The following is a 57,671-nucleotide window of genomic DNA, read 5'->3' as shown; positions in this document are numbered from 1 at the left end:
AGACCAGCTTGGTATCGTTACACAGTTTTATAAAGCGGATGTAAAAAATGATGCTTTGCTGGGTGTCAGTGTCGCCGACAGAGCCTATTTCAGTGCGGTTAAAAGCCGGCAATTGCCTTATATCAGCGATACGTTTACCGGTCGCACGTTAGGCGAAGACCAATTATTTGCGGTAAGTGCACCGATCACATTAGGTACTGATTTTAATGGCATTTTACAATTTTCTGTCAAACTGGACGCCCTACTGAATGTATTCTCTATAGACAGTGACGATGCGTCACATCAAATTTTGCTGGATAATGCGGGTAAAAAAATCTGGGGTAACAAAACCAGCGGAAATATTGGTGAACTGTGGCACCGGCCAGAGCATGCCAACGCTATGTCAAAAGCGTTTTTACAAAACAGCGTGTTTAATCCTTTACCACCAATAATCATCAGTGAAGATGCACATCATTTTATGCTGCAAGAGCATATCGGCGCTACCGGCTGGTCGCTGAATTACTTTATTGATACCGAATCGGCAATATTGCTATTTTATTTTTACTTCGCAATAGCCCTTGGCCTTATCACTTTAATTTTGGAGGCGTCGGTAACTCTGTCTAAACGCTTTGTCAGCCGCTATACCATGGCATTGGAACAACTCGTAGACTATACCAAACACTGGGATGGCAAAAGTGCCAGTCAGGGCAAACCTGAATTTAGCCAATCAGCGTTAGAAATTGAAACCTTAACTGATAGTTTTGTTAATATGCAGCGCCGTGTATCTGGTGCACATCACGCGATAATCGCGACTATGCAGGAAGTACGGCAACTAAACAGCGAGCTGGAGCTACGCGTAGAGCAACGTACCAGTGAGCTTGAACAGGAGCGCGACAAAGCGAATCATCTTGCGGCGGTAAAAACCCGCTTTTTAGCCAATATGAGCCATGAGTTACGCACGCCGATTACCATTATAAAAGGCTTCACCGAAGCCCTGATATCGCAAGCCAATGCCGACGTCCTGCCTCAGCTGACTCGCATACAGCAAAATACGGAACATCTGCATAACGTCGTCAATGATATTCTCGATGTCGCGAAAATGGATGCAGGCAAAATGAGTTACGCCCCCCAATCGGTAAACGCGCTGACTGTATTAGACGAAATTGCCGCCAGTCTGGCGCAGTTATGCAACAGTAAACCACTTACAGCAATCGTTGCTATCAACTTACCGGCTGAGCTTTGTATTTGGGCCGATCCTTTTAGGCTTAAGCAAATATTGCTCAATTTGGTAAGCAATGCGGTGAAATTTACCCACAGCGGCACGATAAACTTATCGGCACATTATGTAGAAACTGATTTGGTGGTCAGCGTTGCCGATCAAGGTGTTGGCATCGCTGCTGATAAAATACCCTTGTTGTTTCAGGCCTTTACTCAGGCTGACACCAGCATTAGCAGAGATTATGGCGGCACCGGCCTCGGGCTTTATATTAGTAAAGAACTGGCTGATGCTATGGGTATGACACTGACAGTTGACAGCATCTTGAGTCTGGGCTCTACCTTTACATTACGTATTCCGGCAAAATTAGTCTCTATCGAAGCACAGCCCGCAGCGGCAGCTGTCGAACAGACTGTAGCAGTATCAGATGAAATATATCTTGGTAAACATGTGCTGGTGGTTGACGATGTAAAAGATATACGCGAGCTAATAGCTTCTTTACTTAAGGGTACCGGACTGGAGCTTAGCTTTGCAACAGACGGCCATGAAGCGCTTAAAATGGTGAAAAACCACGCCGTTGATTTGATTATAATGGATCAACAAATGCCGGGAATGGATGGCCGCTCAGCTGCATTAAAAATCAGGCAACTAGGTATTAAAACACCGATAATTCAGCTGAGCGCTGCTGTATTCACCGACCAAACTGAATTATCAGCGTTTGACAGCGTGTTAGCCAAGCCCATTGATAAAAAAGCGTTGCTGCAAACCATCGGGCGCTTGCTGAATACTGTGCTGGCGGTAAGCCCTGCTGAAGCAATTGACGAGTTAGCGATGGAATACCAACAAAGCTTGATCGCTAAGAAAGTGAGTTTGATGGCACTATTAAACCAGCAAAAATATGAAGAACTGGCACACGAATTACATAAGATCAAAGGTACCAGTGCCTGTTTTGGTTTTGATGCTATCGCACAGGCAGCAACAGAGGCAGAACTAAAACTCAAATTATCTGAAATAGATAATCAGCTTCTATCTAAACTGATGTTAGCTATCGAAACCAACATCAGGTTGTAGTTATCAATTTTTTGATACCGGTGATTCCGATAACTGCTCAGTAGCTAATATAGGCAACGTAATAGTAAAGCAGCTGCCTTTGCCCGGCTCACTCTTTACCGATAAGCTAGCTTTGTGCTTCTGCAATATACTGTACGACAAAGACAATCCCAGGCCCGTGCCCGTTCCTACCGGCTTAGTGGTAAAGAAGGGCTCAAATATTTTTTGCAGGTGTTTTTTCTCAATACCAACGCCGGTATCTTTAATCGCGATGGTAATAGCGGACTCAGTTGCCGCCACATCAATATAAATATCGCCTTTATCTTCAATCGCCTGAGCGGCATTAACCAACAAATTTAAAAACACTTGATTTAGCTGCATTGGTTGGCAGTACAGTTCAGGCAAATTTGGCTGGTAATTCCGATGTATTTCTGCTTTATACTTGATCTGGTTTGCCGCAATTTTTAGCGTATTCTCCAGGCCATCTATAATATTGGCATACTGCCACTCACTGCTATCGACATGCGAAAAAGCCTTAAGATTTTTTACAATAGCAGCGACCCGTTCAAGCCCTTCAATTGACTCATGCAGCAGTTCAGGCAAATCAGTGCTGATAAAGGCAAACTGTTGACGTTTAAGCATATCTTGCTCTAGCGTCTGGTAGGTTGGATGGTTAATTTTGGCGAACAATTTTTGGTAAAACTGCACCAGTTTAAATAACTTAGTATTGTAGTCCTGCAGGCTTTGCAAATTAGAACTAACAAAACCAACCGGGTTATTTATTTCGTGTGCTACCCCCGCAGCCAACTGGCCGATTGCCGCCATTTTTTCTGATTGCAGTAACTGATTCTGTGCTGCTTCAAGTTTGGAATTTAACTTCATTAACTCTGCATGTTCTTGCTCAAGCTGCCCGGACAGTTTTTTTTGTGCCTGATAATAGCTGGCAAGCTCAGTGACATCTTGTACCACCATACAGACTGTATTAACCTGCTGCGCTTCAACATCCAGCGGAAAAAACTCAATATTCTGAAACATCAGTGTTTCTTCGCCGGTTATCGGGCGGCTACTACGAAACTGAAATACGTGGGGACGATGTTCCCAATACGAAAAACTGGCATTATTCAAAACAAACACGCTGTTAATTTTTTTTTTCAAAAAGCGTGCTTCGTGAGGGAATAACTCAAGTAAATTAGGTAATGACATGTCTTGTTGCAAAATACCCAAACGGTCAGTAAAAAAATCGTTCCAAAATAATATTTTATAACTCTGATCAACAATACAGATCCCCAGTGGCAAACGCGATACAAGTTTACTCAATAAGGATGTGTTCTGCATAACTACTCCAGTAACCGGTTTAACGCCTGCAACAGTGTGTCAACAGCAATATCCTCCAGACATATCACTACTCTGGAGTCGAACTGACTGGCTTCCACTTTAAACTCGACTTCCATCATCAGTGTGCTGGCCCAGTGCACATGCACAGTTTGCTGATTTTCCGGGAAAAACAGCGTAGGCATGCTTAACTTTGCGTTTAACGCCAATTGCTCTGTAAAACCCGACAAACACGCACCGGCCAGAATATTAGCCAGCTCAAGCAACAACTCGCTAAGCGCATCATGGTCCAGTGGCACTTCGTAATCCATCAGTTCGCCGATGGAGTCGCAACCCGTTTTAGACAGCACCGTGAGTACTTCGCCGCGGATATGCCCCAGGAAAGATTGCCGGGTATACCAAACATCTGTGTCATTCAGCATTTCGGCAAATTGTAAGGGAGTAACAGATACAATTCGTGGTATCGACAGCGTAACTTTTGCACCAACTAACCGGGCCAGTGCATTAGCCGCTTGCCCCATCGAGATATTCATCAGCTCTTGCAAAGCATCACGCTGATCTTCTGACAATAAAGTGTTCATATTAACCCCACTTCAAACAAAGTTTCCCGTAACTGCTCTGCCTGAAGTGGTTTATGCAAAAATCTGAATGCGCCTAATGAATCAACGAGCCGCTTTGCCTCAGGTTGAATATCCGCACTGATAACGATAACGATCGTTTTTGCGTGATGCTCATGCAGATACTTCAACACACCAAAGCCATCAAGTTCCGGCATAGTTAAATCCAGAAATAACACCTCAGCTTTTCCTGATTCAACAGCTAACAATGCCTCTTTCCCATTACAGGCTTCAGTAATATCCACATCCCACTCAGGCGGAAGCGCTCGCTTTACCGCTTTTCGTGACATTAGTGAGTCGTCGGCAATCGTTACAGGAATTGGCATCATTGACTCCAAAAGGCAAATGTCTCATTTGTCTTATAGTAGTGGTAAATTTGAAAACGTCAACCTTAGTGCAAAGAAAAAGATTAAGTTGAGACATTATCCGGCGTTATGAACATCCAGCAATTGTTGTTCAGTCTCAGATAAACTAGCTGGCTCAGCATAAAAATAGCCCTGACCAAATTCACAGCCTAACTGCGCCAGCAAAGCCTGTTGCTCTGCGCTTTCTATGCCCTCAGCAATAACAGAGACGTCTATTGCCTGTGCCATTGCTAACATGGCCTTTACCAAACTCAGGTTATGGCCTTTATCCAATGCTTGCACAAAGGCTTTGTCTATTTTTATATAATCAATCGGTAAAGACGTCAGATAGGATAATGACGAATAACCGGTGCCAAAATCATCAATGGCCACTTTAATGCCGACACTACGAAACGCATTGAGATTTTCCAGAATGGCCGGAGCGTTATCCATCGCCACGCCTTCGGTAATTTCCAGTTGCAAACAGTCCGCCGGCAACGCCAGTAAGCTAAGTTTGCTTTGAATGTATTCGTAAAGCGCCGGATCGGAAAAATGCTTAGCGGTAATATTTACCGCTACCGGCAAAGGCTGCAAGCCACTTTCACACCATAAGCTGATTTGCCGCAACACCGTTTTTAATACCCAACAATCCAGCTTTTTCCCCAGATTCACCGCCTCAGCAATAGGCACAAAGGTGTCCGGCGCAACAGTGCCCAGTGCCGCATCATGCCAGCGTAACAGCGCCTCATAGCCGGTAAGCTGCTGACTGAGTAAGTGATACTTGGGTTGCAACACTACAGTTAACAAGTCTTGCTCCAGCGCGCGGCGCAGGCCTTGTTCAATCTCTAACCGCCGGGTTAGCGCATCATGAATATCAGCATGATATAAACGCAGCGGCAACGCCTGATGCTTAGCGTCAAACATCGCAGACTCTGCTTGCTGGATCAGTATCGCTAAATCGCCGGCGTCGTCAGGGTACACACTGATGCCAACACAGATTGACGGCGAAATTTTTTCCTGCGCCAACCAATAAGGCTCGGTACAGTTCTCAATAAGTTGATAAACAAAAGGCAGTAAATCAATCCGGTTAGCTAAGGGTAACAGCACGATAAAATCGTCAGCCCCGGGCCGGCATGCCACGGCTTCCTGCGGCAATAAACTTTGCAACCGGTGTGCCGCTTCTATCAGCATTAAATCGCCGAACTCATAGCCATATTTTTCATTAATCAGCCGAAACCGGTGACAATCGATAAACAACACCGCCATGGCCAGGCTCTGATCAGCGCGGCGGCTGAACTGCTCTAATAAACCTTCTTTATTCAATAAGCCGGTTAAGGCATCAAAGCTGGTCAGAAACTTAGCGTGATTCTTCGCTTTCACCTGTTCGGTAATGTCTATGCCCACGCCCTGAATTTCATCGCCCGACTCTGCAGTACCGGCCAGGCTGCTAAAGGTCCAGTCTACCCAGTGCACCGCATTTTCAGGCCCCAGCATACGCACTGACAATGACACAGTATGGCCCTCACCGGCCTGGCGTAGCTGCGTCAACAAGGCTTCCACGTTGTGACGTTCATCAGCGTGGATAAATTCAAAAACAGAAATACCCAGCATCTGAAACAGCTGCTGGTTTAACTGGCGGCAAAAGGCATTGTTAACGAAAGTAAGCCTGGAGTTTTTACTTAACCGGCAAATAAATTCTTTTTGATTTTGTACAATATCGCGATAACGTTGCTCAGCAGATATAAGCCGCTGTAACACCGCTTTAAATTCCGACAAATCATGGCATACGCCAACAAATAACCGACCCGTTTCTGAACGGGCCTCACCAACCGATAAATGCATCGGAAATACACTGCCGTCCTTGCGTCTTGCCTGCACATCACGGCCAATACCGATAATTTTGGCCTTACCACCGCTTTTGTAATTATGCAGATAGCTATCGTGCTGCGTAGCATGCGTTGCTGTCATCAACATACTGACGTTATTACCGATAACCTCTTGTTTGTTATAACCGAACAACAATTCAGCACCACGGTTGAAGGTTTGTACAACACCCCATTCGTCAATAGAGATTATGCCGTCTACCGCCGCCTCCAGCAGCGCATTCTGCATTGATTGCAAATTTAAATGCGCTTTTACACTGGCCTGATAAGCTGACAAGTCATGACAAATGCCGACAAAATAACGCTTGTTGCCGGCTTTAGCTTCCCCCACGGACAAATGCATCGGAAAAACACTGTTATCTTTGCGCTTGCCCTGCACATCACGGCCCGAACCAATAATTTTAGCGTCCATGCCATGCTGTACATAATTAGCCAGATAACCATCATGCTCACTATGAAACGGCTCCGGCATTAACATACGTACATTTTGGCCAACACACTCAGCCGCAGCATAGCCAAACAGTGTTTCTGCCGATGGCGAAAAAACACAAATTAAGCCCTGCTGGTCTATCACAATAATGGCATCGACAGCAGAATGTACAATAGCATCCTGCAACCGGCTCAGCTCAAATGTATCCATACGCGGCGTAACCTTGTTGTTAGCAGCCCATACAATAAATTACTAATTTAAGCTGTTAATAATTGACAAGTGTTACAACAATAGAAGTATTGTTTCCATTTTTCCAGACAAGCAGCTTAAATAACGTAATGAAGTAAACCTGAAAAAGGAATAAAGGTTAACATTAAATTGTGACTTTTGGCGTAACAGGACGGTTAAGCTTTTAACAGAGAGCAACCGACTGAACTACCGGCAATGACTATACTGCAGAAAACAAAAAACCAGCAGTATGCTGGCATAAAGTGGCGGAGCGGACGGGACTCGAACCCGCGACCCCCGGCGTGACAGGCCGGTATTCTAACCGACTGAACTACCGCTCCGGATCAGGAAGCTTTTTTCCACAAAGTGGCGGAGCGGACGGGACTCGAACCCGCGACCCCCGGCGTGACAGGCCGGTATTCTAACCGACTGAACTACCGCTCCGGTGTGTATCAAAAAGTGGCGGAGCGGACGGGACTCGAACCCGCGACCCCCGGCGTGACAGGCCGGTATTCTAACCGACTGAACTACCGCTCCGCGCTGGAGTGAGCTTATGCTCTTTGGCTTTTGCCTTACGGCAACTTACTGAAGTGGCGGAGCGGACGGGACTCGAACCCGCGACCCCCGGCGTGACAGGCCGGTATTCTAACCGACTGAACTACCGCTCCGGTGTGTATCAAAAAGTGGCGGAGCGGACGGGACTCGAACCCGCGACCCCCGGCGTGACAGGCCGGTATTCTAACCGACTGAACTACCGCTCCGCACCAATTGCGCTGCAAGATTTCGTTTGGGTATCCTGCAGTGCGGCGGGAATGATACGGATTAGCCGATAGGCCGTCAACACCTTTTTTGCCGCTTTTGCCTAATCCTTAATCATCCGGCAGGGTCAGATCGAGAATGTCATCCATATCGTTGTTTTTTTGTGCATTAGCGTTATTTTTCGCTGTGCCGGGCTCCTGTGATTGCTTTACTTCTGGCTCAGGCTCTGGTGCAACCGGCTTTTTGCGCCAAAACAGTAAATCTGTCCAAGAGCGCCCTGTCATGACAAACCAAATAGCCAGGCCACCACCAATTAAAATCAGCAAATTAGCGCCTATCACCAGTCCCCACGGAAATTCCGGCTCCGGTTCTGCCTGTTCGGCGGCTATTTCATCTTTAATACTTTGCGGTAGCTCATCCAGCACCGGTGCTTCAAACACCGGCATTTTCACTACAAAACTGGTTTCCGGCAAACTCAGCATAAATTGGCGGCCATCCTGCATGGCCCCAAAGGCTTGCACCTCCAAAATATAACTACCGTGGCCGCGGTTATGCAGCATCACTTCACGCGCAGTTAAGCCCGGCTCATTAAGGGCAAACTCATCTACCTCGCCATTAGGGTAACGCACGCGGCCCTGCAGCAGCACGCTTGCTTTATCTATACTGTCGTCGGTTATACGAAACAATACCTGATGCGGCTTTCCTTGCTCTGCCGGCTGGCCGTCAGGTAAGGCTGGTGCGGCAATAATATCTGCCACTATAGGCGCAGCTTGTAATACAACCGGCGGCTGCTCTACCTCGCGGGTGTACAACGGCGTACGTACTATATATTTCGGGATCCATTCGCCGGAAACAAAGCGCAGTTGGAACTCGCCGGTAAAAACGCCGTCACGCGCCCGCTCATCATAGCCTTTGCCATCATCACGAAACTGCGCCACCTGCACCACACCACGGCCAAAGTTGTCGTACTCTGCATTGTTGGTACTGACAAAGATAACCTCAAGCATCAGCACTTCACGAAAATCACGCGCATTCATTGGCTCATTGCCGTTGGTTAGCCGGGCGGTAATTTTAACTGTTTCACCGACCATTAAGTTAGTGGGCAGTGGGTCGACATCAAGTTTAATGTCGGTCAGCACCATAATGCGACTTTCCGGTAGTAACCGGCCTATCGCCTGCCAGGGGCCGGGCATCGGATTTTTAATTTCAATCAAATCGTAACTACTGGCATCGTGCCAGCGTATTTTATTTTGCTCTGCTGTATTAAAGTGCAACTTGCTGCCATCAGGTTGCACCAGCACAGTTGACGCAGAGCCACGCCGGCGAAACAGCAACAAAGTAATTTCTTCCACGTGCTCATCAATACGAAAGCGGTTTTCAAACAGCGGGATCTGGTTTTTGGTCGGCAAATCGCTCAGCAATTCAAAACCATTGTGCAGCAACGGCTGCTCTGATTGCGCAGTGGTGGTTTTTTCAGTGGTAGCTTGTCCGGCATCCGTTTGTTGTGCTGCCACGATACTGCTGAATAACAATACCGCTAACCAACTTATCAGTTTCGCCACAGGCAACTGCCCCCTTTTTTCTGCACCAGATCCAGCCGGCTTTCATGCGCGGCCAGCTCCTCATCGGTAGCACGAATGACAGTTAACCGGCCATTACGCTGAATGGCTATTGGCCCGGTATTACCATCCGCCCCGTCTTGCTCGTTAGCCAGGTTTAAACTTACCTGGCCACCTGTCATTAACAGATAAACGTCCGCTAAAATCTCGGCATCCAGTAAGGCGCCGTGCAGCGTACGGTGGCTGTTATTAATATCATACCGGCGGCATAACGCATCCAAATTATTCTTCTGGCCGGGATGAAGTTCCCGCGCCAGCAATAAGGTATCCAGAATGGCGCAGTAGCCGCCAACCTCGGGTAACTGCGGATGCAACATGGCAAATTCATGGTTAATAAAGCCAACGTCGAACGCCGCGTTGTGGATCACTAACTCAGCGCCGTGAATGTAGTCATAAAAGCTTTTAGCAATGTCGCGAAACTTGGGCTCGTGTTTCAGCCGCTCGTTAGTGATACCGTGTACGGCAACGGCTTCCGCATCAATAATCCGCTCGGGGTTGATGTAAACATGAAAATTATTGCCGGTAAAACGCCGGTTGATAAGCTCTACACAGCCGATTTCAATAATACGGTGGCCATCTCTGGGATTAAGACCGGTGGTTTCGGTGTCGAGGATAATTTGTCTTTTAGCCATAGCGGTTTCGTTTTTTACTGCATTTGGGTTAGATTATACGCCGTTTTGGTTTGAGGAAAGGCTTTATGCGCAAAACAGTTGCGATCTATACCGATGGCTCCTGCCTGGGTAACCCGGGCCCGGGCGGCTACGGTGCTGTGCTGATCTATAAACAGCATCGCAAAGAGCTAAGCGGCGGCTATAAACTCACCACCAATAACCGGATGGAGCTGCTGGCCGCTATTATGGCGCTGGAGAGTTTAAAAGACAGCTGCGATGTGGATTTGACTACCGACAGCCAGTACGTGCGCTTAGGCATTACGCAATGGCTGGCCGGTTGGAAACGTAATAACTGGAAAACCAGCCAGAAGCAGCCGGTGAAAAATCAGGATTTGTGGCAACGGCTGGATGCTGCAGCAGCAACGCACAAAGTGGCGTGGCACTGGGTAAAAGGCCATGCCGGCCACCCGGAGAATGAGCGCTGCGATGTGTTGGCGCGCAGCGCCGCTGAAGCTAAGCCCACTACTGTGGATGCCGCGTTTGAGTTGAGCCAAAAGGCATAGCACCAGAGAGATGCTGCTTAAGCTGCCAAGATAATCAACTGCAGTCGCAGCTAACCCGTCAACTGCTTGCGCTGCAACGATATACAGCAGTCAACTGCGGCTGGAACCTCGATTTGGTTATCACAGAGTGTCTGAGTGAACGCGCCAGCGTGAGCGAGTTGCTGTGATAAGCCAAAGCGAGTGTTGCAGCAAAAGCAGTTGACCTACACCTTACTCGCCGGATTTTGCAGTAGCTTCAGCAGCACCATTTACCGCCAACATTTTCTCCAGCTCTGCGATAAAGGCTTTATCGTCCGGCGCGGTGCGGCTACCGAAATGCTTTACTGTTTGCTCATCGCTACTTACCAGATACTTATTAAAGTTCCAGCTGGGTGACTCGCCGGTTTTGGCAATCAGCGCTTTAAATACCGGATTAGCATCATCGCCTTTTACCTTAGAGCTGGCAAACATCGGGAATTTTACGCCGTAAGTTAAGTAACACACTTCTGCCGTTTTTTCCGCATCATCATATTCCTGCATAAAGCTGTCTGACGGGAAGCCCAGAATAACCAGGCCTTTATCCTGATATTGTTGATACAACGACTCCAGGCCTTCAAACTGCTTGGTAAAACCACATTTGCTGGCGGTGTTCACTACCAGTATGGTTTTCCCCTTGTAGCTGTCGCATAAATCTACGCTTTCACGGGTATTTAATTGCTGCATAGAATGGCCGAGAATGTCGCCACACTGGTTCGCCAGTGCCGGCATCGCCAGCAAGCCAGCCGCCAAGGTGGCCGCGCTTAGTAATGTTTTCATATTTATCTCCTGTAGGGCTGCAGATGTTGCAGTCGGCTAATACGTAGCATAAGCCTAAGCCGATCTGTACGCCAGCGGCTGCCGTTAAAACCGGTAAGCCAGTTTTACTCTGGCGGTGCGTGACTCCAGCGGATGCGTGTGCCTGTCTTCTATACCTTCTGCCGGCTCGCCGGGTAAACGCGAGGCGTAGAAATAATCGATATCGCTGTTGTTACTGTCAAAGATATTCAATAACTCCAACGCCAGCTGCCAGCGTTGCCATTCATAGCGATAACCGGCATTTACGGTAGTGGTGGCGTTTGAGCGTTGCTGGTTAAAACTGTCCAGCGTACGTTTGCCCAAATGGCGTAACCGCAAACTCAACTGCCACGGGTTATCGGCTTTATAAATCAGCCCCATACTCAGCACCAGCGGCAAAGCACCGTCAATGTAATTACCCTCACCCGCTACCGCACCGGTAAAACGCGAGCGTGTTAGTGCTAACTCGGTGTCCAGGCTCCAATTACTGTTAAACCAATAATACGCGGCAACTTCAACACCGTAGCGTTTGGACGCACGGCCGGGCTCATTGGTACCGGCATCGCCGACATACAATAATTCAGAATCCATATTCAGATACCACAACGCTGCCGAGATATTAAACGCGGTATAGTCAAAAAACCGCAGGCCAAGTTCAGCACCGTCGCTGCGCACCAGCAGATCAACCGGGGCCACGTTATCACCGCTTTGCGGATCAATCTGTGTTGTTGTGCCACGGGCATCATTGGAATGAAAGCCCTGGCCGGCATTGAAATACGCCTGCCAGTTAGCGGCAAACTGATAACTTAAACCGGCTTTTAGTGAGGCAATACCGTCGGTTGTATCGCCGCTGTTAGCGGCCAGATCACCATTAACATCCACGCTGAAATAATCGTAACGCAGGCCCAGATGGGCGCTCCAGTCGCTGTTAAGTTGCATGGTGCTTTGGCTGAACAGCGCCGCCGAGCCCTGTTGCACAGCATCCTGGCGCACTGTACTTAAACGCTGACGCTGTCGGGTGTTATACAAGCCAACTTCGCTAATATCGTCATAGCGTAACTGTGCACCCACCACATGCTCAACGGCAAACTCGCCCAGTTGATGATGCCAGTGCCGGCTAAGCTCGCCACCATATATCCAACGTTCGTCGGCCTGTTCAAATTGATCACCGTTTAACGGATCGTTTAAGAAATAGGTAAAGTTAGACCATAAATCCAGGTCGGTTTGTATGGCGTAAGCATTCCATTGCCAGGCATCGCTGTACCAACTGGCTGAAACACTGTTACGGCTGCTTTTGCCACCCACACTTGTATCAAGCGAGCCAAAGGCGTCAATCAGCCCCTGGCTTACCGCCCGTTGCGGTATCTGATCAGCTGAATTCCAGCTGTTATCGTAGACCATAAAAGTTAACGCAAACTGGCCGCTGCCAAGTGGCCTGCTGTACCGCGCCAGCAGGTTGAGTTTATCGACATCTTCGGCAATATCGGTCCAGGGGCCGTCGTATTGCTGCAGCTCACCGGCCAGCAGCACATTGGCATTGCCCTTTTTTGTATTACCTTTTACCAGCAGGCGTTGATAGTTATCCATGCCTAAGGTGAGTTCAGCCCCGTTGCGGGTACGGTTTTGTATGCCAAAACGTGCCACACCGGCGGCAGAGAAATCACCACTGTTGGCATGATAAGCGCCTTTTTGATAATCAATTTGCGATACCAGCTCAGGTATTAAAAAACTTAAATCGGTGTAACCCTGGCCATGGCCGTGGCTGCGCATGTTTACCGGCATGCCATCAACATAGCTGGCAAAATCAGTACCGTGATCAAGGTTGAAGCCACGCAAAAAATACTGGTTAGCCTTACCACTGCCACTGTGCTGGGTAACTACCATGCCGGGAATAAACTCTAAAATCTCGCCACCGCGCAGTAAGGGCCGGTCAGCAATTTCACTATTGCCTACCACGCCTTCTGAGGCCGAACTGGCTAAGCCCAATAAATCGGTTTGCCGGCCTTTTACACTGATTTGCTCTAATATATGCGCCGATAACGGGTCAGCTACCAGCTGCACCGGAGCCAGTAATGCCGCTGTACAAGCAGCAAGATAACGATAAGCCATGTGTATTCCTTAATTTAACAGTACCGGATAAAGCGGGCTGGTTACTGATAATACCGCGTTAGCTTTATCAGGCGGCAGTTGCCATGACAGCAACAACTTGTGGCTATGCTGACGGTCAAACAGCGCGTTGTAGCTTAGCTGCCAGCGTGTAATGCTATCACAGCGTACCTTTAACGGTAACAACAAAAACATATCCTGTTGCACACGCTGCACCAGCCAGTCGGCAGAGGGGGTATTGATATCGCAGACCCCAGCGGCACTACTGAAACTCAGCCGCTACCGGATATAACTATTCAAATGCTGGTTTGTTTCGCTGCGCCGCAGCGTACAGCCATTGCAGCAATTGTTGTTGTGATTGATCCATTTTCGCCCCGGTAAACTGACTAATCAGCAGTAGTTACGACACAGTATGCCGTTCGGATGCAGTAACCCGGCAGCTTTATACAAAATTCACGTGTGTTTTTTTGGCTATCCGCTATCATCCGCTTCCTTTTTTCTGCCGCTCTCGTATGCTTAGCGCAAAGTGCTAAACGTTGACGGCAAACCAGAGAAGCTTATGCGCATTTGTTTTTTAATGTATCCGTGGGAAAAAGTGCAGCCCGATGGCGACAGTACTATCCGCATGATCCACGAGGCGGTAAACCGTGGCCACAGCGTGGCGATTACCCATGCCACCAACTTAACCATGCGCGACAGCATTGCTCAGGCGTTTTGCAATGTGTTTGTTAAAGGCCAAAAGGTGTCCAGCAATATTGCCAGCTTTTACCGCCATGCGCAGTTTAACCAGCAAAAGCTGCCGCTGGCCGCCTTTGATGCCATCTTTATCCGGCTTAACCCGCCGCTGGATCCTATCGTACTGAACTTTCTCGACTCGGTGCGTGAAGACACCTTTATTATGAATGACCTGGACGGTGTGCGGATTGCCAACAATAAGATGTATACCGCCTCGCTGCACGACCCGGATAACGAGTTTATTCCGGTAACGCATGTGTCAAAGAATAAAGACTATCTGGCACGGGTACTGGCAGAATCTCCTAACGACAAAATGATACTGAAACCGCTGAACGGCTATGGCGGTAAAGGCGTTATTCTGTTGGAAAAATCGGCGGCGCAAAGCGCGCGTTCTTTGCTGGATTTTTATATCGGAGATACCGAGCGCGGTAACTACGTTATTTTACAAGAATACGTGGAGGGCGCAGAACTGGGTGACATCCGTATTTTAATGCTTAACGGTAAACCTATCGGCGCGATGCGGCGTATTCCGCCACCAGACGATGTACGTTCTAACGTGCATGCCGGCGGTACGGTAATAAAACACCAGTTAAGCGAACAGGAAAAACGGCTCTGTGCCCATATCGGGCCGAAACTGGCGCGTGATGGCCTGTTTTTCGCCGGCATTGATGTGATAAACGGCAAGCTGATCGAAGTAAACGTGATGAGCCCGGGCGGCATAGCACGGATTAACCGCCTGAACGGGGTGCGGTTACAGGAAAAAGTCATCGATTTTATTGAGCAGGTGGTATATAGCAAAACCTTGCTGTCACCGCGGAAACAAGCGTTCCGGCCGCTGCTGAGCGAAGCTGAAGCGCTTATTTAAAAACTTTTCATCGTCTGTAAAAAAATATTTCGCTGTGGTTAATCAATAAATCCGGTAAATAAGCAGAAAAATTCTGAGGGGCGCTTATGTCACAGGTAGAAAGTAACGATTTTGAGCTGGAAGAACCGGTAGATGACGTTGAGATCATCAAAGAGCTGTCGCCAAAAGACAGTAAATCAAAGCAAAAGCTGGAAGCCAGACGGCGGATTGACGACTTGCTGGAACAAAAGCGGCTGCGCCAATTGCTGGACGATTGGGATTTAGACGACACCGACGCCTGACTGCTGCCGCTACATAAAAAAACGGGCACTTAAAGTGCCCGTTTTTTTTATCTGTAATGCCCGGCGGCGTCAATTAACCGCGGTATTTTTGCATCACTAAGGTGGCATTAGTGCCGCCAAAACCAAAGCTGTTCGACATAACGGTATTCAACTCAGCTGCGGTGGCTTTAGATACAATATTCAGCCCTTTAGCCGCTTCATCTAACTCACCGATATTGATAGAAGGCGCAATAAAGCTGTGCTTCATCATCAGCAGCGAGTAGATTGCCTCATGCACACCGGCAGCACCCAACGCATGGCCTGTCATCGCCTTGGTGGCGCTGATCGCCGGAGACTTACCGGCAAACACCTGCTGAATAGCGCCCAGCTCTTTTACATCCCCCACAGGGGTGCTGGTGCCGTGCGTATTCACATAATCGACTTCAGCAGTAACGCCGTGCATTGCCATTTCCATGCAGCGCACTGCGCCTTCACCGCTTGGTGCGACCATGTCATAACCGTCAGAAGTGGCGCCATAGCCAACCACTTCAGCATAAATAGTGGCACCACGGGCTAAGGCATGTTCCAGCTCTTCTACCACTACCATACCGCCGCCACCGCTGATAACAAAGCCATCACGGTTGGCATCATAGGTACGTGATGCCAGCTCTGGGGTGTCGTTATATTTAGTCGACAGCGCGCCCATAGCATCAAATTCCATCGCCAGGGTCCAGTGCACTTCTTCGCCGCCGCCGGCAAATACTACGTCCTGCTTGCCAAGCTGAATAAGTTCTACCGCATGGCCGATACAATGCGCGCTGGTGGCACAGGCTGAACTGATAGAATAGTTTACGCCTTTAATCTTAAACGGCGTGGCTAAACAGGCAGAACAGGTGCTGGACATGGTTTTTGGCACAGCATAAGGGCCAACCCGTTTTACACCTTTTTCGCGCAGAATATCTGCCGCTTCTACCTGTACTTTAGAGGAAGCGCCGCCGGAGCCGGCTACCAGACCAATACGCGGGCTGGAGATTTGCTCTTCGGTAAAACCGGCATCTGCCATCGCTTCCTGCATAGCAATATAGGCATACGCTGCGGCATCGCCCATAAAGCGCATGGCTTTGCGGTCAATCAGCTCTGATGGCTCCAGTTTGATATTGCCCCATACCTGCGAGCGCAGGCCCATTTGCGCAAACTCTTCAGCGCGGGTAATGCCTGAACGGCCCGCCTGTAACGACGCCAGTACTTCATCTTTGTTATTGCCAATACTGGATACAATACCAATACCTGTGATTACCGCTCTTTTCATGCTTACTCCCATCAACCAGCCTGATGCCGGCAAGGTTAAAATAATACTGTGCGACATTGTACGGATTTTGTTTTAACAAGTGGTCAGCTTTCAGCGCACACCTGTACTCTGTTTTCAATTCTGCGGTAGCTTGAGGTAAACTACAAGCCGAATTTTGTGGTGGACCCGCCTGTTATGTCACAACCTAGCGCCAATCAGATTAGCAACGCCAAAATACACTTTAATGACCAGGGTACCCCGGTCGCGTCTGATTTTGACGATGTGTATTTTTCTAACGACGGCGGTATGGCCGAAACCGATTACGTGTTTTTGCAGCAAAATGGTTTACCACAGCGCTGGCAAACACACAACAAGCCGGCCTTTCATATTATTGAAACCGGCTTTGGTACCGGGGCTAATTTTTTACTAAGCTGGCTGCGCTTTCGCGAGCATAAGCAGCAATTTACCGCTGCAAGGTGTCAGCGTTTGTATTTCAGTAGTTTTGAGAAATTCCCGTTAAGCCATGCTGATTTACGCCGTGCGCTGGCCGTGCATACTGAATTGCAGGAACTGTGTCAGCTATTGCTGAACGCTTATCCACTGGCCGTCGCCGGCTGCCACCGGCTTAAATTTGATGATGGCAGCGTCATATTGGATTTATGGTTTGGTGATGTAAACGCGCTTCTGCCGCAGCTGGAAGCGCCGGTTGATGCGGTTTACCTCGATGGTTTTGCGCCGGGCAAAAACCCTGATATGTGGCAGGACAGCCTGTTTAATGGCCTTGCAGCGCTAAGCCAAAATGGCACCTCTGTGTCTACCTTTACCGCTGCCGGTATCGTCAAGCGCGGCCTGCAACAAGCCGGTTTTACGGTAAGCAAAATTAAAGGCTTTGGCCGTAAACGCGAAATGCTGACCGCCTGTTTTACGAAAGCCGAGCCATTATCGCAACCTGCCCCAACGCAGGTTATCGTGGTCGGTGGTGGTATTGCCTCGGTATGCACCGCATTGGCATTGCAGCAGCGTGGTGTTGCCGTACATCTGATTTGCGAAGATAACATGGTGGCACAGCAAGCCTCGCAGAACCGCCAGGGCGCAGTGTACCCTAACCTGCACGCCAACCTGACAGACGACAGCCAGCTGCATGTGCAGGCTTTTTTATACGCACGGCAGTTTTATCAATACTGGCATAGCAGGGGGCTGGATTTCGCTATGGACTGGTGTGGCTTACTGCATCTGGCCAGCAATAAATTACTGCAACAGCGCCAGCAAAAGTTAATCGATAATGCCTTGTGGCCGGCGCAGCTGGTGCAGGCCGTTGATGCCGATACCGCAACTGAATTAGCCGGTGTCGCACTGCAACATAGTGGCATTTATATACCGCTGGCCGGCTGGTTAAACCCGCAGCAGTTTTGTCAACAAGCCGTGGCGTGGCTGCAACAACAAGCCTCGTTCCGGCTCAGCCTTAACTGTTCCCTCACGGCAGTAACCGCGGCGGCTAACGGCGGGTGGTTATTGCAGACAACAGCCGGCGAACTGAACACCAACAGCCTGGTATTGGCCTGTGGCAGCAAACTGGCAGAGTTTGCACAAACTGCCCGGCTGCCGGTAAATAAAATACGCGGCCAGGTCAGCCATGTGCAAAACAGCGCCATGGCCTCATTAAAAACCGTGTTGTGCCATAAAGGCTATATAACGCCGGGTTGGCAGGAATTGCATTGCGTTGGCGCCACCTTCGATCGTACAGCGACAGAAGCTTTTGTCAGCGAGCAGGACAATACAGAAAATTTGCAGTTGGTTAATGACCAGCTTAACCAACCGGACTGGTTTGCCAACAGCAAGGCGGTAAGCGCGGCTGCGGCATTTCGCGCTACGGTGCCGGATCATTTACCGCTGGCAGGTGGCATGGCTGAGCAGCCGGGTTTATATGTACTGGGCGCGATGGGCGCGCGGGGCATTATGCTGTCACCATTGCTGGCAGAGCTGCTGGCATGCCAACTTTGCAATGAACCCGTGCCGTTAAGCCGGCAGCTTATTGGCAAAATAACTGCATTACGCTATTAACCCGGTCGCTATGCACTTGTTAGCAAACCAGATCTTAGCTTCTGCCTGAACTGCGCCCACAATATAATGTCGGGCAAAGGCAAAAAAAATTTGCTAAGGTAAGCCAAAATATTGTTCTTGAAGCAAAGGAAAGATGATGCGTTCAGCCGTTTTATTATGCCTGGTATTAACCTGCGGCAGCTTAAGCACTGCGCTGCAGGCTAACGATTTTTACCAGATCCCAATCCCTGCAGATGCACGGGAATTTGCCCGGCTTGACAGCAAGATGCCGGCAGTACTGAGCTTTTTCAGCCAGCAAACCGAAACTGCGTTACGTGATTACTATGTGCAACAGTTAGGTGAACCGGTAAGCGAGCAGACGCTGTATGGCCGGCAACATTTGTATTTCAGCGTTAATAATAATCAGGTCCGCATTTTGATCTCAAGCCAGAACGACTGGCGCCAGGTCGATATTATGGTGCAAAACTAAGACTACAAAGCTAACGCCAGCGAACTGAGCCCGTCAGGGCTTAGTCATCTGCAGTACTACACGACGGTTTTTCTTACGCTCCAGTGCGGTGTCGTTCGGCGCAACATGGCGCCGCTCACCAAAGCCTTCTACCTGTACTTTGTTTTCACTTAAGCCTGCGGCGACAAAAAAGCTTTTTACTTTCTCGGCCCGTTTTACTGATAACTGTTCATTCATCCAACGGCCGCCGTAACTGTCGGTGTAGCCCTGGATTTCCACATATTCAATGTCCTGATCGTATTTCAGGTATTCGGCAATCTGCGCCAGCCGGCGTTGAGATTCGCGCGTTAACTGGTCGCCGCCGGTTTCATAACTTAATACGGTAAAAGCAATATCGTCAAAACTGTATGGCAGTAATGCCGATATACAGCGATTAAACTGCTGATATTGTTTTAAAAACTGTACCGGGTTCATCGCCGCTGCCACCTTGTCATAGGGGCTGTGCCAATCACTGAAATAGAATGTCGGGCTAAAGCCTTGTTCCAATTCAGTCAGCAGCGTCCAGGCGGCTTTTTTGGGTAGATCGCCGTTATACTGCTTCAGCAGTTGCATGTTAGCCACCGCTTTAGCCGGTTCTCCCGGTCGCCATGCCGGCGGCACCGACAGCACTTCAGCCAGATCATAGCCGTCCGGCAAACGCAGCATTTGTAATTCAAAATCCATGTTCAGTGCTTTCCCGGCCACGCTGCGAAACACCGCCCGGCCAAAATGCGGTATTTCATGCTGCAACTGACACTCTAATGGCGTGTCGCGGTTTAACTGCCATACCGACTCTTCAATAGCGGCAGAATATTGACGCAGTTGCGGCTGTGCCAACACAGCAAAACTAAGTAGTGTGGCGGCAAAAGTTAATAATAAGCTTCGCATTTTCCGGTTTCCTACCCCTATCGGCACGTCGCGCCGCACTGTTCAGGGTTTATCTGTTCTGCGTTACTACACACAGCTGATACTGTTATTACTGATATCATTAGCAAACACTATGCCGTAACAAGACGTTGCACTAATTTTTTGGCATAATAGCCGCTGATTTGCAAAATGGCGCCGTTATGACACAACCCAATTCTTTACTGGCTCAGCGTTTTCGTGGTTACTACCCTGTAGTTATCGACGTAGAAACCGCAGGCTTTAATGCTAAAACCGATGCCTTGCTGGAAATTGCCGCAACACTGCTCGATATGGATGACGACGGCAATTTAATTCCGCTGACCACCCTGCATTTTCATGTTGAGCCATTCGAAGGCGCCAACCTGGATGCCAGTTCATTAGCGTTTAACGGCATAGACCCGTTTAACCCGCTGCGCGGTGCCGTACCGGAGCGCGAAGCCATTACCGAAATATGCAAAGCGGTGCGCAAAGCGCAGAAAGACGCCGGCTGTCAGCGCAGTGTAATAGTGGCGCATAATGCCGCTTTTGATCAGGGCTTTTTAAACGCAGCGATAGAGCGGCTTAACTTCAAGCGCTCGCCGTTTCATGCTTTTGTCTCGTTTGATACCACCAGTCTGGCGGCGCTGGCCGTAGGTCAAACAGTGTTAGCCAAAGCATGTAAAGCGGCAGGCATCGAATTTGATAACAAAGAAGCACACAGCGCACTGTACGACACTGAACGCACTGCAGAGTTATTTTGCTATATCGTCAACAGTTGGAAGCAGCTGGGTGGCTGGCCGATGGCAGAGGCACAACCGGAAGACAACACAGAGCACAGTTCTGAAGACGATGACACTGACGCTGTAGCATAAAGTACAAAGGCCGCTATCAGCGGCCTTTGTTGTTGCAGCAGATGTTACTCCGCAGCAGTATCTGTTTTATGTCGCGCTGCCGCGTCTTTGATTAACGGCTGCAGTTCACCACGTTGAAACATCTCCAACACGATATCACAACCGCCCACCAGTTCGCCTTCTACCCACAATTGCGGGAACGTTGGCCAGTTGGCGTATTTCGGCAATTCAGCACGGATATCCGGATTCTGCAAAATATCAACATAGGCAAACTGTTCACCACAAGCGATCAGCGCCTGTGAAGCCTGGGCTGAAAAACCGCAACTGGGGAATTTAGGTGACCCTTTCATAAACAACAGAATAGCGTTTTCAGCAATTTGCTGTTTGATTTTGTCCAGCGTTTCCATTAATACCTCACAACAAGTGCATTTAAATATTGGCTGCCATTTTACGCTGTTCTGTGCGCTGTGGCACTTGAGATTTACGAAAAAACCCCCACTTCCTTGTTACAACGTAACAAGCTGATCCTAAAAGCGCGCTACAATGGATCAGCTTATAACTAAACACTGTAAAACTTGAGTATTTTAGTCAGGTTTTGTAGTCTACGCCATGCAGACATCATAAACAACGCCAACGGAGAACGACAATGGCCTTTGAATTACCCGCATTACCTTATGCAAAAGACGCATTAGCCCCACACATTTCTGCAGAGACACTGGAATACCACTACGGTAAACACCACAACACTTATGTAGTGAAGTTAAACGGCCTAATTGAAGGTACACCTTTCGCCGGTAAATCACTGGAAGAAATCGTACGTACCTCTGAAGGTGGCGTATTTAACAATGCCGCCCAAGTGTGGAACCACACTTTTTACTGGCACTGCTTATCACCAAACGGTGGTGGCGAGCCAACAGGCGCTTTAGCTGATGCCATCAATGCCAAGTGGGGTTCTTTCGCTGCCTTTAAAACTGCCTTTAACGACAAAGCGGTAAATAACTTTGGTTCAAGCTGGACATGGTTAGTGAAAAAAGCTGACGGTAGCCTGGACATTGTTAACACCAGCAACGCGGCAACGCCATTAACAGACACCAGCCTGACACCGGTAATGACTGTAGACCTGTGGGAACACGCGTACTACATTGATTATCGCAATGCGCGGCCAACCTACCTGGATGCATTCTGGGCACTGGTTAACTGGAAATTCGCTGCCGATAACTTCGCAGCCTGATAACACTTTGTTGTATAAAACCCGGCATCTGCCGGGTTTTTTGTCCGCTCTGCTTTACATTCCGGCCATTCGGCCAGACTAAACTGTTTCGCTGCCAGCACGTGTAGCCTGAAGAAAATTATAGATTTTTCTGTCAATTAGTCAGGCGGGAATCAGCTTTACTGTCTAACCTTAGAGTAACAGCCAGGCTGCTACCCTTTCCCGATGTTTACAAGCCGGAGGTGCAAATGAGTATTTTTGAGCACTACAAATCACGCTACGAGGCTGCGAAAGAAGAAGAATATACGATTCAAGAGTTTCTGGCGTTATGTAAAGAAGACAAGAGCTGCTATGCCAGTGCGGCAGAGCGATTATTGCTGGCGATTGGCAAACCGGAGCTGACCGACACGGCCCAAGACCCGAAGCTGAGCCGGCTGTTCTCCAACCGCGTGATCGCCCGTTACCCGGCGTTCTCTGAATTTTACGGCATGGAAGAAGCCATAGAGCAAATTGTGTCTTACCTGAAACATTCGGCACAGGGGTTAGAAGAGCGCAAACAAATTCTGTATTTACTCGGTCCGGTGGGTGGTGGTAAATCGTCGCTGGCAGAAAAATTAAAACATTTAATGCAGCAGATCCCGATTTATTACTTAAAAGGCTCGCCGGTTTACGACAGCCCGCTGTGCCTGTTTGATGTAAATGAAGACGGCAATATTCTGCAGCAAGAGTACGGCATTCCCAAACGCTACCTGCGCAACATTATGTCGCCATGGGCCAGTAAACGCTTGCATGAATACAACGGTGATATCAGCCAGTTTAAGGTAGTGAAAAAGTACCCGTCTATTCTTGATCAACTGGCTATAGCTAAAACCGAACCTGGTGATGAGAATAACCAGGACATCGCCTCTCTGGTGGGTAAAGTGGATATTCGTAAGCTGGAGCACTTTGCCCAGAATGATCCCGATGCCTACAGTTACTCCGGCGCTTTGTGCCGGGCCAACCAGGGGTTGATGGAATTTGTCGAGATGTTTAAAGCGCCGATTAAGGTGCTGCATCCACTGCTGACCGCCACCCAGGAAGGCAACTATAACGGTACTGAAGGTTTGGCGGCCTTGCCGTTTGACGGCATTATTCTGGCGCACAGTAATGAGTCAGAATGGCAAACCTTCCGTAATAACAAAAACAACGAAGCCTTTCTAGACCGTGTTTATATTGTGAAAGTGCCCTATTGTCTGCGCGTCAGCGAAGAAATGCGTATCTATCAGAAACTACTGGAACACAGTGAACTGAACAGCTCACCCTGCGCACCGGGCACGCTTATTTCGCTGGCACAGTTTGCCGTGCTGTCACGGTTGAAAAATCCGGATAACTCCAGCCTGTATTCAAAAATGCGGGTATATGACGGTGAGAGCTTAAAAGATACCGATCCAAAAGCAAAATCTTACCAGGAGTATCGTGATTACGCCGGTGTGGATGAAGGCATGACAGGCTTATCTACCCGTTTTGCCTTTAAAATATTGTCGCGGGTATTTAACTTCGACAGCACAGAAGTCGCCGCCAACCCGGTGCATCTGTTTTATGTACTGGAGCAACAAATTGAGCGCGAACAGTTCCCTGCTGATGTCGCCGAGCGTTACCTGGAACACTTAAAAGGTTATTTAATCCCGAAATATATCGAGTTTATCGGTAAGGAAATTCAAACAGCTTATTTAGAGTCTTACTCTGAATACGGCCAGAATATTTTTGACCGCTACGTGATTTATGCTGATTTTTGGATCCAGGATCAGGAATACCGTGACCCGGAAACCGGCCAGTTGTTTGACCGCGCAGCCTTAAACGCTGAACTGGAAAAAATTGAAAAGCCGGCAGGTATCAGTAACCCGAAAGATTTCCGCAATGAAATTGTTAACTTTGTGCTGAGGGCAAAAGCAAAAAATAACGGCAAAAACCCGACCTGGACCAGTTACGAAAAACTGCGTACTGTGATTGAGAAAAAAATGTTCTCCAGCACAGAAGAGCTGCTGCCGGTGATTTCGTTTAACGCCAAAACCTCAACCGATGATCAGAAGAAACACGATGACTTCGTCAACCGGATGATGGAAAAAGGCTACACCCGCAAGCAAGTGCGGCTGCTGTCTGAATGGTATTTGCGCGTTCGCAAATCGCAGTAATACGCGAAGCCGGAGGTAGTATGGCGCATTTTATCGACAGACGACTCAACGGAAAGAATAAAAGCGCGGTGAATCGCCAGCGCTTTATCCGCCGCTATAAGCAGCAAATTAAAAAAGCGGTGTCTGACGCTATCAGCAAGCGCAGCGTCACTGATATCAGCAGTGGCGAAAGTGTCACCGTGCCGGGTAAAGATATCAGCGAACCGTTTTTTCATCAGGGCAAGGGTGGCCGCCGGCAAATTATTCACCCTGGTAATGATCAATTCAGCCCGGGAGATCGGATAAAGCGGCCGCAGGGCGGTGCTGGTGGCAGCGGACAAGGCGATGCCGGTACCGATGGTGAAGGCTCAGACGACTTTGTGTTTTCCATTTCAAAAGATGAATATCTGGATTTACTGTTTGAAGACTTAGAGCTGCCCAATCTGAAGAAAAATCAGCTGGATAAACTGGTGCAGTACAAAAATGTGCGCGCCGGTTACCGCTCTGAAGGTGTACCCAGCAATATTGATATAGTGCGCTCACTGCGCGGCTCTCTGGCAAGGCGCGTCGCCATGACAGCAGGCAAAAAAGCCAAACTGCGTGAGCTGGAGCAACAACTGGCAGCACTGGAGCATGAGCCGGTGCCGGATCAGCAGCAGCGGCGTTTGTTATGCGCCGAAATCGCAGAGTTAAAACAACGCATTGCGGCAGTACCCTTTATCGACAGCTTTGACTTACGTTTTCGCAATTTTCAGAAACGGCCCGAGCCCACCAGCAAAGCGGTAATGTTTTGCCTGATGGATGTATCCGGTTCAATGGATCAGGCTACCAAAGATATGGCCAAACGCTTTTACATTTTGCTGTATTTGTTTTTAAGCCGCAGCTATAAGAATGTGGAAGTGGTGTATATCCGCCATCATACGCAGGCTAAAGAAGTAGACGAACAGGAATTTTTTTACTCGCAGGAAACCGGCGGCACTATCGTCTCCAGCGCATTAAAAATGATGTACGACATCGTACTGGAGCGATACAACCCGGCTGAATGGAATATCTATGCTGCACAAGCATCAGACGGCGATAACTGGACTGACGACAGTGCGCCCTGCGCAGAGCTGATGGCCAATAAATTGTTGCCACTGGTGCGTTACTACGCCTATATCGAAATTACGCCCAGAGCGCATCAAAGCCTGTGGCAGGAATACGAAAAGTTACTGCCGGCATTTGATAACTTTGCCATTCAGCATATTACAGATGTCAGTGATATTTATCCGGTATTTCGCGAGCTGTTTAAAAAGCAGGCTGCCTAGCCGCTTCCCCAATCTGTAATGAGGTTTTTTTATGGCTAAAGCAAAAGCGAAAACAGCACAGTGCTTATCCGACGGGCCCGACTGGACCTTTGATTTACTTGATGCCTATCACCGGGAAATTGCCCGCGTTGCTGCACATTACCGGCTGGATACCTACCCGAATCAAATTGAGGTGATTACCGCAGAGCAAATGATGGACGCCTATTCCAGTGTCGGTATGCCACTGGGTTACCACCATTGGTCTTACGGCAAAAAATTTATTCAAACCGAGCAAAATTACAAACGCGGCAATATGGGCTTAGCCTATGAAATAGTGATTAACTCCAACCCTTGTATTGCTTATCTGATGGAGGAAAACACCATTACCATGCAAGCTCTGGTAATGGCACACGCTTGCTACGGACACAATTCATTTTTTAAAAACAACTATTTATTTAGAACCTGGACCGACGCTGGTTCCATTATTGATTATCTGTTGTTTGCCAGAAATTATATTAGCCAGTGTGAAGAAAAATACGGCATCAGTGAAGTAGAAGAGATGCTCGATTCCTGCCATGCGCTGATGAACTATGGTGTCGATCGCTATAAAAGACCACAACAAATTTCATTGGATGAAGAGCAAAAGCGTCAACAGGAACGCGAAGCATACTTACAGTCTCAGGTAAATGATTTATGGCGCACCATACCGGTAAAAGCCGCCACTGCCGAACATAAAACGGTCAGATTCCCCGCCGAACCACAAGAAAACATTTTATATTTTATTGAAAAAAATGCGCCGTTATTAAAGTCATGGCAACGCGAAATTGTGCGTATAGTCCGCAAAATTTCACAGTACTTTTATCCGCAGAAACAAACACAGGTGATGAACGAAGGTTGGGCTACATTTTGGCATTACACCATCTTGCAGCACTTGTACGACGAGGGCAAAGTCAGCGACCGCTTTATGCTGGAGGTACTGCACAGCCATACTAATGTGGTAGCACAACCGGAGTATCACAGTAAGTATTATTCCGGAATTAACCCCTATGCGCTTGGCTTTGCGATGTTTTGTGATATTCGCCGCATTTGCGAACACCCCACTGCTGAGGACAAACAATGGTTTCCCGATATCGCCGGCAGTGACTGGCTCGACACCCTGCACTTTGCCATGCAGAATTTTAAAGATGAAAGCTTTATCAGCCAATATCTGTCACCCAAGGTGATACGCGATTTTCACTTGTTTGCTATTGTCGATGATGACGAAGAAGGCAGCCTCGAAGTTGCAGCTATCCATAATGCCGAAGGCTATCAGCGGATCCGGCAAATGCTGTCACAGCAGTATAACCTGAGCCAGATAGAGCCGAATATTCAGGTACACAGCGTAGACTTTAACGGCGACCGCTCGCTGACATTGCGCTATATTCCGCAAAACCGTATTCCGTTGGCCAAAAGCCGGCAACAAGTACTTAAACACCTGCACCGCTTGTGGGGTTTTAGCGTGTATTTAGAACAACAAGACGAAGACGGCAGCATTAAAACGCTTTACAGCTGCCCTGAAACGACACAGCTGCAGGATGATTAACCGGTAACTTCATCAAACCGGTGGCAGGTTACTTTATTACGCCCGGCCGCTTTAGACTGATATAGCCCTTTATCCGCCGCCTCTATCCACTGGCGGTGCTCTGTCATATTCTTATCATGCTGCGCCAAGCCGACGCTGATCGTTGCGCCAAGCTGCTGAGAGTTATAATTAATCTTTAATTGCTCAACCGACTGGCGTAAACGCTCTGCCAAACAGGCGGCCTGCTCAATATTGGTATCCACCAACAGAATGGCATACTCTTCGCCGCCATAACGGCCGGCAATATCAGTAGCGCGCAAGTTACTGCGCACCGCATCAGCAACCGCCCTGATCACTTCATCGCCTGCAGCGTGGCCGTAGGTATCGTTAATACGTTTAAAATGATCAATATCACACATCAATAATGTGCTTTGATGGTTGTAGCGTTGCAGACGTTTAAATTCCTGTAACAGATTTTCTTCCCAATGCCCACGGTTAAATAAGCCCGTCAAAAAGTCGATTTTAGTCAGTTGCCGCAAGCGGCCGTTCATCGATTCCAATTCCAACCGGCTTACTGCCACATCTGTAACGTCATAGATGATAAAACACAGATGCGTTACCTTACCGCGGGTATCGGTTAGCGGAAATATAGTGCTGTTTTGATACATATATTCAGCACTGCCGGTAATTGGCCGGTAGTTACGGAATTTAAAAATATACGGCCTTTGCTCCCAAATGGTAAAAGCACGGTTTTTTAGCAACAACACCGGGTCACACTTACGCCGCAACCAGTCCTCGTCTATTTCCGAAAATAAATCAAACAGATAGCGATCCCGCACCTGGCGAGGCGTTAAGCCGCTGTGATTTTCCATAAAACCATTCCACACCTGAATACGATAATCACAATTCAGTACAACCAAACCAACATCCACGGTTTGGAACATATCCATTAACCAGTGAATTTCGGAAACATCAACCTGAGCATGAGACATCGTTACTCCTCCAGCAAGAATGCGACTTTATAGTTCAGCGTTTTCAAGCTGTCCTCGGTAAACAGCAGCAGTAAATCACAGCTGATATTGTAGTTTTCAATACCGTAACTCAGCTCTATGGCTAACGTTTTACGCCAGCGTTTGGCGTTAGCGATAATCAGCTCACTGACCGGAGCATGCTGTCCCAGCACCACAGGATGCCCCTGGCTGAAGCTCATATCTATTTGTTCCGCCAGACCCTTTAACACAGCGCCAATCAGAATATTGGCAATATCCATTAACAGTTCCAGCTCGACTTTAACAGTAAGCTCGCCCTGATAATTCATTAACCTGGCGATATCTTTAAAACTGGAATCGGTCAAAATTAATAGGGCTTCGCCGGCTACCCCGCCACCGATAAACCCCTGACATACTGCAGAGGTAGTGGCCTGGTGCTCGACCGACGCCAGCGCCATATGCAGTTCACTGACTTCAATTAAATTGACGTTGGGAATGGGTAACTTTACAAACACGTTCAGTAGCCTGGCTAGCAAATCGCCGGCCTGGCCCATCGCCACATTGGTAAGCTCCTGCAATACATCGCGCATTTCAGCGCTTAGTTCTGCAGCCGGCGCCATGGCTTTGGGTACCACAGCTGATACAGAGGCAACACCGGGTTTAATATCATATTGTTGCATTAACTGTTGCAGCTTGTTGCTGTCTACCGGTTTGCGGATAAAATCCAGCGCTCCCAGGCTTTTAACCCGCTCGAAGGCCTCCGGTTGTACATCTCCCGATACCACTACCACATTTACTGCTATCCGGCGTTTTTGCAGCTCAGCAAGTACCTGGTAACCATCCATTACCGGCATATTCAAGTCCAAAAATAACCAGTCAATATGCTTCTGCAGCAGAGTGTCCATGGCTTCACCGCCATGGCCGGCAAAAAACAAGTTGCTTTGCCACTCCTGTGGTAGAATTCTTGCCAGTTGTTTTCGGGCCAGGTTGGAATCGTCACAAATCAGTACAGCAATTGTCATCGGCTTCTCACTTCGCGCAGGCTTCATTTCAGTCTAGACTGAAATCAACAGTTCGCGCATAAACAACGAAAAATATGTTGTGTTCCAGCTGATTACTTTTAATGCATTCAATCTTAACAGGAGCTGTATCATGTCAGCATTATCTTATCTTCGTCATAAAACATTTATTGCCGCCGGCATATTGTGTTTAAGTTTCAACAGCCAGGCTACAGCTTTTCAAGCCGACTTACCGGAGCGGATAAGTAACGTAAAAGCCGGTAATCAGCAGGTGGTATTACTGGGTAACAACCCCGCTGTCGGCGATACAGCTCCGGCGTTTAAAGTGGTAGATGCCGGCTTTAAAACGATATCACTGGCAGATTATCACGGTAAAACAGTTATGATTAGCGTGGTGCCCAGTATAGACACCGGAATTTGCTCGTTGCAAACCAAACGTTTTAACACTGAAGTGGCAAACCTACCTGACAATGTTGTGCTATTGACTATCAGTACTGATTTACCCTTTGCCCAGAAACGTTATTGCCAGCAAGAACAAATAGATAAAGTTGTAGTGCTGTCTGATGCCGTCTGGCGTGATTTTGGCGGTAAATATGGCCTGCTAATCAAGGACATGGGTTTACTGGCCCGTGCCGTACTGATCATTAACAACAAAGGGACGCTGGCTTACAAGCAACTGGTGCCGGAGCTGGCACAAGAGCCGGATTACGCAGCAGCGTTAGCCGCATTGCAGCAATTGCTGCCTGAGAGTTAAACGCCAGGCCGCGCACCGTAAAGACAAAAAAGCCCTGAACAGTCAGGGCTTTTTTAGCGGTGTTGTTTAGCTTAGCAACGACACCAGTTCTGCCGTTACGACATCAACCGCTTTAGTACCATCAATATGGTGATAACGGGTATTACCGGCATCCGCTTCAGCACGGTAATAGCCAACTAACGGCTCGGTTTGCTCATGATAAATGGCCAAACGCTTGCGTACAGTCTCTTCGACATCGTCAGGACGGATCACCAACTCTTCGCCTGTTACATCATCTTTGCCATCTGCCTTAGGCGGATTGTAACGGATATGGTATACCCGACCTGATGCCGGATGCACCCGACGACCACTCATACGTTCAACAATCACTTCGTCCGGCACATCAAATTCAATAACGTGATCAATGACAATGCCTTTGTCTTTCATGGCATCAGCTTGCGGAATAGTGCGCGGAAAACCGTCCAACAGAAAACCCTTGCTGCAATCCGCTTGGGCAATGCGCTCTTTTACCAGGCCGATAATAATATCGTCAGATACCAACTGACCGGCATCCATAACCTGTTTGGCCGCTAAGCCCAGTTCTGTACCGGCCTTGATAGCTGCACGCAACATATCGCCGGTAGAGATTTGCGGAATGCCATATTTACTCATTAAAAACTGAGCCTGGGTTCCTTTTCCGGCACCCGGGGCACCCAACAAAATTATGCGCATAGCAACACCCTCATGTTTTGGGATTGATCCATTAATAATAAAAGCCGGATCTTTACATAATGTATTGCCTGAGACAAGAAGTTTGTCTTGCTGTGCGAACTGGTCCGGCTATTTCATTGGCTTTTAGTCGTATAGCTGACAAAAGACAGCAGCCGCCACGCCTTTTTGCGTCAAACGGCTGAAAACCGAACTCTTTTTTCGACCTATGAAGTACTTTACCCGACTAAAGTTGTAGCCGGTTCCCCCCTTACCTGAAGATGCTACGACAAAAAACGTATCGTAATGCCCCCTGCCACCGTGCCAATTGCTGCAGCCTTGCAGCCGCAGCAAAGGTGTTGCCTGTTACTTAGCTAACGACAATAACAGGTTATTTAACCTGGCGACAAAGGCCGCCGGGTCTTTTAAACTGCCGCGCTCGGCAAGCAAGGCTTGCTCCAGCAATACATCGGCCCATTGCTTAAAGCGCTCTTCATCCTGCTCGTCAGCAATACGTTTCACCAGCTGATGCTCGGTGTTGAGCTCAAAAATCGGTTTAACGTCCGGCACTTTTTGGCCAACAGACTCCATAAGTTTGATCATCTGCGTGCTCATATCAAACTCATCTGTCACCACACAAGCAGGGCTTTCTGTTAAGCGATGGCTGACTTTGACATCTTTAACCTGGTCACCCAGCGCGGTTTTAAAGCGGCCTATCACGTCAGCAAACGCCTGTTCGGCTTCCTGTTGGGCTTTTTTCGTTTCTTCGTCATCCAACTTAGACAGATCTAATCCACCCTTGGCCACAGAGCGCAGTTTTTTACCGCTAAATTCGGTTAAGTGCTGCACCAGCCATTCGTCGATACGGTCAGATAACAGCAGTACCTCCAGGCCTTTTTTGCGCAGCACTTCTAAATGCGGGCTGTGTTTGGCTGCTGCATAGCTGTCGGCGACAATATAGTAGATTTCGTCCTGGCCTTCTTTCATCCGGCTGATATAGTCGGCCAGCGCGACGTTCTGTGTACTGTCTTCGTTATGGGTAGAAGCAAAACGCAACAGAGCCGCAATTTGCTCTTTGTTGGCCATATCCTCTGCCGGGCCTTCTTTTAATACCTGGCCGAATTCGTTCCAGAATGCCTGATATTGCTCTGCGTCTTTGCTCAGCTTATCAAGCATTTTCAGCGCCCGGCTGCTGCAGCCTTTACGCAGTGTCTGGGTTACTTTGGTATCTTGCAGAATTTCACGTGACACGTTCAGCGGTAAATCACTTGAATCCAGCACACCTTTGATAAAGCGCAGATACGCCGGCATAAATTGTTCGGCATCGTCCATAATAAACACGCGCTGCACGTACAGCTTCAAGCCGTGTTGTGCTTCGCGGTTCCACATATCAAACGGTGCCTTTTTCGGCACATAAAGCAAACTGGTGTAATTGCTGTTACCTTCCACTTTATTGTGGCTCCAGCTTAACGGCTCGCTCCAGTCATGCGAAATATGCTTGTAAAATTCCTGATATTCTTCATCGGTAATATCAGATTTATCACGGGTCCAAAGCGCAGTGGCTTTGTTGGCTGCTTGCCAGTGCCCCGGCACTGCTGCAATTTTTTCGCCATCTTCACCGTCGCGCTCCGGTTGCTCTTCCTGCCATAACTCGACCGGAATACTGATATGATCCGAGTACTTGGTAACAATGCTTTCGACCTTCCAACGGTTTAAAAACTCGTCTTCGCCCTCACGCAGATGCAGCACAATTTCAGTACCGCGGCTGTCTTTGCTAATGGGTGTAATGCTGTAATCGCCTTCACCGGCCGACTCCCATTCAATAGCTTCATTGGCAGCAGCACCGGCTTTACGCGTGCGCACTGTCACCTTATCAGCCACGATAAAGGCAGAATAAAAACCGACCCCAAACTGGCCGATTAACTTGGAGTCTTTGCTTTGATCGCCGGACAATTGCGAGAAAAACTCTTTAGTACCGGACTTAGCGATAGTGCCCAGATGGCTTATTACTTCGTCTTGTGTCATACCGATACCGTTGTCACTTACGGTTAAGGTACGGGCTTTGTCGTCTAAACTGATACGCACGCGCAGCTCGCCGTCATCACCGTACAGACTGCCATCAGACAGCGCCAGAAAGCGCAGTTTATCGGCCGCGTCAGAAGCGTTGGATACCAGCTCGCGCAGGAAAATTTCTTTATTAGAATACAGTGAATGGATCATCAGCTGCAGCAGTTGTTTTACTTCTGCCTGAAAGCCATGGGTTTGCTTTTGGCCGTTAGAAGTGGCTGTGGTATCACTCATTGTGTATATCCCCGAACATTAAGTTTGACAGTTATTACGCAGGCTGCGACAGCAGCCAAACACTGACAACTAATATGGGGAGATTTAACCGGATTTCAAGCAGGGTTATAACAATCAGAAAGCTTTGCGGCCACTAAAAGCATGTGACAGTGTGGTGCCGTCAACAAACTCCAGCTCACCACCGACCGGAATACCCTGAGCAATGCGCGACACCTTTACCTGATGTTTATGACACAGCTCAGCAATATAAAACGCAGTAGCATCCCCCTCTACCGTGGGGTTGGTCGCCAGAATAAGCTCGTTAACGCCCTCTGCCGACAGTAAGCCTGCCAGCTTGTCCAGGCCCAAATCTTGCGGGCCTATGCCATCCAGTGGCGATAAATAGCCCTGTAACACAAAGTAACGACCTTTAAACTGTCCGGTTTGCTCTATCGCCATTTGATCTGCCGCCGAGCCAACCACACAAATAATGCCATCCAGTGCCCGCGACGGATCTGTACAAATATGGCACAGTGCGGTTTCGCAGAAAGTACGGCATTGCTGACAATGGCCGACTTTATTCATCGCAGCGCTTAGCGCGGCACCTAATTGCAAGCCACCTTCGCGATTACGCTCTAACAACGAAAACGCCATGCGCTGCGCAGATTTCGGCCCAACGCCGGGCAAAATGCGCAGTGCATCAATCAGTTGTTGCACCAGTGGCGTATGACGGCTCATCAGAATGGCATTTTCATACCCGGTGGCAACTGCAGGCCGCCGGTAACTGAGGCCATTTTTTCTTTGCTGGTTTCATCGACCCGACGTACCGCATCGTTAATTGCAGCGGCAATTAAGTCTTCCAGCATATCTTTGTCATCCTGCATCAGGCTGTCATCAATGCTTACACGACGTACATTGTGGTTGCCCAACATGGTTACTTTTACCAGGCCGGCACCGGCTTCACCGGTTACTTCCATCGCCGCAACTTCAGCCTGCATTTTCTGCATTTTTTCCTGCATGGCTTGCGCCTGCTTCATAATGTTGCCCATACCGCCTTTAAACATAGCTGTGTACCTGCCGTAAAATTAAGTTGAGTTAGCAGTGTATCGGACACTGACGTTTTACCGGCGACAAGATAATAACTTCGCCGCCAAATTACAAGTTATGCGCGCCTGACGCGCAGGTTAAGCTGCCTAGTTAACCAATATAGTATCCGGCAGTAGCTGCGCATCGAACAACTGTTGCAGCTGCAGCACTTTGTCATCCTCCTGCAGCAAACGGCTGACATAACCAAAGCGCTCCTGCACAATTTTTTGCTGGATAGACAACGGACTTTTAACCACTTCGCTCTGATAACTAATATCGATACTCAGCGCCTGGTTAAAGCTCTGCTCCAGCACTTGTTGTAACTTAGTACGAAAGCCCGGGCTATCCAAATGTTGTTGGCTTTGCGCTACCGTTAAACTGAGTTTATTACCGTCCAGTTGCATGGCAGCATTCAATAAAAACAACCGGCTTAATCCACCGGTATCAAGGGTTTCTACCCGCGCGGCCCACGCATCCACCTGGGCGGCAAAGCGCACGGAGAAATTCTGCTCGTTAATACTGCCGTCAAAACTGTCTTGCAACACCGCAATATCGGTTGGCGGCGCTACACTGCTATGCTGTGCATCCTGCTCATATTGCTGCCACAAGGCATCTGCTGCTGCGGCATCATATTGTGGCATATCGCCTTCATCCGGCTCATACGCATCGTCGCTTTGCGCCGGCATTTCGGCTGAAGCTGCCGTTAGCGGCGGCTTAACTGACGGCATAACTTGCGGCTGAGGTTGTACATTAACGGCAGGCTGCCGTGCTACACCGGCCTTATTGTCAGCCTGAACAGGAGTTGCCGGAAGCGGCGCCTCGCGGCGCTCAGGCTTTTTTGGCTCTGCCGCCGCTGTTACCTGTACGCCACGGCGGGCCATAATGCGCGCTGTTACCGGGTCGATACCGCTGACCGGCTCTGCGGCGCCTTCTGCAACTGGCACGTTTTGCGTCTGAGCTTGAGTAACGGTATCTGTTGTTGCGTTGTCTTCAACCGCTGGTGCAGCCTGTGCTACCGTAGTGCTATCGGCTGTGTCTGTGGCAGTCTGTTTTAACGCCTGAGCAACCTCAGCCTCTACTGCAGGGGCTGGCGCAGCCGGCGGTGCAGACACCGGTATCGCAAGGCCGGCTTTAGTCGGTGCAGCGGTTTTATGCTGTGTTTCAGGTACGAACGCCATTGCCCGCAATAGTGCCATTTCTAACCCGGTTAACGGATCAGGTGCGTAAGGCAGCTCTTTTTTACCGCCGATCAGCAACTGGTAATACAGTTGCACCTGCGCCGGCGCCAAAGTATCGGCCAATTGCTGCACAAAAGCTTGTTGCTCAGAAAACGCCGCAGCATTTTGGCTAAATTGTGTTAATGCCGCCAGGTGCAGCACAGACAGCATGTCATCTAATACCTGAGCAAAATTGCTTTGTTGCTGCACCAACGCGGCCAACTGAATTTGCAACTGGGCGGCATCTTGCACCAATATCGCCTGCAACAGCTGCTGCGCCCAACTTTGATCTAAAAAGCCCAGCATGTTGCGTACGCTTTCCAGCGTAATATTGGCATTACTTTGCGCAATAGCCTGGTCGGTTAAACTTAATGAGTCACGCAAACTGCCCTTGGCGGCGCGCGCCAGCATAGTTAACGCACTTTGCTCAAAAGGTATTTGCTCTTCACCGAGCACAAACGCCAGGTGCTGCTCAATTTGCAACGGGCTTAATGCCAGCAAATTAAATTGCAAACAGCGCGATAATACTGTTACCGGCAGCTTTTGCGGATCGGTCGTAGCCAGCAGGAATTTTACATGTGGCGGTGGCTCTTCCAGAGTTTTCAGCAGCGCATTAAAACTGTGCTTAGACAGCATATGCACTTCATCTATCAGATATACCTTAAAGCGACCGCGGCTGGGCGCATACTGGACGTTGTCGAGCAGATCGCGGGTGTCTTCTACTTTAGTGCGCGAAGCGGCATCAATTTCCAGCAGATCGACAAAGTTACCGGCATCAATTTCGGTGCAAGCCGAACATACGCCACATGGCGTCGCCGTAATACCTTGCTCACAGTTCAGACTTTTGGCAAAAATACGCGCTATGGTAGTTTTACCGACACCGCGGGTGCCGGTAAACAAATAAGCATGATGCAGCCGGTTATTACTTAATGCATTACCCAGCGCATTTTTAACATGATCTTGCCCGACCAGGCGGGCAAAATGCTGCGGGCGCCACTTACGGGCTAATACCTGATAACTCATACGGCTGCTGATATCTTGATTGTTGGCGTCTGCAACAGACTAAACTTATTCGCCGCTATACTCAACCAGACTGAGGATATTTAACCCGGCTTGCTGTAACCGCGCCACGCCGCCTAAATCAGGCAAAGCAATAACAAAGGCCGCATCATCGACGATACCACCGAGTTGACGCACCAACTTGGCCGTAGCATCGATAGTGCCGCCGGTTGCCAGTAAATCGTCTACCAGTAACACTTTGTCGCCCGGCACTATCGCATCGGCATGCAACTCTAACGCATCTTCGCCATATTCAAGCTGGTAGCTTTGTGAAATACGCTGACGCGGTAACTTGCCTGGTTTACGTACCGGCACAAAGGAAATACCCAGCGCATAAGCCAGCGGCGCACCAAAAATAAAGCCACGTGACTCAGTGCCCACTATTTTAGTGATGCCCTTATCTGCATACAGCCGGCAAAAAGCATCAATTACTTTTTTAAAACTGGGGCCATCCTGCATCAGGCTGGTCACGTCGCGAAACACTATACCGGGCTTCGGGTAATCGACAACCGTTTTAATAACCTGCTTTAACTCAAGCGCTAATGCCTGTTTGTCCATGTTAGAAAACCTTTTATTAAGCGTCCCGGCCGGGACAAAAAAGCCGCCCTCAGGCGGCCTTCAACACTGTTGCTGTATTATGCCAGAATTTGAAACCAACGCACTATTGGCGCCAGGCACAGTAAGGACACAAACACTGCCACCAGAGCAATAAATTGCCACAGGTTAAACGACTCTTTAAACTTCTCGTCTGCCATTGCCTTTCTCTTCTGTCATCAGCGAAATTAAGGGCGCTTATGGTAATGAATTTTGCGCTGCTTGAAAAGACACCAGTACACCTTTTGCGGCAAAGTCCTGTAATAATGCTATGGCCCCCTGCTGCAATTGCGTTGCGCTCAGCTGCGGCAAAAGTGGCTGCAGTTGCTCAACTAATTGCGATAAGGTACTACCAGGTGCCTGCTGCAAGGTTTGTAACAATGCCGCGGTTAGTTGGTTAATCAAAACAAACTTAACCTCATCTGCGTCATTGCGATACAACAAATAAAACTGTACTTCACCGCTCTCAACAGGCTGATAATCCACACTTATACTATGCACGGCATATGGATAGGCCAGCAGCATTGATAAGTCAGACAAACATAGCGCGGAACTACTGATTTGCTCTGCTGCCAGCGGTATTTCAACCTGCGCCGGCTGTTTGGTTGCCAGATACAACTCTGCCCACTCATAATGCGCCAATTCCTGCAGAAACACCGGGGCCTGTTCCTGCATCTGATAATCCTGCTGCAGGTAGTGCAAAAAATGTTCGGCAATATGCAGAAAGTACGGGCTGCTGCACTGGTAGTCGATAAAAAACCGGCGTACCAATTGCTGCCAGTTGGCATCAGTGTATAGTGATTTTAAAACCGGAAAGGCCGTACTGACAAAGCCCAGCACATTATTAAAAAACAGCTCACGATAAATCGCCATGCGCCTGTCTTCAATACCTTGCGGTGCAGGCTGCTGCGGATCTTTAATATGAGCGATAAACGCCTGTTGCAGCTGTTGAAATTGCATTGGTTCAGGCCCTTAATTCCAGCGTATCGCTGTCGCTGCCTTGCTGCAAAGCTCTGATTTGCTCCAGCTCTTCGCATAAAACACTCAGCTCGGGGATATTAAAATCTCGCTCCAACAAAGTAGGTTTAACACCGTGCAACTGATATGCCTGCGCCAGCAACTGCCATACCGGGTCAATTACCGCAGCGCCGTGGGTATCAATAAGTAAATCCTCTGCCTCATTAAAGTGGCCGGCGATATGATAATACGCTATCCGCTCGCCTGGCATAGCGCGTAAAAACTGCAGTGCGTCATAACCATGATTTACCGAATTCACATAAATATTGTTTACATCCAGCAATAGCTGACAGTCAGCTTCCTGCAGCACTGCAAGGGTAAAGTCTTGCTCTGACATCTGCTGACCCGGCGCTGCATAATAAGATACGTTTTCCAACACCAACGGCTGTTCCAGAATGTCCTGTACCTGGCGCACCCGCTTTGCTACATAGCTTACCGCTTCTTCAGTAAAAGGAATCGGCATTAAATCGTATAAATGACCTGCACCGGAGCAATAACTTAAATGCTCACTGTATAAGCTGATATTGTACTGACGCAGAAATTGTTTAACCTGGCGCACAAACACCACGTCCAATGGCTCAGGGCTGCCAATCGACAACGACAAACCATGACAAATAAAACGATGCTGCTCGGCCAGTTGAGCAAACTGTTTTTGCAGCTTGCCACCAAACGGGATCCAATTTTCCGGCGCCACTTCAAAAAAATCAATTTGCGCCGATTTAGCGCTAAGTATATCACTCAGCATTTCGCGGCGCAGGCCTAAACCCGAGCCGGCTAAAGGCGTAGTTGAGGGCACTCTCATTGCTCAGCTCCTGACATTGCTCAGCTCCGGAAAAGTAAAAGGCCTGCAACTGCAGGCCTTAGCCGACAGTGTTATACACTACCGCCACACTTGCCTTCACCACATTTGCCTTCTTTGGCTTTGTCTTTCATTTTTTCGGCTTTTTCTTTCATCTTATCTTCGCCGCACTTGCCTTCGCCACATTTACCTTCTTTGGCTTTGTCTTTCATTTTTTCAGCTTTTTCTTTCATCTTATCTTCGCCGCACTTGCCTTCACCGCATTTACCGTCTTGCATTTTCTCTTTGGCTTTTTTGGCTTTGTCTTCACCGCACTTACCTTCACCACATTTACCTTCACCGGCGACCATCTCATAGCCAGACGCCAGATCCATCGCAGTAAATGGGTTTGCATTAGCGGTCGTTGCCACAGTAGCCAGCGAACCAAATACTAAAGCACCTACTGCCATTGCTACATTTGAGTGTTTTGCTGTTTTCATGTTTTCACCTGTTGTGTTTGTGGGTTGCCAGAAGTAGACCGATACATCTCAAATATTATTTCAACGTTGTTGACTGCAAATCCACGACAAAAATTAATTAGCGGCATTAACGCTGCCAGCTTGGTTAGCTTGAGCGAAAAGTGAAACAAAATCAGGGTAGTGCTGCGATAAACCTATATTCCCTTGATGCAAAGGCTGATGCACCTGCCCAACACTAGAGGTGAACACCGGGCCATTATTCTCGTAAAAAGACAGCATGCTGGGTTCATATTGTAAATCAAGATGCTGACACACCTTGGTTAATACCTCTTTTGGTTTGCTTACCAAGTCTTCGTAACAAATATGCAAAATGCGATCTGCATATAGTTTCTGCCAATGTTGTAACAACTGCCTTTCATTCTTTATATAAGCAGCTATATGAGGTATAGACCAGCTCCAACCAGCTTGAGATCTAAAATTACTTTTAAAACAAGACCAAGCAGTGTCTTCATCGTTACGACTAATATAAATGGCTTTCCCTTTAGGCATTGCTTGAGCCCACATACCAAAATGCCGGTTCAAGTTAAGGGACTTATCAATAATATAACCTTGACCAGCATATCGTTGCTCTGCGACCTGCTGATAAACATTCGCTATGTGCTCAAGAGCGGCGACCGAATGACCATGCCGTGCAATAAAAGATGGAAAATCCGTGAAATTGTCTCCTCGCAAGTGCATACAAGCTACACCTATAGCATTAAACTCTCCTGCACCTTTCACTTTGCTGTGTGCACTAAGCATTTGTCCTAACAAAGTTGTTCCACTTCTAGGTAAACCCAGAACAGCTATCGACCTATCATACAAGCTTCTGGATTTAGACATTTGTTGCATAGCACTGTTAGTAAAGCCAGCAACAAGGCATTTTATCTCTTTGGCATCATCATCAACTGAATACTTACAAAGTTTAGCCATTATTTGCGCGCCAGCTGAATAGTACTCCCAAGCTTTGTTATAGTCGCGCCTATCACTATAAGCTTTCGCCAATGCATACATAAATTGTTGAATGTTATGTTGATCATTTGCCTGTAGCTGGCTAAAAGCTAACTCCATCTTTTGCAGCAAGCCCGGATGCTGGTTGAAGTCTACAATACTAGCAAGGGTGTACCAACTAATCCCAAGCTGAGGCGCCAATGCCAAAGCTTGCAACAAGTTTAGTCTGGCTTCTTTTAACTTTCCTTGTTGTGCTTGCACTGTTCCAGCCAAATGATACACCGAAGGTAAAGCCACTTTACGCACGATATAGGGGGTAACAACTTGTAAAGCCCTATCCAGATCGCCTATCTCTGCATACAAACCAGCATACTGTATATCTGTTTCTGCATTTTTAGGGCAACTACGATGAAATAGGTCTGCGGCCTGTGCGGCTAGGTTAGTGTCGCCGATGCGCAATGCCAACACCGAAACTTTTAACCAGTCTGTTTTCAAATCTGATTTGTTTTCAATAAAATGTGCGATCAGAGCATGCACTTCAGTTCTCTTCCCCTCCCGCACAGCACAGAGAATATCATTTAAATCATACTGACTGACCACGTTGACTCCTGTAATCCTTAGTAAAAAGCCAGGAAATGTTACCATTCCCTGGCTTTTATTCAGTCCTGTTATAAAACAACCAGCAAAATCGCTGTCAAATTATCAGAACTTAATTTCAGCACTCAGACGAACATAACGCGGCGTCTGATATGCATCTGGTAGTCCATAAAGCGCGCTTGCTTCGCCTATATAACTACCATCATCACGCTCGCCAGCATAAATTTCATTGACTTCATTACGCTCAGTAACGCGATTATTATTAAACACATTAAAAATGTCCGCGCGGAATACAATATCTGTACCGCGGAAGTCCATTTCATAACGCGCAGTCAAATCTAAAGTCCAGTTACTTGAAGTGCGGCCTTCTGAACCTCGCTTAACCAGCTGACCATCTTTAACAAATGACTCTGCTTCGTATAAAGATGCAAACACATCTGTTGGGTGGAAACCAAACGAGCTAAGAGGACGACCAGACTCCCAGCGGAAGTTTGCGCCCAAACTAAAATCCTCTGTGAAGGAATATGAACCCTGTACTTTTAACATATGACGACGATCATTTGGTAAATTGCCATAAGCCCCTTCAACTAAACCAGGTTGGTCGAAGTTAGTTGTTAAACCAGAGTCATCTTGGCCATTATCAGAACGAACAAAGCCTTCGTTGTTACCCCAGCTATGAGACCAGGTATAAGTTGCATCCAACATCCATAAGCCATCGAAAGCACGGCGTAGATTAATATCTACGGCTCCGTACTGACGTTTAGCCTCTGGGTAGCCCAGCAATTCTGCAGGTATAGTATACTGTTGATTTGCCAGCGGTCCATCGCCATCTGGGTCTGTCGTAATAGAAACTGCCTGCCCGGGATTAGTCAATACATAGTAGTGGAAACCTGAACAAATGGTGCAGCTTGAACCGAACTCTTGTTCCAAGTACTCGTTAAAGCCATAATCTATAGCTACATCTTCCAATGAACTTTTCAGTTCACGATAAGTACCTTTAATACCTACAGACCAGCTATCTCCCAGCATACGCTCATATCCAAGAATAAATTCATCTTGATACATTGGGTCTAAGTCAGCATTGACAGTCTCTAACGTGCCTTTTAACGTACCATCTGAATAAACGGCACCGGCAACAGCATTATCTTCATCCACTATTGGTGTTAAGTCCGGATTAATACCCAACACGTCATAAATGGTGACAGTATATAGCTCATCACCTGCCAGACGAATATTAGTGTTAGTAGCTACAGGCAAGAAATAACGGCCATAGTTTGCGAAAACCTTACTTTCACCATCGCCATTTATATCCCAACTGATACCTACACGTGGTGCCCATTGGTCAGTTACATCAACAAACTTATCACCTGCTTTATTGTAGTTTTCGAAGGTTTCATTACGTAAGCCAATACGAGCCACGATATTGTCGGTTACCTGCCAAGTATCCTGAATATAGAAAGCACTCGACTTTGTTTGGAATGAACCATCATTCACGTAAGTATTAAAACGTACACGAGCACACTCTGCATCCAGCAAGTCACCGGCAGCTACAGCGTCAGCATTCGCACAGTTCTGATATTGATACAAAGTACCACCAACGCGGGTAGTTTCTTCAAATGCTTTCATATCCTCATAGTCAATACCAAAGCGTAATGTATGATCTTCGTGAGCATACCAGTCAACATCAAAACGATATGCAGTCCGCTCGTCTTCCTGCACAGATGGAGAATTTAAACCGAACTGAGTGAACTGCCTGCCTGATGGGAAGTGAACAGCACCAATAGCTGTATCCCCAGCATTAACATTGCTATAAGACGCCTCATTGACACCATACAACGCACTTATAGTGATATCGTCAGTCAGAATACCGGTGTACTGCAAGGCATAAGACTTTCCACCGCGTTCTAATACATAGTCACCAAATAACTCTCCACGCGTGTTGCTGGCGAAATCGTAGTCATACTTGCTGGTATCAAGGTCGCTTGAACTATCCCAACCCGTGAACTCCAGTATGTGATTTGGTGTGATGTACCAATCTAACTTAGCCGCATATAAAAGATCGCCAGCATCACGTTTATAAAATAATGTGTCTGTTGAGTAGTCACTAACGCGATCTTTGTAGTTAACCAAACCGAAGAAAAAAAGTTTATCTTGAACAAGAGCACCGCTAGCCCATAAATTTAGGTTAGTTTCACCGATTTTATCGTTACTATTAACCAAGTAATAAGGGGTTGCATTTTCTTCAATAGCGCCTTCGCCTGTCAGAGTTACATCTGGACTGTCTGAGCGCAATGATGAAGGCTCAAAATAGGCGCTCGCTCCAGCTTTAAATTCGTTTGAACCAGATTTTGTTCTGGCATTAATAACGCCTCCGGTAGAACGACCGTATTCAGCTGAGTAACCACCCGTTTTTACTTCAAATGTTTCATACATTTCAAAAGGTAACTCAGCACCACCCAAGCCATTGCGGAAGTTGGTTACGTTTAACCCATTGACGTAATATGCATTTTCACCGACGGATGAACCACCGAACGAAGCATGATTACCGAAAGCAGAATCACCTTTTGTTGTTCCTGGTGCTAACAGTGCCACGGACGCTAAATCGCGTGGCACAGGAATTTTAGATAAAAATTCCTGACTTACCACCAGTTGAGACTCAGACGACAAAGTATCAAGCATAGCTATCCGAGAACCACGTACTTCAATCGACTCAACCGCACCTTCTGACAAAAGAACGATGTCCATATTGGTGCTACCGCCAACCCGAACATTCACATTCTCTTCAGCTACAACTCCATAGCCTGCCTTAGTTGCCTGTAATGAATAAGCACCTGGCGGCAACAGAGGAAAGCGAAAGCTACCGCTGTCATTTGACATGACTGTTCGGGTCAAACCAGTCTCTAAATTAGTTACAATAATTTCAACGCCACTGATGACCTGACCACTTTGATCTTGTGCCTGACCGACCAAATTACCACGAGATACATCTTGTGCAGTGGCAGGGAGGATAGTCCCTAATGATGCCGCAACAGCTACAGCCGTCAACGTGTTCCTGAAAAACTTAGTTCTCATTTGTTATTCTCCTTGGATTTTTATTTTTATAGCGTGTGTTACATTTCGTTACACACCATATCTTTAACAGATATATTTATTGACTACAACCTTCTAGCAAAAAAAATGCAGTCGATAAATGGGATGGCGTTATCTTATAGCAACTACAAATAAATATAGGGCTAGCAGGACATTTTATGGGTACATTATTTACGGCATTCAGCTCAGAGATTTATGATTTGCTACAATATTTATCTGGTCGGTATCAAGAATCGCCCTGTTAATCAGCTTTATGCCAATACAGACTCCAGGCAAACAGCGCCTTTTCTTCATAAAATGGCGTAACCCGCAACGCGGATAAATTAGATTGGAAAGTGTTGATAAAATTATTTTTGTTGTCCTGAGACCAAGTGGCATTTACCTGATCTTCGAGCCTGGCCATATATAAGACAACAGTATGCCTGAAGCTAAGAAAGGAAGTCAGATTACCAGGCCTTGGACTGGCTAAAACCGGAACTAAGCGACTCAGTAAATCATCACACCAGAATGCTGCAGCAGTGGAACTGTATTGTACTTTTAGATCAGTCGCGATTTTGAATAGAATTTTATTTTGTGCAACATAATCCACATTCGTTGTCGGTGATGTTTTTTTCAGCCAGCAGCTTTCCGCCAACATCAGTAGCCGCTCTACTTGTGTTAGAAACCCCGCTTCGCTTAGACAATGTTTGTAGAACGCCAAACCAGCCTCAGAATCTTTAGAGATAAAAGAGTCTGCATGATGTATCAGGGCATTGAAGCAGCCATCCGGCTTTAATACACGATTACATTCAGCAACCGCTTCAATCTGATTAGCGTATTCAAAACCAAATTGGCTGATAATCAGGTCGATACTATTATTTTCAAAAGGAAGATTTTCTATTGCCGTAGCAGGATAAAATTGGACTTTTTTAAGTTTTGTTAAAATATCCGGGTCAGCTTGAAAAAGTACTTCAGGTTTTACATCTGCGATATCACATGCGTATACAGTAAAGTTTTTGTTATGCAGTTCAGAAAAGGCTATAGCTGAAATGGCCAAAGCACCATTGCCTGAGGCTATGTCGACAATAACAGCACCAGTCGCCATTCTGCTAAAAATATCGTGCCAATAAAACTGCACGTTGCCCGTATATCCCAATGCAGCATCACCTTCACCAAAGCTATTCAGGCTTTTGCTATTTTGCCAATAATGGCTCCAATGTTCTGTACCTTGTGTCATCTGAAAAATAAACCCTTGTAGCAGCTCTTCAGGCAAATAAAAAAGGCAGGAAAACCTGCCTTTTTAAGATGCTCTCTAACTTAGAACGTTTGAGTGAAACGAACGTAAGTTACACGTCCGTATGCATCATACAAGTTGAAGTTATAGTTACGACCACCAGCATTAATCAACTTCGGTGCTTTCTCGAACGCGTTCAACGCGCCTACCGAAATCTTGCTGTTCCATGGCGTATTATAAGTTACCTGCAGGTCATGTGTAGTCCAGCTACCTAAGCTTTGAACTTTGCTTAAGTCTCTGTATCTATTCTGACCTTCGATCATGTTGATATTCCAGCTTAAATCGAAATCAGAAATAGTATATACGTTACCAAATGCAACACGGCTGCGCGGCATAGAACCAGGAATGCCTGGGTTACGCTCACCTACCAAATTACGACCGCCATCAACTGTGCTGTCAAGTGCATAACTAACTTGCAAGTTTTGGTTTAAACGGCCCCATGAACCAAAATCAAAATTGGTTTTAAAGTTGAAATCTAAACCTGATGTTTCCCAAGTACCTTGGTTCGCATAGCCACCATTTACACTAATAATAGGTAAATTAGGATTACCGCCAGGCACCGGCTGCGGGTTACCACCACGAACAACGCCTAAACCAGCAGGAATAGGGTCGCCAGCAGCTTCTAGCGCAATTAACTCGACAGCACCGAAAAGTGCAATCCTGTCTTCAATTTCAATGTTGTAATAATCTACAGCAAAGTTTAACCAGTCAGTTGGTTGATAAGCAACACCCAACGAGTACTGTGTTGATTGCTCTGACTCTAAGCTAGGATTAGCTTGGGTAATCTGACGAACCTGCACTTCACAATCTGCTAATAGACCAAAGTTAAGACAGGTAGCTGCATCTTCTACACCAGGGTTACCTGATGAAGGTTGCTGAGTAATGATGTCCAGAGTAGGAGCACGGAAGCCCTGACCATAAGAAGCACGCACAACTAAGCCATCCAATGGTTCATAACGGAAAGACACTTTCGGCGAGAAATCATTACCGTAATCTGAATATTTGTCGTAACGACCAGCAACTGTTGCTTCTAAATTATCAAGCAGAGGGATCAGCGTTTCGAAATAAGCAGACTTAACATCACGACCACCGCCTGCAGAGTTACCGGCGGAACCACCTACTACACCAGCTTCTGACAGCGAGTCATACTTGTCGCTATAATCTTCTTCACGGTACTCAGCACCTACCACCATCTGAACAATACCGGCGTTCATTTCAAACAGATCAAAGTTGACAGATGCAAACACTTCTTTCTGTGCTGACTCGCTTACCCGAGCAATTGTCACGTTCATACTCTTAACTAACTGCTGGTAAGCTGAAGCTTGAGCAGCATTGTCAGCGTAGCGCGAGCCCAATGGATCGCGCAAGTCATAAAACACGAAATCAGGATCTGCAGCCTGACCTGCCACCACTTCTGCTGTAGTGATATTAACGTAATCATCAGCTGCGCTGCGTAACAGATAGTTATAACCTACGCTGTAGGTCTTTTGTTTGCTTTTGCGTACGCCAAAATCAACATCTACATCACCAATCATGCCCTGAGCGCCAACTAAAAAGTCGGTAGCATAAGAGTCATCATAACTGTCGCGGTTACCGATAGAAGCGAAACGATGCCGGTATTGCAGGTCACGGTTTTCACCAGCATTAGGAAACACACTATCGCCTTTCCAGTTTGGTTGGTCACGTGAACCGTCCACTGCGGCAGCATCATAAACACCCCCAGCGGCGATATTCGCAGGGTTAGTCGGGTTATTCCAGCTGTCAGCGTTTAAGGCACTGCCAGGGTCATTCAGCGATGGAGCATAACGGCCAAACGACTTAGTCTTAGCAGCATTAAAATTACCAAACACGCGCCAATCATCGTTAATTTGATGCTCAGCGTTTACAAACAGACCTTGAGTGCCTGTAGATGCTTCATTGGCGTTGGTGGCGTTAAAGTTGTAACCACATTGCTGGTAGTTATCTATAACAGTTAGCTCGTCAGTTTGCACATCATCAGGATCTGCAGGTTCATTGATTAAGGCATTGTTAGGTTGAGATGGTTGTAAATTAAAATCTTGAGTGTTACAACCGCCGGGAATAGAACGCCAGCCTTGACTACCATCAGCTTCTGCATAGTTATTACCGTAAACAGATGCACCTGGTTGAACCCAAGAATAAGCATTCTCAAAAATAATGTCGCGGTTATTCCATGACACACCACCTATAACACGGGTTGTATCGTTAGAAGAACCAAATACAACGGAACCTTCTTCCCGATCACCGCCCTCTGAAGGCAGGCTAATTTCTGAAGCACCTAAGCGTAATTCAACACCATTGAAATCTTTACGGGTAACAATGTTAATTACACCACCGATAGCATCAGAACCGTATACAGCAGAAGCACCATCAGACAGTATTTCAATACGCTCAACAGCAGCCAATGGCACTGCGTTTAAGTCTTGGCCCTGACCTGCTGAAGGAGAATTCGGTAAACGACGGCCATCAACCAGAATCAGCGTGCGCGAAGCACCTAAACCACGCATACTAACCGTTGCAACACCCTGCTGAGAACTACCTGACTGAGGACGGAAAGAACCGGCAGAGTTAAAAGTAGTACCACGGATTACGTCGGTAATAGAGTTTTGACCAGATAAATCAATTGCAGCACGATCAATTACGGTAACGGGTACAGATTGTTCTAAATCTGTACGTTTAATACGCGAACCGGTAACTTCGATACGCTCAACCTTAGCAACTTCATCTTCTTCTGCCGCAGTTACTGATGCGGTAAACGCTGTTGCTGAAACAGCGCCAAATGCAATAGCTAAGCGCACAGCTTTGCTTAATTTATTATTCGTATACATGTATTTCTCCCTGGACCACTATCTAGTGATTCTATTTTTAACAGTTACCAACCTTTTACGGCGCTTGGCACTCCGTTCATCTCGGATAACCTCCGATTTGTCGCCTGCTGATAATAAACGTAATTTTTCAGCAGGGTCAACAGCTTTTACGGAACAATTTGTAATTTACCTTGTCGTCGACGTTAGGTAACAAATATCTGCAGGAAATACAAAAATATTTTAAGATAGGAAAAACAAAAGCCAAGCTAAAAAATGATTACAAATCAGCATTTTGGCAGAATTTATCAAGTAACTGCATGATTGTAAGCTAAATTGCATTTAATTAACACACTCCTTAATCGTAAACAAAAGAATACATACTGACAGATCTGACTTTGAGTTTATTTTAGCTCCACTGGAACTAAAAGATGGCTAGCTTACAAGTCATTCGCCTTTGCTAACCTTTGGCAATACGTATACAATCAAACAACTGTATAAAAACACATAACCTTTATGTTAACAGATCAGCTTAAAGCGCAAATCCGCAGTGTGCATCAACGAATTAAAACAGCGCTACCTAACTATCAATCGCGGCCGGGACAAAACCATCTGGTGGCTGAGATGGCGAAGATTGTCGCCGGCACGTATCACCGAACTGAGCGCATTGGGTTAATTGAAGCAGGCACCGGTACCGGTAAATCGCTGGCCTATATGCTGGCTGTTATTCCTTATGCCTTGGCGCAAAAGAAAAAAGTAGTTATAGCCACCGCTACAGTGGCGCTGCAGGAGCAGTTAGTAAACAAAGATCTGCCGTTTTTTCAGCAACACAGTAAGCTGCTGTTTGAATTCAGTTTGGTAAAAGGACGGCAGCGCTATGCCTGTATTGAACGGGTACGCCAGCAGCAAAAACATCCGGAACTGTTTGCAACCGCCGCCGATGCGGCTTTTGACTGGCAAACTTTGCTGGACAGTTGGCAGCAACGGAAATGGTTGGGCGACAGAGACACGCTGGCCACCCCGCTGCCAGAGACATTGTGGCAACGTATAGTTGCTGATCCGCTGCACTGCGGTAAAGCAGACCGGCGTCATATGCACTGCCCGTTTCATTTAGCCCGCGCCGAAGTCAGTTCTGCCGATGTATTGGTAGTAAACCATGCGCTGCTGCTGGCCGATTTATCCGGCGGCAACAGCATACTGCCGCCGCCGGATGAAACATTGTATATCATCGACGAAGCACACCATTTACCGGACAGCGCGCGCGAGTTTTTCGCCGCACAAGCACAGCTGACCCACAATAGTATTTGGCTGGAAAAAGCGGCAAAAACCATCCAGCAACTGATTACTCTGTTGCCGGCCACGGTAATGAAAGAACTGCTGCGCTTTGACGACAGCTGCAATGAACTTAACAGCCTGCTTAAACCGGTAGAACGTTGTGTTACAGAGTTTAAACCGCGCTGGTTTAATGATAAAACCGAGTTTCGCTTTGCCGATGCTGCCCTGCCTAAATTGCTGCAGCAACAAGCGGAGCAATTGGCGCAAGTCAGCCAGAAAGCCCTGAGCCAGGTAGAGAAAATTCAGCAACAGTTGCAGGAAAATATCACCGGGCAGCAAATCCCGTTGAAACAAAGTATGGCGCTGCTGCAAGAGTTGAGTTACCTGCGGCAAAAAATTGAGCAACAACAAGCGCTGTGGCAGCTTTATGCGGCAGAGCAAAGCAAAAATGTTTATCAGGCACGCTGGGTTGAGCTGCAAAACCAAAGCCAGTATGTTGTCGGCCATGCCTGCCCGCTGGGGGTAGCAGGCAAGCTGGAGCAATTACTGTTTAACGATGCCTTTGCGGTGATCCTGTGCTCAGCGACGTTAACTGCGCTGAATTCTTTTCAATACATCAAGTATGATCTTGGTTTAAGCCAATTTGACAGCGTACAAACGCTGCAGGTTGTTTCCCCTTTTGCCTATGCGGAAAAAGGAGAAATTGTTATTCCGAAAATGCAATCTGAACCGACAGAGCAGGCCTATACTGACGAGCTGGTAAGCTTGCTACCGCAATATTTACCCGAAAATCAGGCCAGTTTGGTGCTGTTTGCCTCATATTGGCAAATGCAGCAAGTGGCAGAAGCATTGCGTAAAAAAGGCTTCTCCTTATTGGTACAGGGTGAAGCCTCACGTCAGGCTTTGCTGCAACTACATGGCGACAACTGTAAGCACAAGCGCACCAGCATTCTGTTTGGCACACAAAGCTTTTCTGAAGGGCTGGATTTACCCGGCAAGTTATTAACTAATTTGGTGATCACCAAGCTGCCCTTTGCCGTGCCGACGTCGCCTTTAGAAGAAGCTTTAGCCGAAGCTATCACCAAAAAAGGCGGTAATGCCTTTTTACAACTGACAATTCCGGCGACCTCGAAAAAACTGGTGCAGGCCTGTGGTAGACTGCTCAGGCAAGAACAGGATGAAGGCCGGATAGTTATTCTGGACCGGCGCCTGGTGACTAAGTCCTACGGTACAGCTATGCTCAATGCGTTGCCGCCGTTTCGCCGACAGATTGAGTATTAACAGGAAAATACCTTGTTTGCAGAATTTGCCATAGACCCTTCCGTACTACTCATTCTCTGTGCTGTAGCATTCAGCGCTGGCTTTATCGATGCGATTGCCGGCGGCGGCGGCTTGTTAACAGTGCCGGCGCTGCTCACTGCCGGTTTGCCACCGCATGTGGTGCTGGGCACCAATAAGCTGGCAGCCACCTTCGGCTCTTTTACCGCCTCGCTGACTTACTACCGTAAGCGATTGTTTAACCCTGCTTATTGGCGCCGTAGCCTGGTATTCACGGCGATTGGTGCCGTACTGGGTACTCTGGTGGTTGATCAGCTGAGCAAAGAAGCGCTGGAAAAAATATTGCCGCTGCTGATTTTATTAGCTGCCGTTTATACGCTGTTTAACCGCATGCAACCGGATGACCAGCTGCAACTGCCGCCACAAAACAACAAACTGTTCTGGCAACAAAGAGCGCAGGGCTTAACGCTGGGGTTTTATGATGGTATAGCAGGTCCTGGCGCAGGTGCGTTCTGGATGGTGTCTACTATGGCCATTTACCGGATTAACCTGCTGCTGACCTGCGGCGTAGCGCGCACGATGAATTTTATCAGCAACGGGTTTTCGCTGGTGGCGTTTATCGCGCTGGGCCATGTAAACTTTGCGCTCGGGATTGCTATGGGCCTGTGTCTGATGCTCGGTGCCTGGCTTGGTGCGCATTCGGCGATTAAATTTGGCAGCCGCTTTATCCGCCCGGTATTTATTTGCGTGGTAATGGCAATAGCCCTGCGCTTAGCCTGGCAAGCCTGGAGCAGCTAAATGGATTTACAGGGCACCTTACGCCATCAGTTGCTGCAGCTACAGCAACAAGCCGAAAAAATTGACCGCCAGCAACGACCGGGTAAACCACAAAACTGGTTCGACAGCACCGTATTCAGCTGCCGATCGCCGCATTTAACCGATTACGTTAGTGAAGCACTGCGCAACCTGGCGCATTTAGCTGACGCACGCCTGAGCCCGGCCGCTAAACAACGCCTGGTGCAACGACTTAGTGAGCAAACAGCAGCATTAACCCAAGCGTTTCGTCATGTTGATGTACGTAAGAAATCCACCAGTAAAAGCCGCAAAGTAGCAACGGTAGTGCAGCAACTTAGCGCCGGCAGCCAACAGTTGTACCAGCAGCTTAGCGATACGCAGGAGTTCGAACGCCGTCTGCAGGACATGATCAGCCTGAACGGGCGTGACAACTCTGCAGAGGCAATACAACGTGGTCTGGCACTGCATGCCAGGTTAGGCCGTTGTCGCAAAGCGCTGTTTGACATAGAGCAACAAATTCAGGATTTGGAGCGGCGGAATTAACCTATGCCAAGCGCCTTACCAGCCATGCTGTATCACCCCTGTTACAGCAAACTGTCGCTACCGCCGTTACATCGCTACCCCATTACCAAGTACCGTAAACTGTATCAGCAGTTGCTTAGTATTGGTGTGCCGGCCGCTGCTTTTACGCAGCCGGAGCCGGTAAGCACAGCATTGTTAGCGCAAATTCATTGCCCGCAGTACATTCAAAGTTTGGCAGACGGCAGCATTGACGCCAAAGCGATGCGTCGTATTGGCTTTCCCTGGTCAGAGCAACTGTTTCAACGCTCATTGCATTCGCTCGGTGGTACCTTGCAAACCGCACAGGCCGCGCTTACCAGTGGCATCGCCTTGCATTTAAGCGGTGGTTATCATCATGCGTTTTATGCCGAAGGCTCCGGCTTTTGTTTGTTTAATGACTTAGTGTTGGCAGCTAAAACGCTGTTGGCGCAAGGACTGGATAAAATACTGATTATTGATTTAGACGTACATCAGGGCGATGGCAGCGCGTTAATGTTAAGTGATGAACCGCGTATTATCAGTTGCTCTGTGCATTGCGGGAAAAACTTTCCTTACCGCAAGCAGCAATCAGACTGGGATATCGCAGTAGAAAAAGACTGCAGCGACGACGATTACCTGCAGGCTGTGCAGGAAAGCCTGCATAGCTTGCTTAACTGGCACCAGCCGGACTTAGTGCTGTACGATGCCGGTGTTGATATTCACCAACTGGACGAACTGGGTTTGTTAAGCATATCCACACCAGCGTTATTTCAGCGTGATCTGCTGGTGCTGCAAAGCTGCAAAGACAGGTCAATACCGGTAGCAGCCGTTATTGGCGGCGGCTATCAGCGCAATGTAGATGCACTGGTACAACTGCATCTGCAATTGTTTAAAGCCGCCTTTACCCTGTGTGGCTCAGATCTCGCCGGCAAAATAGAAACCTAAACGCCGTTTTACTTGCGGCGGTAATACCGGCAAATCCGCTTTGGGTAATAAAAACGTCGCCATATTAAACAGATCGGTGAAAATGCGGTTTTTCTCGGTAGTGCGTTTTAAATAGTCATGCCCGGATGAGCCGCCGGTACCAATTTTAGTACCAAGCATACGTTGCACCATCATGGCATGTTTATAACGCCAGATAGTGAATAACTCATCAATCTCTGTTAAGCAGGTGAGTAACTGAAACGGCAGGTTAAACACAGGTTCTTCCTGATACAAGGTAATAAACAACGCCGACAACATGGCGCGTTGGCTTAAACGGAAGGTGCCGGATTGTTGCAACTGCACGTACTTATCTTTGTCCAGTAAGGCAGCAAACTTTTCTGCCGTGCGGGCAATTTCAGCCAGCTGCAATTCGCGCTCATGTTCGGCAATTTGTGCAATCGCCTGCACCGTACTTTTGTCTTCCGCCAGCATAGCGTCGGTGGCCTGCTGATACATTTGCCAAAAGCTGAAGTTCTCCAACTCCAGAAACGGCATCCGCTCCAGCCATTTTTCGATACGCTCAAACAAGCTGGGCTCGTGTTCCAGTTGCTGCAAAAAAGTGCGGTCTTTTTCATTTAACCGGCTGTAAAACGAGTTTTTATCAAAATCGATACGGAAATCGCTTTTTAAGCCTAAACCAATTTCCAGCATTTTAAACTGAATACTCTGAAAACCGGACGCCGGTACAAGATAGTCACGAAATGACATAAAGTCTTGTGGTGTCATGGTTTCCATCACACCTATCTGCTGATTCATCAATTGCTGGATCGTCATAATCCGTTTAAGTTTATGCACTATACCGGTGAGTTGTTCATCTCTGACTTGGGCACCGGCAAACACGTCCATTACCGCTTTCAGTTCGTGCAAAATTTGCTTAAACCACAGCTCATACACCTGGTGCACAATAATAAATAAGGTTTCATCATGCGCTTCGTCAGCATATTTGGCGCTTTCCGGTGCCTGAGCCGTCAGTATCTTGTCCAGTTGTAAATAGTCGCCGTAATAGCAAGGAGTGGTATTTTTTTGCATGAGTGTTCTTCTGTCATCACTGTTGCGCGCATTGTAGCAGCCACTGTTGCTAACTCAATCTTTCAGTGGTGTTTTCGGCTAAAGCTGATTATGCTTTGGTAGATGCTTAATCACTAAGGGCCAACTATGAAACTTGACGACGATATCCATAACTATTACGAAAAACTTACGCTGGATCATGTTGTTGAACTGGGATTGGATCAGGAAAAAGACGCCGAATACCTGGCCGACCTGTGCTGCATCTCACTCAATTTGCTACCGCCGCGTTATATTCGTTATGAAGTAGATATGGCATTCTACCTGCCGCAAAGCGAGCGCTTTGAAATGCAGATGAAAGTAAAAGAAGCAGTAGCCAGAGCGCGGCAATTTTTAGACAGTAATGCCTGAGTACACAACGTGACAGTAAAACTGGAACAAGCGCCTGAGCATATTAAGCTGGCGGTAGATTTAATTATGCTGCTGGAACAACAGCAGTTTGACGCCGATACAGTGTTGCAGGCGCTGGAAATTGTCACACGGGATTTTTCACAGAAGCGGGATTTGGGTGGCAACCCCACCAGCCACATCCCGGCACATACGTCATAAACTGTGGCTGCTTCCTTCCGGACCTGACCAGGTTCGCCTACTAGTATTGCGAGAGGACCAATGGGGTTACCATTGAACTGCTGAATCCTCAACAGGCGCGCATTATGCGCAAAAGCAGGCTTTGTTGCAAGCCTGACTGCGGCTAAACTTTAAAAGCTACTGCCTGTGATTGTAACTTTGCTGCCAGTTGCGCCAGCATATCGCTGGCCTCTGCACTTTGTCTGGCACTGTGTGTTACCTCACTGATACTGACGGTAAACTCACTGATATTTTTGCTGATATCTTCCGCCACTATAGTTTGTTGTTCAGTAGCGGTGGAGATTTGCACATTCATATCAACAATAGCGCCGACAGCGTTCTTAATCTGTTCAATAACAGTGGCGGCGCCATTGGCATTATCGACGCTGGTATCTGCAAAACGTTTTGATTCGTCCATGGAGCTGACCGCCTGCTTCGAGGAATTTTGCAGGTTGTCTATCATACCTTTTATCGACTCTGTTGCTTTTTGCGTATTGGTGGCCAATTGCCTTACTTCGTCGGCTACCACGGCAAAGCCCCGACCTGCGTCGCCGGCACGAGCGGCTTCAATAGCGGCATTTAATGCCAGCAAATTGGTTTGTTCGGCAATAGTACGTATAACAGCCAATACCTGCGTAATTTTTTCAGATTCGGTATTTAGCTGACCAATAACATTACCGGCATCAGTCAAGGTAACAGCCAGTTTTTCTATCGAGCGCATATTTTGCATTACCCGCTCAAAACCATCCTGCGAATAGCCATCTGCTTCATTGGCCTGCTCTGAAGTTCGCAAAGCACTGTTGGCCACTTCCTGAATAGCTGCGGACATTTGGGTAACAGCGGTGGCAATTAAATTGGCTTTTTGCTCCTGTTCCATAGCCGTGTTACTTACCTGCTCACTGATATGGCTCATTTCTTCCGATGCCGCAGCCAATTGTGTTATAGCCTGGCCTAACTCCGTGAAAAATTGCTGCAACCGCTGCAACGTGGCGTTAAGCGCCAATGATGTCGCAGCAATCTCATCCTTGCCGCAGACATCGGCACGAACACGCAAGTCGAGATCAGTACCAACAGTAACAATGCTGCTTCGTAATAACAGCAGCGGGTGTTGAATAGAGCGGTAAATCAATAACCCCAGCAGACCAAGGCCAACAAATACACCCACCAGGATTACACCAAACAATAGTTGGAAACTGTCATATTCTTGCTGTGCTAATTGGCGGAATTTATCAGCTTCTCTAAGCTGTAACACAATCAGTTTATCCAAGGCACTACTAAGTGGATCTGCCACCTGATACAACGCCTGATTAAACGCATCTGCATTATCACCAAGCAAACTGTTGTCACTGAGCCGGAGTTGATATTGTGCCATCGCCGCCAAAAAAGGCGCCATTTTGCGCTCTGCGTCGGCAACAAGACTGCTTTCTTCTGTGGTAAGTTCGGTTTGTTTGTAGGCCTGCCATGCTATATCAGCGCTGGCCAATGCCTGACTAAGATTAGCCGCTGCAGTGGCACTGTCCTGTATTTGCCCGCGATATTTATGCAATGTATCCACTGCAGTAACCGCATAAGCGTCTGATACTTGCTTAATTTGCTGCAGCGGCTGTACCCTGTCAAGGTACAAGCTGTTTATACCCCGGTTGAGCACTTGCATCTGTTGCAAGGCAACCCAGGTAACCAGCAACAATATGACCAGCGGCACCGCTGCTAACGCTGTCAGGCGGCTTTTTACAGAGTAGTTATTCAACATGAACTGGCTAACCTCGCTAAATGTTAACAATCAACATTCAGCATAGGTTAGTTTTATTATTCAACCAGTTGTTTTTACTGCCCGAAACACTATTTTGTCGGCTGACTTCCTAATGGCAAGCCAATATGGCAACAGTTAAGGTGCCGATAACAACGCCGTACGGTAGCGCTGCAACAATGTCTCAATGCGTTGGCGGTTATCAGGCCCCAGCCGGATTAGTTGCTTTTGCGCGGCGGGTAATTGCTCTATCGCCGGATCGGCAAAAATATACACTACTGACGGCCTTTCCAGCTCTAACGGATACTGCACTTGCGGTGTGGCCAACAGCAGATCTATGGCCGCTATAAGCTTATTTTTAAACAACTCATCCGGATAACCCAGTTCTGCGTAAGCTTGTTGCAGCAACGGCTCATAACGCTGAAACAAAGGCATCAGCTGTTGTGGTGGTACACTTTCCAACAGTTGAATATAAGGCGTATAACGAGCAAAACTCTGCTCATCAAGCAGCAAAGGCTCGCCTTCTTCCAGGCTAAAACGTTGTTCCAGTGGCATTAACACCGGCTGGCCAGCCACTAATTGGCCCTGAGCAATATTGTCAATCTGCACGACGACGCGGCGTAACATGTCTTCGGTAACAAACAGCCCTGCCAACCCAGGGCGCCAATCAAGCGCCAGTAAACGTTGTTTTACTTCTGTATCTGAGTGCTCTAATGCCGGTAATACCGGCTCATCTGCCACAGGAGCTGACTCAGGTTCATCTGCTACCGCGTCAGGCGTTTGCTGACTAACGTCAACTACCGGCTCAGGATCCGCTTCAGGTACTGCCTCAACTACTGCCGGCGTCTCCACTGCAGGAGGAGTTACGACAATGGGTTCCGGTTCAGGTTTTGCTGAAAATAACCACCACAGCGCTACCAGCAGCACTATGACTACAGCAGCAATACCAGCGTAGTATAACTGTTGACTGTTGTTGGATTTTTGTTCTGACATAAGGCCCTCACCTGCGATCTGATATTGAAACGCTATAAAGCGTTGCATTCCTGAATTATTCCAGCACTATACTAGGCAAAGAGCCTGTTGTATGGAAAAAGTTCAACCCTGCTATGTCTGAAACAGAAGTAAAGCCAGAAAAAAAGACCGCCTTGCTGTTAAGCGGCGGCGGCGCCAGAGCGGCATATCAGGTTGGTGTGCTCAAAGCCATTGCACAGCAATATCCGCGAAGCGCGAAATTGCCGTTTCAAATTATCAGCGGTACCTCTGCCGGCGCTATAAATGGCGCCGCCATGGCCTGTTATGCCTCTTGCTTCCACCTCGGGGTAAAAAAGCTGGAATGGATTTGGCGTAATTTTCACACCAACCAGGTGTATTACTCTGATTATCCGCGTATCTTCCGTCAGTTATTACGCGGTATTTTCAGTGCCTTTCAGGCCGATTATGCCAATAAGCATGCGGTAAGTTTGTTCGACAATAAGCCGTTACGGCAATTGCTGAGCAAGG

General features: G+C 47.7%; 48 protein-coding genes, 5 tRNA genes, 1 other RNA gene and 1 pseudogene (2 of these 55 cut by a window edge). 19 read left to right on the top strand and 36 right to left on the bottom strand.

Annotated elements, in window-relative coordinates:
- On the top strand, positions 1-2,266 hold the 3' portion of the coding sequence (locus HRH59_RS09085) for an ATP-binding protein (protein WP_173500959.1). The gene continues 173 nt to the left of window position 1, outside the view; 2,266 of the gene's 2,439 nt are visible here — the last part of the coding sequence; its start codon lies beyond the left edge, outside the window; its stop codon occupies positions 2,264-2,266.
- Between the two features lie 3 nt (positions 2,267-2,269).
- On the opposite strand, the gene HRH59_RS09080 is transcribed toward HRH59_RS09085, so the two are convergent.
- The 11 genes from HRH59_RS09080 to dnaQ form a co-directional block, all read right to left on the bottom strand.
- Positions 2,270-3,580, bottom strand: a complete 1,311-nt coding sequence (locus tag HRH59_RS09080; RefSeq protein ID WP_173500958.1) for an ATP-binding protein — start codon at positions 3,578-3,580, stop codon at positions 2,270-2,272.
- A gap of 2 nt (positions 3,581-3,582) precedes the next feature.
- Positions 3,583-4,158 carry a chemotaxis protein CheC gene (locus HRH59_RS09075; RefSeq protein WP_173500957.1) on the bottom strand — a complete coding sequence of 192 codons (576 nt, stop codon included), beginning with the start codon at positions 4,156-4,158 and terminating at the stop codon, positions 3,583-3,585.
- Positions 4,155-4,523 carry a response regulator gene (locus tag HRH59_RS09070; protein ID WP_231702443.1) on the bottom strand — a complete coding sequence of 123 codons (369 nt, stop codon included), beginning with the start codon at positions 4,521-4,523 and terminating at the stop codon, positions 4,155-4,157. The genes HRH59_RS09075 and HRH59_RS09070 overlap by 4 nt, the downstream gene beginning before the upstream one ends.
- A 93-nt stretch (positions 4,524-4,616) precedes the next feature.
- Positions 4,617-7,061 (bottom strand): sensor domain-containing protein, encoded by a 2,445-nt coding sequence (locus HRH59_RS09065; protein ID WP_173500956.1) that lies wholly within the window; start codon positions 7,059-7,061, stop codon positions 4,617-4,619.
- Positions 7,062-7,343: 282 nt separating this feature from the next.
- Positions 7,344-7,420 (bottom strand) — tRNA-Asp (locus HRH59_RS09060).
- Positions 7,421-7,446: 26 nt separating this feature from the next.
- Positions 7,447-7,523, bottom strand: a tRNA-Asp gene (locus tag HRH59_RS09055).
- A gap of 16 nt (positions 7,524-7,539) precedes the next feature.
- Positions 7,540-7,616: transfer RNA gene (locus HRH59_RS09050), tRNA-Asp, on the bottom strand.
- A 54-nt stretch (positions 7,617-7,670) separates the two neighbouring features.
- Positions 7,671-7,747: transfer RNA gene (locus tag HRH59_RS09045), tRNA-Asp, on the bottom strand.
- Positions 7,748-7,763: 16 nt separating this feature from the next.
- Positions 7,764-7,840, bottom strand: a tRNA-Asp gene (locus HRH59_RS09040).
- A 108-nt stretch (positions 7,841-7,948) separates the two neighbouring features.
- The gene (locus HRH59_RS09035; protein ID WP_331460164.1) at positions 7,949-9,400 is read right to left on the bottom strand and encodes a TIGR03503 family protein; all 1,452 of its coding nucleotides are present in this window, start codon (positions 9,398-9,400) and stop codon (positions 7,949-7,951) included.
- Entirely contained in the window at positions 9,388-10,089 is a 702-nt protein-coding gene (gene dnaQ, locus HRH59_RS09030) for a DNA polymerase III subunit epsilon (RefSeq protein ID WP_173500955.1), read from the bottom strand. The genes HRH59_RS09035 and dnaQ overlap by 13 nt, the downstream gene beginning before the upstream one ends.
- A gap of 65 nt (positions 10,090-10,154) precedes the next feature.
- On the opposite strand from dnaQ, the gene rnhA reads away from it, so the two are divergent.
- Positions 10,155-10,631 carry a ribonuclease HI gene (rnhA, locus tag HRH59_RS09025; protein WP_173500954.1) on the top strand — a complete coding sequence of 159 codons (477 nt, stop codon included), beginning with the start codon at positions 10,155-10,157 and terminating at the stop codon, positions 10,629-10,631.
- A gap of 210 nt (positions 10,632-10,841) precedes the next feature.
- Here rnhA and HRH59_RS09020 read toward each other — a convergent pair whose 3' ends face one another.
- From HRH59_RS09020 to HRH59_RS09010, 3 genes are all read right to left on the bottom strand, one after another.
- Positions 10,842-11,426 (bottom strand): glutathione peroxidase, encoded by a 585-nt coding sequence (locus tag HRH59_RS09020; RefSeq protein WP_173500953.1) that lies wholly within the window; start codon positions 11,424-11,426, stop codon positions 10,842-10,844.
- 84 nt (positions 11,427-11,510) lie between these two features.
- Positions 11,511-13,553 (bottom strand): TonB-dependent receptor, encoded by a 2,043-nt coding sequence (locus tag HRH59_RS09015; protein WP_173500952.1) that lies wholly within the window; start codon positions 13,551-13,553, stop codon positions 11,511-11,513.
- A 9-nt stretch (positions 13,554-13,562) separates the two neighbouring features.
- On the bottom strand, positions 13,563-13,739 hold the full coding sequence (locus HRH59_RS09010; protein ID WP_173500951.1) for a hypothetical protein: 177 nt from the start codon (positions 13,737-13,739) through the stop codon (positions 13,563-13,565).
- 370 nt (positions 13,740-14,109) lie between these two features.
- Between HRH59_RS09010 and HRH59_RS09005 the strand changes: the two genes are divergently transcribed.
- Both HRH59_RS09005 and HRH59_RS09000 read left to right on the top strand, forming a co-directional pair.
- On the top strand, positions 14,110-15,150 hold the full coding sequence (locus HRH59_RS09005) for a glutathione synthetase (protein ID WP_173500950.1): 1,041 nt from the start codon (positions 14,110-14,112) through the stop codon (positions 15,148-15,150).
- Between the two features lie 86 nt (positions 15,151-15,236).
- Complete coding sequence (locus HRH59_RS09000) at positions 15,237-15,431, top strand: PA3496 family putative envelope integrity protein (RefSeq protein WP_173500949.1); 195 nt, start codon at positions 15,237-15,239, stop codon at positions 15,429-15,431.
- Between the two features lie 73 nt (positions 15,432-15,504).
- Here HRH59_RS09000 and fabB read toward each other — a convergent pair whose 3' ends face one another.
- Complete coding sequence (gene fabB / locus HRH59_RS08995; protein WP_173500948.1) at positions 15,505-16,719, bottom strand: beta-ketoacyl-ACP synthase I; 1,215 nt, start codon at positions 16,717-16,719, stop codon at positions 15,505-15,507.
- A 174-nt stretch (positions 16,720-16,893) separates the two neighbouring features.
- Here fabB and mnmC point away from each other — a divergent pair, with 174 nt between their 5' ends.
- Both mnmC and HRH59_RS08985 read left to right on the top strand, forming a co-directional pair.
- Positions 16,894-18,759, top strand: a complete 1,866-nt coding sequence (gene mnmC / locus HRH59_RS08990) for a bifunctional tRNA (5-methylaminomethyl-2-thiouridine)(34)-methyltransferase MnmD/FAD-dependent 5-carboxymethylaminomethyl-2-thiouridine(34) oxidoreductase MnmC (protein WP_173500947.1) — start codon at positions 16,894-16,896, stop codon at positions 18,757-18,759.
- Positions 18,760-18,895: 136 nt separating this feature from the next.
- On the top strand, positions 18,896-19,228 hold the full coding sequence (locus HRH59_RS08985; RefSeq protein ID WP_173500946.1) for a hypothetical protein: 333 nt from the start codon (positions 18,896-18,898) through the stop codon (positions 19,226-19,228).
- Positions 19,229-19,261: 33 nt separating this feature from the next.
- Here the strand turns inward: HRH59_RS08985 and HRH59_RS08980 are convergent, their stop codons facing one another.
- Positions 19,262-20,134 carry a flagellar protein MotY gene (locus tag HRH59_RS08980; protein WP_173500945.1) on the bottom strand — a complete coding sequence of 291 codons (873 nt, stop codon included), beginning with the start codon at positions 20,132-20,134 and terminating at the stop codon, positions 19,262-19,264.
- Between the two features lie 179 nt (positions 20,135-20,313).
- On the opposite strand from HRH59_RS08980, the gene rnt reads away from it, so the two are divergent.
- Entirely contained in the window at positions 20,314-21,003 is a 690-nt protein-coding gene (gene rnt, locus HRH59_RS08975; protein ID WP_173500944.1) for a ribonuclease T, read from the top strand.
- Positions 21,004-21,047: 44 nt separating this feature from the next.
- Here rnt and HRH59_RS08970 read toward each other — a convergent pair whose 3' ends face one another.
- Positions 21,048-21,389, bottom strand: coding sequence for a Grx4 family monothiol glutaredoxin (locus HRH59_RS08970; protein ID WP_173500943.1), 342 nt, complete (start codon positions 21,387-21,389; stop codon positions 21,048-21,050).
- A 239-nt stretch (positions 21,390-21,628) separates the two neighbouring features.
- On the opposite strand from HRH59_RS08970, the gene sodB reads away from it, so the two are divergent.
- The 4 genes from sodB (at position 21,629) to HRH59_RS08950 (ending at position 27,210) form a co-directional block, all read left to right on the top strand.
- A complete protein-coding gene (gene sodB, locus HRH59_RS08965; RefSeq protein ID WP_173500942.1) occupies positions 21,629-22,213 on the top strand; it encodes a superoxide dismutase [Fe] in 585 nt (194 codons plus the stop codon).
- Between the two features lie 227 nt (positions 22,214-22,440).
- Complete coding sequence (locus HRH59_RS08960; RefSeq protein ID WP_173500941.1) at positions 22,441-24,363, top strand: PrkA family serine protein kinase; 1,923 nt, start codon at positions 22,441-22,443, stop codon at positions 24,361-24,363.
- A 20-nt stretch (positions 24,364-24,383) separates the two neighbouring features.
- Entirely contained in the window at positions 24,384-25,649 is a 1,266-nt protein-coding gene (locus tag HRH59_RS08955) for a YeaH/YhbH family protein (protein WP_173500940.1), read from the top strand.
- Between the two features lie 31 nt (positions 25,650-25,680).
- Positions 25,681-27,210, top strand: a complete 1,530-nt coding sequence (locus HRH59_RS08950) for a SpoVR family protein (protein ID WP_173500939.1) — start codon at positions 25,681-25,683, stop codon at positions 27,208-27,210.
- Here the strand turns inward: HRH59_RS08950 and HRH59_RS08945 are convergent.
- A complete protein-coding gene (locus tag HRH59_RS08945) occupies positions 27,207-28,181 on the bottom strand; it encodes a sensor domain-containing diguanylate cyclase (RefSeq protein ID WP_173500938.1) in 975 nt (324 codons plus the stop codon). The genes HRH59_RS08950 and HRH59_RS08945 overlap by 4 nt on opposite strands.
- Positions 28,182-28,183: 2 nt before the next feature.
- Positions 28,184-29,200, bottom strand: a complete 1,017-nt coding sequence (locus tag HRH59_RS08940; protein WP_173500937.1) for a response regulator — start codon at positions 29,198-29,200, stop codon at positions 28,184-28,186.
- A gap of 130 nt (positions 29,201-29,330) precedes the next feature.
- On the opposite strand from HRH59_RS08940, the gene tpx reads away from it, so the two are divergent.
- Positions 29,331-29,951, top strand: coding sequence for a thiol peroxidase (gene tpx / locus HRH59_RS08935; protein WP_173500936.1), 621 nt, complete (start codon positions 29,331-29,333; stop codon positions 29,949-29,951).
- A gap of 66 nt (positions 29,952-30,017) precedes the next feature.
- Here tpx and adk read toward each other — a convergent pair whose 3' ends face one another.
- The 13 genes from adk to HRH59_RS08870 form a co-directional block, all read right to left on the bottom strand.
- The gene (gene adk, locus HRH59_RS08930; RefSeq protein ID WP_173500935.1) at positions 30,018-30,662 is read right to left on the bottom strand and encodes an adenylate kinase; all 645 of its coding nucleotides are present in this window, start codon (positions 30,660-30,662) and stop codon (positions 30,018-30,020) included.
- A gap of 342 nt (positions 30,663-31,004) precedes the next feature.
- Positions 31,005-32,939, bottom strand: a complete 1,935-nt coding sequence (gene htpG, locus HRH59_RS08925) for a molecular chaperone HtpG (protein WP_173500934.1) — start codon at positions 32,937-32,939, stop codon at positions 31,005-31,007.
- Positions 32,940-33,053: 114 nt separating this feature from the next.
- On the bottom strand, positions 33,054-33,656 hold the full coding sequence (gene recR / locus HRH59_RS08920) for a recombination mediator RecR (RefSeq protein WP_173500933.1): 603 nt from the start codon (positions 33,654-33,656) through the stop codon (positions 33,054-33,056).
- Positions 33,656-33,982, bottom strand: a complete 327-nt coding sequence (locus tag HRH59_RS08915; protein ID WP_068232296.1) for a YbaB/EbfC family nucleoid-associated protein — start codon at positions 33,980-33,982, stop codon at positions 33,656-33,658. The genes recR and HRH59_RS08915 overlap by 1 nt, the downstream gene beginning before the upstream one ends.
- 129 nt (positions 33,983-34,111) lie before the next feature.
- Positions 34,112-36,244, bottom strand: a complete 2,133-nt coding sequence (dnaX, locus tag HRH59_RS08910) for a DNA polymerase III subunit gamma/tau (protein WP_173500932.1) — start codon at positions 36,242-36,244, stop codon at positions 34,112-34,114.
- A 45-nt stretch (positions 36,245-36,289) separates the two neighbouring features.
- Entirely contained in the window at positions 36,290-36,838 is a 549-nt protein-coding gene (gene apt / locus HRH59_RS08905) for an adenine phosphoribosyltransferase (protein WP_173500931.1), read from the bottom strand.
- A 234-nt stretch (positions 36,839-37,072) separates the two neighbouring features.
- Complete coding sequence (locus tag HRH59_RS08900) at positions 37,073-37,834, bottom strand: HvfC family RiPP maturation protein (RefSeq protein ID WP_173500930.1); 762 nt, start codon at positions 37,832-37,834, stop codon at positions 37,073-37,075.
- Positions 37,835-37,838: 4 nt separating this feature from the next.
- Positions 37,839-38,693, bottom strand: coding sequence for an HvfB family MNIO-type RiPP peptide maturase (locus HRH59_RS08895; protein WP_173500929.1), 855 nt, complete (start codon positions 38,691-38,693; stop codon positions 37,839-37,841).
- Positions 38,694-38,764: 71 nt separating this feature from the next.
- Positions 38,765-39,169: an HvfA family oxazolone/thioamide-modified RiPP metallophore gene (locus HRH59_RS08890; protein ID WP_173500928.1), complete on the bottom strand. Its 405-nt coding sequence runs from the start codon at positions 39,167-39,169 to the stop codon at positions 38,765-38,767.
- Between the two features lie 93 nt (positions 39,170-39,262).
- Positions 39,263-40,738 carry a sulfotransferase family protein gene (locus HRH59_RS19540; protein WP_173500927.1) on the bottom strand — a complete coding sequence of 492 codons (1,476 nt, stop codon included), beginning with the start codon at positions 40,736-40,738 and terminating at the stop codon, positions 39,263-39,265.
- Positions 40,739-40,840: 102 nt separating this feature from the next.
- Positions 40,841-43,807, bottom strand: coding sequence for a TonB-dependent receptor (locus HRH59_RS08880; protein ID WP_173500926.1), 2,967 nt, complete (start codon positions 43,805-43,807; stop codon positions 40,841-40,843).
- Between the two features lie 259 nt (positions 43,808-44,066).
- Positions 44,067-45,041 (bottom strand): class I SAM-dependent methyltransferase, encoded by a 975-nt coding sequence (locus HRH59_RS08875; protein ID WP_173500925.1) that lies wholly within the window; start codon positions 45,039-45,041, stop codon positions 44,067-44,069.
- A gap of 80 nt (positions 45,042-45,121) precedes the next feature.
- Positions 45,122-47,944: a TonB-dependent receptor plug domain-containing protein gene (locus HRH59_RS08870; protein WP_173500924.1), complete on the bottom strand. Its 2,823-nt coding sequence runs from the start codon at positions 47,942-47,944 to the stop codon at positions 45,122-45,124.
- Positions 47,945-48,436: 492 nt separating this feature from the next.
- Here HRH59_RS08870 and dinG point away from each other — a divergent pair, with 492 nt between their 5' ends.
- Genes dinG through HRH59_RS08850 form a run of 4 tightly spaced genes read left to right on the top strand, consistent with a single transcriptional unit; the run spans position 48,437 to position 52,753 of the window.
- Positions 48,437-50,476: an ATP-dependent DNA helicase DinG gene (gene dinG, locus HRH59_RS08865; RefSeq protein WP_173500923.1), complete on the top strand. Its 2,040-nt coding sequence runs from the start codon at positions 48,437-48,439 to the stop codon at positions 50,474-50,476.
- A 12-nt stretch (positions 50,477-50,488) separates the two neighbouring features.
- On the top strand, positions 50,489-51,271 hold the full coding sequence (locus tag HRH59_RS08860) for a sulfite exporter TauE/SafE family protein (RefSeq protein WP_173500922.1): 783 nt from the start codon (positions 50,489-50,491) through the stop codon (positions 51,269-51,271).
- Positions 51,272-51,811 carry a primosomal replication protein PriC gene (gene priC, locus HRH59_RS08855; protein ID WP_173500921.1) on the top strand — a complete coding sequence of 180 codons (540 nt, stop codon included), beginning with the start codon at positions 51,272-51,274 and terminating at the stop codon, positions 51,809-51,811.
- 3 nt (positions 51,812-51,814) lie between these two features.
- The gene (locus tag HRH59_RS08850) at positions 51,815-52,753 is read left to right on the top strand and encodes a histone deacetylase family protein (RefSeq protein WP_173500920.1); all 939 of its coding nucleotides are present in this window, start codon (positions 51,815-51,817) and stop codon (positions 52,751-52,753) included.
- Here the strand turns inward: HRH59_RS08850 and HRH59_RS08845 are convergent.
- Positions 52,724-53,821: a tryptophan 2,3-dioxygenase family protein gene (locus tag HRH59_RS08845; RefSeq protein WP_173500919.1), complete on the bottom strand. Its 1,098-nt coding sequence runs from the start codon at positions 53,819-53,821 to the stop codon at positions 52,724-52,726. The two genes, HRH59_RS08850 and HRH59_RS08845, sit on opposite strands and share 30 nt — an antisense overlap.
- Before the next feature lie 126 nt (positions 53,822-53,947).
- Between HRH59_RS08845 and HRH59_RS08840 the strand changes: the two genes are divergently transcribed.
- Together HRH59_RS08840 and HRH59_RS19450 are read left to right on the top strand one after the other, a co-directional pair.
- Complete coding sequence (locus HRH59_RS08840; RefSeq protein WP_173500918.1) at positions 53,948-54,208, top strand: late competence development ComFB family protein; 261 nt, start codon at positions 53,948-53,950, stop codon at positions 54,206-54,208.
- A 9-nt stretch (positions 54,209-54,217) separates the two neighbouring features.
- Positions 54,218-54,343 (top strand): annotated as a pseudogene (locus HRH59_RS19450) (DUF2496 domain-containing protein); the annotation flags it as partial.
- Positions 54,344-54,372: 29 nt separating this feature from the next.
- On the opposite strand, the gene ffs reads toward HRH59_RS19450, so the two are convergent.
- The 3 genes from ffs to HRH59_RS08820 form a co-directional block, all read right to left on the bottom strand.
- Positions 54,373-54,469: signal recognition particle sRNA small type (ffs, locus tag HRH59_RS08830), an RNA gene on the bottom strand.
- A gap of 79 nt (positions 54,470-54,548) precedes the next feature.
- Positions 54,549-56,174 carry a methyl-accepting chemotaxis protein gene (locus tag HRH59_RS08825; protein ID WP_173500917.1) on the bottom strand — a complete coding sequence of 542 codons (1,626 nt, stop codon included), beginning with the start codon at positions 56,172-56,174 and terminating at the stop codon, positions 54,549-54,551.
- 135 nt (positions 56,175-56,309) lie between these two features.
- The gene (locus tag HRH59_RS08820; RefSeq protein ID WP_173500916.1) at positions 56,310-57,164 is read right to left on the bottom strand and encodes a DUF3014 domain-containing protein; all 855 of its coding nucleotides are present in this window, start codon (positions 57,162-57,164) and stop codon (positions 56,310-56,312) included.
- Positions 57,165-57,277: 113 nt separating this feature from the next.
- Here HRH59_RS08820 and HRH59_RS08815 point away from each other — a divergent pair, with 113 nt between their 5' ends.
- Positions 57,278-57,671, top strand: the 5' portion of a protein-coding gene (locus tag HRH59_RS08815; protein WP_173500915.1) for a patatin-like phospholipase family protein. Its footprint extends 746 nt past the window's final position; only the first 394 of its 1,140 coding nucleotides appear in the window; it begins with the start codon at positions 57,278-57,280; its stop codon lies beyond the right edge, outside the window.

The sequence above is a fragment of the Rheinheimera lutimaris genome (assembly GCF_013283795.1).
GTDB lineage: Bacteria > Pseudomonadota > Gammaproteobacteria > Enterobacterales > Alteromonadaceae > Alishewanella > Alishewanella lutimaris.
The sequence above is the reverse complement of the archived record's forward strand: the minus strand, read 5'-3'. Positions and strand labels throughout refer to the sequence as shown.

What these genes read in the sequence shown, in the direction of transcription:
- HRH59_RS09080 (WP_173500958.1), bottom strand. Translation starts at nt 3,580, where the DNA reads ATGCAGAACACATCCTTATTGAGTAAACTTGTATCGCGTTTGCCACTG.
- HRH59_RS09075 (WP_173500957.1), bottom strand. Translation starts at nt 4,158, where the DNA reads ATGAACACTTTATTGTCAGAAGATCAGCGTGATGCTTTGCAAGAGCTG.
- HRH59_RS09070 (WP_231702443.1), bottom strand. Translation starts at nt 4,523, where the DNA reads ATGATGCCAATTCCTGTAACGATTGCCGACGACTCACTAATGTCACGA.
- HRH59_RS09065 (WP_173500956.1), bottom strand. Translation starts at nt 7,061, where the DNA reads ATGGATACATTTGAGCTGAGCCGGTTGCAGGATGCTATTGTACATTCT.
- dnaQ (WP_173500955.1), bottom strand. Translation starts at nt 10,089, where the DNA reads ATGGCTAAAAGACAAATTATCCTCGACACCGAAACCACCGGTCTTAAT.
- rnhA (WP_173500954.1), top strand. Translation starts at nt 10,155, where the DNA reads ATGCGCAAAACAGTTGCGATCTATACCGATGGCTCCTGCCTGGGTAAC.
- HRH59_RS09020 (WP_173500953.1), bottom strand. Translation starts at nt 11,426, where the DNA reads ATGAAAACATTACTAAGCGCGGCCACCTTGGCGGCTGGCTTGCTGGCG.
- HRH59_RS09015 (WP_173500952.1), bottom strand. Translation starts at nt 13,553, where the DNA reads ATGGCTTATCGTTATCTTGCTGCTTGTACAGCGGCATTACTGGCTCCG.
- HRH59_RS09005 (WP_173500950.1), top strand. Translation starts at nt 14,110, where the DNA reads ATGCGCATTTGTTTTTTAATGTATCCGTGGGAAAAAGTGCAGCCCGAT.
- HRH59_RS09000 (WP_173500949.1), top strand. Translation starts at nt 15,237, where the DNA reads ATGTCACAGGTAGAAAGTAACGATTTTGAGCTGGAAGAACCGGTAGAT.
- fabB (WP_173500948.1), bottom strand. Translation starts at nt 16,719, where the DNA reads ATGAAAAGAGCGGTAATCACAGGTATTGGTATTGTATCCAGTATTGGC.
- mnmC (WP_173500947.1), top strand. Translation starts at nt 16,894, where the DNA reads ATGTCACAACCTAGCGCCAATCAGATTAGCAACGCCAAAATACACTTT.
- HRH59_RS08985 (WP_173500946.1), top strand. Translation starts at nt 18,896, where the DNA reads ATGCGTTCAGCCGTTTTATTATGCCTGGTATTAACCTGCGGCAGCTTA.
- HRH59_RS08980 (WP_173500945.1), bottom strand. Translation starts at nt 20,134, where the DNA reads ATGCGAAGCTTATTATTAACTTTTGCCGCCACACTACTTAGTTTTGCT.
- rnt (WP_173500944.1), top strand. Translation starts at nt 20,314, where the DNA reads ATGACACAACCCAATTCTTTACTGGCTCAGCGTTTTCGTGGTTACTAC.
- HRH59_RS08970 (WP_173500943.1), bottom strand. Translation starts at nt 21,389, where the DNA reads ATGGAAACGCTGGACAAAATCAAACAGCAAATTGCTGAAAACGCTATT.
- sodB (WP_173500942.1), top strand. Translation starts at nt 21,629, where the DNA reads ATGGCCTTTGAATTACCCGCATTACCTTATGCAAAAGACGCATTAGCC.
- HRH59_RS08960 (WP_173500941.1), top strand. Translation starts at nt 22,441, where the DNA reads ATGAGTATTTTTGAGCACTACAAATCACGCTACGAGGCTGCGAAAGAA.
- HRH59_RS08955 (WP_173500940.1), top strand. Translation starts at nt 24,384, where the DNA reads ATGGCGCATTTTATCGACAGACGACTCAACGGAAAGAATAAAAGCGCG.
- HRH59_RS08950 (WP_173500939.1), top strand. Translation starts at nt 25,681, where the DNA reads ATGGCTAAAGCAAAAGCGAAAACAGCACAGTGCTTATCCGACGGGCCC.
- HRH59_RS08945 (WP_173500938.1), bottom strand. Translation starts at nt 28,181, where the DNA reads ATGTCTCATGCTCAGGTTGATGTTTCCGAAATTCACTGGTTAATGGAT.
- HRH59_RS08940 (WP_173500937.1), bottom strand. Translation starts at nt 29,200, where the DNA reads ATGACAATTGCTGTACTGATTTGTGACGATTCCAACCTGGCCCGAAAA.
- tpx (WP_173500936.1), top strand. Translation starts at nt 29,331, where the DNA reads ATGTCAGCATTATCTTATCTTCGTCATAAAACATTTATTGCCGCCGGC.
- adk (WP_173500935.1), bottom strand. Translation starts at nt 30,662, where the DNA reads ATGCGCATAATTTTGTTGGGTGCCCCGGGTGCCGGAAAAGGAACCCAG.
- htpG (WP_173500934.1), bottom strand. Translation starts at nt 32,939, where the DNA reads ATGAGTGATACCACAGCCACTTCTAACGGCCAAAAGCAAACCCATGGC.
- recR (WP_173500933.1), bottom strand. Translation starts at nt 33,656, where the DNA reads ATGAGCCGTCATACGCCACTGGTGCAACAACTGATTGATGCACTGCGC.
- HRH59_RS08915 (WP_068232296.1), bottom strand. Translation starts at nt 33,982, where the DNA reads ATGTTTAAAGGCGGTATGGGCAACATTATGAAGCAGGCGCAAGCCATG.
- dnaX (WP_173500932.1), bottom strand. Translation starts at nt 36,244, where the DNA reads ATGAGTTATCAGGTATTAGCCCGTAAGTGGCGCCCGCAGCATTTTGCC.
- apt (WP_173500931.1), bottom strand. Translation starts at nt 36,838, where the DNA reads ATGGACAAACAGGCATTAGCGCTTGAGTTAAAGCAGGTTATTAAAACG.
- HRH59_RS08900 (WP_173500930.1), bottom strand. Translation starts at nt 37,834, where the DNA reads ATGCAATTTCAACAGCTGCAACAGGCGTTTATCGCTCATATTAAAGAT.
- HRH59_RS08895 (WP_173500929.1), bottom strand. Translation starts at nt 38,693, where the DNA reads ATGAGAGTGCCCTCAACTACGCCTTTAGCCGGCTCGGGTTTAGGCCTG.
- HRH59_RS08890 (WP_173500928.1), bottom strand. Translation starts at nt 39,169, where the DNA reads ATGAAAACAGCAAAACACTCAAATGTAGCAATGGCAGTAGGTGCTTTA.
- HRH59_RS08880 (WP_173500926.1), bottom strand. Translation starts at nt 43,807, where the DNA reads ATGAGAACTAAGTTTTTCAGGAACACGTTGACGGCTGTAGCTGTTGCG.
- HRH59_RS08875 (WP_173500925.1), bottom strand. Translation starts at nt 45,041, where the DNA reads ATGACACAAGGTACAGAACATTGGAGCCATTATTGGCAAAATAGCAAA.
- HRH59_RS08870 (WP_173500924.1), bottom strand. Translation starts at nt 47,944, where the DNA reads ATGTATACGAATAATAAATTAAGCAAAGCTGTGCGCTTAGCTATTGCA.
- dinG (WP_173500923.1), top strand. Translation starts at nt 48,437, where the DNA reads ATGTTAACAGATCAGCTTAAAGCGCAAATCCGCAGTGTGCATCAACGA.
- priC (WP_173500921.1), top strand. Translation starts at nt 51,272, where the DNA reads ATGGATTTACAGGGCACCTTACGCCATCAGTTGCTGCAGCTACAGCAA.
- HRH59_RS08850 (WP_173500920.1), top strand. Translation starts at nt 51,815, where the DNA reads ATGCCAAGCGCCTTACCAGCCATGCTGTATCACCCCTGTTACAGCAAA.
- HRH59_RS08845 (WP_173500919.1), bottom strand. Translation starts at nt 53,821, where the DNA reads ATGCAAAAAAATACCACTCCTTGCTATTACGGCGACTATTTACAACTG.
- HRH59_RS08840 (WP_173500918.1), top strand. Translation starts at nt 53,948, where the DNA reads ATGAAACTTGACGACGATATCCATAACTATTACGAAAAACTTACGCTG.
- HRH59_RS08825 (WP_173500917.1), bottom strand. Translation starts at nt 56,174, where the DNA reads ATGTTGAATAACTACTCTGTAAAAAGCCGCCTGACAGCGTTAGCAGCG.
- HRH59_RS08820 (WP_173500916.1), bottom strand. Translation starts at nt 57,164, where the DNA reads ATGTCAGAACAAAAATCCAACAACAGTCAACAGTTATACTACGCTGGT.